Origin of the sequence: Halomonas borealis, from assembly GCF_004798905.1 — a bacterium.
In the GTDB taxonomy this organism is placed as follows: domain Bacteria; phylum Pseudomonadota; class Gammaproteobacteria; order Pseudomonadales; family Halomonadaceae; genus Halomonas; species Halomonas borealis.
Genome location: NZ_SDMO01000003.1, coordinates 56,344 through 113,889, shown reverse-complemented (window position 1 = coordinate 113,889; position 57,546 = coordinate 56,344). Strand labels below are relative to the sequence as shown.

52 protein-coding genes (2 of these 52 cut by a window edge) are annotated in these 57,546 nt (G+C 67.2%); 17 read left to right on the top strand and 35 right to left on the bottom strand.

Annotated features, from left to right (window positions below; translation table 11 throughout):
• The 8 genes from gltB to pilM all read right to left on the bottom strand — a co-directional run.
• On the bottom strand, positions 1-2,559 hold the 5' portion of the coding sequence (gltB, locus tag ETC07_RS04795; RefSeq protein ID WP_136247374.1) for a glutamate synthase large subunit. It extends 1,890 nt beyond the left edge of the window; 2,559 of the gene's 4,449 nt are visible here — the first part of the coding sequence; the start codon lies at positions 2,557-2,559; its stop codon lies off the left edge, out of view.
• A gap of 439 nt (positions 2,560-2,998) precedes the next feature.
• The gene (gene aroB / locus ETC07_RS04790) at positions 2,999-4,105 is read right to left on the bottom strand and encodes a 3-dehydroquinate synthase (protein ID WP_136247373.1); all 1,107 of its coding nucleotides are present in this window, start codon (positions 4,103-4,105) and stop codon (positions 2,999-3,001) included.
• Between the two features lie 2 nt (positions 4,106-4,107).
• A complete protein-coding gene (gene aroK, locus ETC07_RS04785; protein ID WP_136247372.1) occupies positions 4,108-4,650 on the bottom strand; it encodes a shikimate kinase AroK in 543 nt (180 codons plus the stop codon).
• On the bottom strand, positions 4,650-6,326 hold the full coding sequence (locus ETC07_RS04780) for a type IV pilus secretin PilQ (protein WP_240724560.1): 1,677 nt from the start codon (positions 6,324-6,326) through the stop codon (positions 4,650-4,652). The genes aroK and ETC07_RS04780 overlap by 1 nt, the downstream gene beginning before the upstream one ends.
• A gap of 57 nt (positions 6,327-6,383) precedes the next feature.
• On the bottom strand, positions 6,384-6,908 hold the full coding sequence (locus ETC07_RS04775; protein WP_136247371.1) for a pilus assembly protein PilP: 525 nt from the start codon (positions 6,906-6,908) through the stop codon (positions 6,384-6,386).
• The gene (locus tag ETC07_RS04770) at positions 6,905-7,537 is read right to left on the bottom strand and encodes a type IV pilus inner membrane component PilO (RefSeq protein WP_136247370.1); all 633 of its coding nucleotides are present in this window, start codon (positions 7,535-7,537) and stop codon (positions 6,905-6,907) included. The genes ETC07_RS04775 and ETC07_RS04770 overlap by 4 nt, the downstream gene beginning before the upstream one ends.
• Positions 7,534-8,106: a PilN domain-containing protein gene (locus tag ETC07_RS04765; protein ID WP_136247369.1), complete on the bottom strand. Its 573-nt coding sequence runs from the start codon at positions 8,104-8,106 to the stop codon at positions 7,534-7,536. The genes ETC07_RS04770 and ETC07_RS04765 overlap by 4 nt, the downstream gene beginning before the upstream one ends.
• Positions 8,103-9,167: a type IV pilus assembly protein PilM gene (gene pilM / locus ETC07_RS04760; RefSeq protein WP_205742507.1), complete on the bottom strand. Its 1,065-nt coding sequence runs from the start codon at positions 9,165-9,167 to the stop codon at positions 8,103-8,105. Before pilM ends, ETC07_RS04765 begins: the two co-directional genes overlap by 4 nt.
• Positions 9,168-9,426: 259 nt before the next feature.
• Between pilM and ETC07_RS04755 the strand changes: the two genes are divergently transcribed.
• Both ETC07_RS04755 and ETC07_RS04750 read left to right on the top strand, forming a co-directional pair.
• Positions 9,427-11,952: a penicillin-binding protein 1A gene (locus tag ETC07_RS04755; RefSeq protein ID WP_136247368.1), complete on the top strand. Its 2,526-nt coding sequence runs from the start codon at positions 9,427-9,429 to the stop codon at positions 11,950-11,952.
• 84 nt (positions 11,953-12,036) lie between these two features.
• Complete coding sequence (locus ETC07_RS04750) at positions 12,037-12,786, top strand: DUF481 domain-containing protein (protein WP_136247367.1); 750 nt, start codon at positions 12,037-12,039, stop codon at positions 12,784-12,786.
• A gap of 72 nt (positions 12,787-12,858) precedes the next feature.
• Here the strand turns inward: ETC07_RS04750 and ETC07_RS04745 are convergent, their stop codons facing one another.
• Together ETC07_RS04745 and rpmE are read right to left on the bottom strand one after the other, a co-directional pair.
• On the bottom strand, positions 12,859-14,130 hold the full coding sequence (locus ETC07_RS04745) for a malic enzyme-like NAD(P)-binding protein (RefSeq protein WP_136247366.1): 1,272 nt from the start codon (positions 14,128-14,130) through the stop codon (positions 12,859-12,861).
• Between the two features lie 267 nt (positions 14,131-14,397).
• The gene (gene rpmE / locus ETC07_RS04740; protein ID WP_136247365.1) at positions 14,398-14,610 is read right to left on the bottom strand and encodes a 50S ribosomal protein L31; all 213 of its coding nucleotides are present in this window, start codon (positions 14,608-14,610) and stop codon (positions 14,398-14,400) included.
• 144 nt (positions 14,611-14,754) lie between these two features.
• On the opposite strand from rpmE, the gene ETC07_RS04735 reads away from it, so the two are divergent.
• From ETC07_RS04735 to tatC, 13 genes are all read left to right on the top strand, one after another.
• Positions 14,755-16,983, top strand: a complete 2,229-nt coding sequence (locus ETC07_RS04735) for a primosomal protein N' (RefSeq protein WP_136247364.1) — start codon at positions 14,755-14,757, stop codon at positions 16,981-16,983.
• A gap of 128 nt (positions 16,984-17,111) precedes the next feature.
• On the top strand, positions 17,112-18,797 hold the full coding sequence (argS, locus tag ETC07_RS04730; RefSeq protein WP_136247363.1) for an arginine--tRNA ligase: 1,686 nt from the start codon (positions 17,112-17,114) through the stop codon (positions 18,795-18,797).
• Positions 18,798-18,800: 3 nt separating this feature from the next.
• Positions 18,801-19,523 carry an SPOR domain-containing protein gene (locus tag ETC07_RS04725; RefSeq protein ID WP_136247362.1) on the top strand — a complete coding sequence of 241 codons (723 nt, stop codon included), beginning with the start codon at positions 18,801-18,803 and terminating at the stop codon, positions 19,521-19,523.
• 203 nt (positions 19,524-19,726) lie between these two features.
• Positions 19,727-20,245, top strand: a complete 519-nt coding sequence (gene hslV, locus ETC07_RS04720) for an ATP-dependent protease subunit HslV (RefSeq protein ID WP_136247361.1) — start codon at positions 19,727-19,729, stop codon at positions 20,243-20,245.
• A 2-nt stretch (positions 20,246-20,247) separates the two neighbouring features.
• Entirely contained in the window at positions 20,248-21,570 is a 1,323-nt protein-coding gene (gene hslU / locus ETC07_RS04715; RefSeq protein WP_136247360.1) for an ATP-dependent protease ATPase subunit HslU, read from the top strand.
• A 165-nt stretch (positions 21,571-21,735) separates the two neighbouring features.
• Positions 21,736-22,119 carry a gamma-butyrobetaine hydroxylase family protein gene (locus ETC07_RS04710; protein WP_136247359.1) on the top strand — a complete coding sequence of 128 codons (384 nt, stop codon included), beginning with the start codon at positions 21,736-21,738 and terminating at the stop codon, positions 22,117-22,119.
• A 190-nt stretch (positions 22,120-22,309) separates the two neighbouring features.
• Positions 22,310-23,065, top strand: coding sequence for a bifunctional demethylmenaquinone methyltransferase/2-methoxy-6-polyprenyl-1,4-benzoquinol methylase UbiE (gene ubiE, locus ETC07_RS04705; RefSeq protein WP_136247358.1), 756 nt, complete (start codon positions 22,310-22,312; stop codon positions 23,063-23,065).
• 7 nt (positions 23,066-23,072) lie between these two features.
• Positions 23,073-23,714 carry a ubiquinone biosynthesis accessory factor UbiJ gene (locus ETC07_RS04700; protein ID WP_136247357.1) on the top strand — a complete coding sequence of 214 codons (642 nt, stop codon included), beginning with the start codon at positions 23,073-23,075 and terminating at the stop codon, positions 23,712-23,714.
• Positions 23,711-25,333, top strand: a complete 1,623-nt coding sequence (gene ubiB / locus ETC07_RS04695) for a ubiquinone biosynthesis regulatory protein kinase UbiB (protein WP_136247356.1) — start codon at positions 23,711-23,713, stop codon at positions 25,331-25,333. The genes ETC07_RS04700 and ubiB overlap by 4 nt, the downstream gene beginning before the upstream one ends.
• 28 nt (positions 25,334-25,361) lie before the next feature.
• Positions 25,362-25,697, top strand: a complete 336-nt coding sequence (locus ETC07_RS04690; protein ID WP_136247355.1) for a phosphoribosyl-ATP diphosphatase — start codon at positions 25,362-25,364, stop codon at positions 25,695-25,697.
• Between the two features lie 44 nt (positions 25,698-25,741).
• Positions 25,742-25,996, top strand: a complete 255-nt coding sequence (gene tatA, locus ETC07_RS04685) for a Sec-independent protein translocase subunit TatA (protein WP_136247354.1) — start codon at positions 25,742-25,744, stop codon at positions 25,994-25,996.
• A 6-nt stretch (positions 25,997-26,002) separates the two neighbouring features.
• Positions 26,003-26,380 carry a Sec-independent protein translocase protein TatB gene (gene tatB / locus ETC07_RS04680; protein WP_136247353.1) on the top strand — a complete coding sequence of 126 codons (378 nt, stop codon included), beginning with the start codon at positions 26,003-26,005 and terminating at the stop codon, positions 26,378-26,380.
• Positions 26,377-27,153 (top strand): twin-arginine translocase subunit TatC, encoded by a 777-nt coding sequence (gene tatC / locus ETC07_RS04675; protein ID WP_136247352.1) that lies wholly within the window; start codon positions 26,377-26,379, stop codon positions 27,151-27,153. Before tatB ends, tatC begins: the two co-directional genes overlap by 4 nt.
• Before the next feature lie 135 nt (positions 27,154-27,288).
• Here the strand turns inward: tatC and elbB are convergent, their stop codons facing one another.
• Entirely contained in the window at positions 27,289-27,951 is a 663-nt protein-coding gene (gene elbB / locus ETC07_RS04670) for an isoprenoid biosynthesis glyoxalase ElbB (RefSeq protein WP_136247351.1), read from the bottom strand.
• Positions 27,952-28,197: 246 nt separating this feature from the next.
• Between elbB and hemB the strand changes: the two genes are divergently transcribed.
• Complete coding sequence (hemB, locus tag ETC07_RS04665) at positions 28,198-29,166, top strand: porphobilinogen synthase (RefSeq protein WP_497706965.1); 969 nt, start codon at positions 28,198-28,200, stop codon at positions 29,164-29,166.
• A gap of 122 nt (positions 29,167-29,288) precedes the next feature.
• On the opposite strand, the gene ETC07_RS04660 is transcribed toward hemB, so the two are convergent.
• The 7 genes from ETC07_RS04660 to rho form a co-directional block, all read right to left on the bottom strand.
• A complete protein-coding gene (locus tag ETC07_RS04660) occupies positions 29,289-30,356 on the bottom strand; it encodes a 3-deoxy-7-phosphoheptulonate synthase (RefSeq protein ID WP_136247349.1) in 1,068 nt (355 codons plus the stop codon).
• Positions 30,357-30,362: 6 nt separating this feature from the next.
• Entirely contained in the window at positions 30,363-30,527 is a 165-nt protein-coding gene (locus ETC07_RS15640) for a hypothetical protein (RefSeq protein WP_168709165.1), read from the bottom strand.
• A gap of 120 nt (positions 30,528-30,647) precedes the next feature.
• On the bottom strand, positions 30,648-30,794 hold the full coding sequence (locus ETC07_RS15635) for a hypothetical protein (RefSeq protein ID WP_168709164.1): 147 nt from the start codon (positions 30,792-30,794) through the stop codon (positions 30,648-30,650).
• Positions 30,795-30,906: 112 nt separating this feature from the next.
• A complete protein-coding gene (gene folM / locus ETC07_RS04655; protein WP_136247348.1) occupies positions 30,907-31,620 on the bottom strand; it encodes a dihydromonapterin reductase in 714 nt (237 codons plus the stop codon).
• Positions 31,617-32,402, bottom strand: coding sequence for an FAD-binding oxidoreductase (locus ETC07_RS04650; RefSeq protein ID WP_136247347.1), 786 nt, complete (start codon positions 32,400-32,402; stop codon positions 31,617-31,619). The genes folM and ETC07_RS04650 overlap by 4 nt, the downstream gene beginning before the upstream one ends.
• Complete coding sequence (gene ubiD, locus ETC07_RS04645) at positions 32,399-33,892, bottom strand: 4-hydroxy-3-polyprenylbenzoate decarboxylase (RefSeq protein WP_136247346.1); 1,494 nt, start codon at positions 33,890-33,892, stop codon at positions 32,399-32,401. The genes ETC07_RS04650 and ubiD overlap by 4 nt, the downstream gene beginning before the upstream one ends.
• A gap of 244 nt (positions 33,893-34,136) precedes the next feature.
• Positions 34,137-35,396 carry a transcription termination factor Rho gene (rho, locus tag ETC07_RS04640; protein ID WP_136247345.1) on the bottom strand — a complete coding sequence of 420 codons (1,260 nt, stop codon included), beginning with the start codon at positions 35,394-35,396 and terminating at the stop codon, positions 34,137-34,139.
• A 440-nt stretch (positions 35,397-35,836) separates the two neighbouring features.
• On the opposite strand from rho, the gene ppx reads away from it, so the two are divergent.
• On the top strand, positions 35,837-37,369 hold the full coding sequence (gene ppx, locus ETC07_RS04635; RefSeq protein ID WP_136247344.1) for an exopolyphosphatase: 1,533 nt from the start codon (positions 35,837-35,839) through the stop codon (positions 37,367-37,369).
• Between the two features lie 6 nt (positions 37,370-37,375).
• Here the strand turns inward: ppx and tilS are convergent, their stop codons facing one another.
• The 17 genes from tilS to rpsB all read right to left on the bottom strand — a co-directional run.
• Entirely contained in the window at positions 37,376-38,656 is a 1,281-nt protein-coding gene (gene tilS, locus ETC07_RS04630) for a tRNA lysidine(34) synthetase TilS (RefSeq protein WP_136247343.1), read from the bottom strand.
• A gap of 273 nt (positions 38,657-38,929) precedes the next feature.
• Entirely contained in the window at positions 38,930-39,883 is a 954-nt protein-coding gene (gene accA / locus ETC07_RS04625; protein WP_136247342.1) for an acetyl-CoA carboxylase carboxyl transferase subunit alpha, read from the bottom strand.
• Positions 39,884-40,010: 127 nt separating this feature from the next.
• Entirely contained in the window at positions 40,011-43,520 is a 3,510-nt protein-coding gene (gene dnaE / locus ETC07_RS04620; protein WP_136247341.1) for a DNA polymerase III subunit alpha, read from the bottom strand.
• 188 nt (positions 43,521-43,708) lie between these two features.
• Complete coding sequence (gene rnhB / locus ETC07_RS04615) at positions 43,709-44,320, bottom strand: ribonuclease HII (RefSeq protein WP_136247340.1); 612 nt, start codon at positions 44,318-44,320, stop codon at positions 43,709-43,711.
• Positions 44,317-45,507: a lipid-A-disaccharide synthase gene (lpxB, locus tag ETC07_RS04610; protein WP_136247339.1), complete on the bottom strand. Its 1,191-nt coding sequence runs from the start codon at positions 45,505-45,507 to the stop codon at positions 44,317-44,319. The genes rnhB and lpxB overlap by 4 nt, the downstream gene beginning before the upstream one ends.
• A gap of 5 nt (positions 45,508-45,512) precedes the next feature.
• Positions 45,513-46,280 carry an acyl-ACP--UDP-N-acetylglucosamine O-acyltransferase gene (gene lpxA / locus ETC07_RS04605; RefSeq protein ID WP_136247338.1) on the bottom strand — a complete coding sequence of 256 codons (768 nt, stop codon included), beginning with the start codon at positions 46,278-46,280 and terminating at the stop codon, positions 45,513-45,515.
• Positions 46,277-46,720: a 3-hydroxyacyl-ACP dehydratase FabZ gene (gene fabZ, locus ETC07_RS04600; protein ID WP_136247337.1), complete on the bottom strand. Its 444-nt coding sequence runs from the start codon at positions 46,718-46,720 to the stop codon at positions 46,277-46,279. Before fabZ ends, lpxA begins: the two co-directional genes overlap by 4 nt.
• A gap of 104 nt (positions 46,721-46,824) precedes the next feature.
• The gene (gene lpxD / locus ETC07_RS04595) at positions 46,825-47,862 is read right to left on the bottom strand and encodes a UDP-3-O-(3-hydroxymyristoyl)glucosamine N-acyltransferase (RefSeq protein WP_136247336.1); all 1,038 of its coding nucleotides are present in this window, start codon (positions 47,860-47,862) and stop codon (positions 46,825-46,827) included.
• Positions 47,863-48,103: 241 nt separating this feature from the next.
• Positions 48,104-50,461, bottom strand: a complete 2,358-nt coding sequence (bamA, locus tag ETC07_RS04590) for an outer membrane protein assembly factor BamA (protein WP_240724559.1) — start codon at positions 50,459-50,461, stop codon at positions 48,104-48,106.
• An 88-nt stretch (positions 50,462-50,549) separates the two neighbouring features.
• On the bottom strand, positions 50,550-51,914 hold the full coding sequence (rseP, locus tag ETC07_RS04585; protein ID WP_136247335.1) for a sigma E protease regulator RseP: 1,365 nt from the start codon (positions 51,912-51,914) through the stop codon (positions 50,550-50,552).
• Positions 51,915-51,946: 32 nt separating this feature from the next.
• Positions 51,947-53,131, bottom strand: coding sequence for a 1-deoxy-D-xylulose-5-phosphate reductoisomerase (gene ispC / locus ETC07_RS04580; RefSeq protein ID WP_136247334.1), 1,185 nt, complete (start codon positions 53,129-53,131; stop codon positions 51,947-51,949).
• Positions 53,128-53,934: a phosphatidate cytidylyltransferase gene (locus ETC07_RS04575; protein ID WP_136247333.1), complete on the bottom strand. Its 807-nt coding sequence runs from the start codon at positions 53,932-53,934 to the stop codon at positions 53,128-53,130. Before ETC07_RS04575 ends, ispC begins: the two co-directional genes overlap by 4 nt.
• Positions 53,927-54,688 carry a polyprenyl diphosphate synthase gene (uppS, locus tag ETC07_RS04570; RefSeq protein WP_240724558.1) on the bottom strand — a complete coding sequence of 254 codons (762 nt, stop codon included), beginning with the start codon at positions 54,686-54,688 and terminating at the stop codon, positions 53,927-53,929. The genes ETC07_RS04575 and uppS overlap by 8 nt, the downstream gene beginning before the upstream one ends.
• A 66-nt stretch (positions 54,689-54,754) precedes the next feature.
• On the bottom strand, positions 54,755-55,312 hold the full coding sequence (frr, locus tag ETC07_RS04565) for a ribosome recycling factor (RefSeq protein ID WP_136247331.1): 558 nt from the start codon (positions 55,310-55,312) through the stop codon (positions 54,755-54,757).
• 4 nt (positions 55,313-55,316) lie between these two features.
• Entirely contained in the window at positions 55,317-56,081 is a 765-nt protein-coding gene (pyrH, locus tag ETC07_RS04560) for a UMP kinase (RefSeq protein ID WP_136247330.1), read from the bottom strand.
• 110 nt (positions 56,082-56,191) lie between these two features.
• On the bottom strand, positions 56,192-57,061 hold the full coding sequence (gene tsf, locus ETC07_RS04555; protein ID WP_136247329.1) for a translation elongation factor Ts: 870 nt from the start codon (positions 57,059-57,061) through the stop codon (positions 56,192-56,194).
• A gap of 146 nt (positions 57,062-57,207) precedes the next feature.
• On the bottom strand, positions 57,208-57,546 hold the end of the coding sequence (gene rpsB, locus ETC07_RS04550; RefSeq protein WP_136247328.1) for a 30S ribosomal protein S2. 402 nt of this gene lie beyond the right edge of the window; only the last 339 of its 741 coding nucleotides appear in the window; the start codon falls outside the window, past its right edge — the gene reads right to left on this strand; it ends in the stop codon at positions 57,208-57,210.

The following is a 57,546-nucleotide window of genomic DNA, read 5'->3' as shown; positions in this document are numbered from 1 at the left end:
ATCCTCGACCGGCTCGACCTCGGACAGCGGCAGCGCCGTCTCGGCAGGCCTGATGCGCAGCAGGTCGCGGATGGTGGCCGGGTCACGCTCGTTGACCAGTGCCGCAAACTTCTTCCACTTGACGTAATCCCCCTCTTGCACCGCTTCCTGCAGCGTCTTGATCACGTCCGGGTTGTAGGCGTGGTACTCGTGGCCATGGACGTACTTCATCAGGCCGCCGTGGGAGATGTGCTTGCGCGGCGACCAAGCATCCCGAGCCAGCAGCTCCTGCTGCCACTGCAACTCGGCGAAACCGGTCCCCTCGATACGCGAGGCCATGCCGGTGAAGCACAGTTCCATGACCTCGGAGGCCAGACCCACCGCCTCGAACAGCTGGGAGCCGCGGTAGGAGGCCAGCGTCGAGATGCCCATCTTGGAGAGAATCTTGAATAGCCCCTTCTGCAGGCCACGGCGATAGTTCTCGCGGGCATCCGCCGGGTTGCCGACCAGCTCGCCGGTGTGGTGCATGTCGGCCATGACCTGGTAGGCCAGCCACGGATAGACCGCGGTGGCACCCACGCCGAACAGCACCGCCATCTGGTGGGCGTCGCGGGCATAGCCGGTCTCGACGATCAGGTTGACCCGTGGACGCAGCGCCAGGCGGCCCAGATGATGGTGGACGGCCCCCACCGCCAGGGCGGCATGGATCGGCAGCTGGCCCTTCGCCACCTCGGCATCGGACAGTACCAGCAGCACCTTGCCGTCGCGGGCGGCCTGGGCGGCCTCGTCGCACAACGCCTGCAGCGCGGCCTTGAGTCCGATGGTCTCGGGATCATAGGCCAGCGACAGGGAGTGACTGTTGAAGGCCGGGTCCTCGTGGTTCACCAAGGCGGTGAACTTACGCGGCGACAGCACCGGAGTGGTCAGCACCAACCGGTGGGCATGGTCCGGGGTCGCCGCGAAGACGTTGCGCTCGGCACCGATGCAGCTCTCCAGCGACATCACGATCGATTCGCGCAGCGGGTCGATGGCCGGGTTGGTGACCTGGGCGAACTTCTGGCGGAAGTAGTCGGTCAGCAGGCGCCGCTTGCCGGACAGCACCGCCATGGGGGTATCGTCACCCATGGAGCCGACCGCCTCCTGGCCGCTTTCGGCCAACGGGCGTAGCACCTGGTCACGCTCCTCGAAGCTGACCTGGAACATCTTCTGGCGCACCGCCAGCGACTCGGCGTCCATGTTCTGGAAGCGTGCCAGCTCGGTGAGCGCCGACTCCAGGTAGTTGGCCTCCTGCTTCAGCCAGCGCTTGTAGGGATAGGCGGACTTGAGGCGCGAGTCGATGTCCTCGGTGTGCAGGACCTCGCCGGTCTGGGTGTCCACGGCCAGTATCTGGCCCGGGCCGACGCGACCCTTGGCCACCACGTCCTCGGGCCGATAGTCGTAGGTGCCGACCTCGGAGGCCAGGGTGATGTAGCCGTTCTTGGTGATCACCCAGCGCGCCGGGCGCAGGCCGTTGCGATCGAGCATGCAGACGGCCTGGCGACCGTCGGTCATGACCACGCCGGCCGGCCCGTCCCACGGCTCCATGTGCATGGAGTTGTACTCGTAGAAGGCGCGCAGGTCGCCATCCATGATCTCGACGTTCTGCCAGGCCGGCGGCACCATCATGCGCACCGCGCGATGCAGCTCCATGCCGCCGGTCAGCAACACTTCGAGCATGTTGTCCATGCTCGACGAGTCGGAACCGACGGTGTTGACGATCTCGTCGAGCTCGGCGATGTCGGGCAGACGCTCGCTGGCGAAGTTCTCCTTGCGCGAGTTCGCCCAGCCGCGATTGGCCTCGATGGTATTGATCTCGCCGTTGTGGGCCATCAGGCGGAACGGTTGGGCCAGCGGCCAGCGCGGCGCGGTATTGGTGGAAAAACGCTGATGGAAGACGCAGATCGCGGTCTCCAGGCGCGCATCGCCCAGATCACGATAGAAGGCCGGCAGGTCGACCGGCATCACCAGCCCCTTATAGGAGACGACCTCGGCGGACAGCGAGCTGACGTAGAAGTCCGGCTCATCCCTCAACGCCTGCTCGGCGCGGCGACGCGCCATGAAGAGCTCCACGTCGAAGGCGCCCTCGGCGGCTTCGCCAGGCTCGACGAACAGCTGGCGGATGCGCGGCAGGCAGTCCAGCGCCATGGGGCCGCAGACACTCGGGTCGACCGGCACCTCGCGCCAGCCCTGAACCGTCAGGCCGCGGGCCTCCAGCTCACGCTCGAGGGTCTCCCGCGCGGCGGCCTCGCGGGCGTCGTCATCGGGCAGGAAGATCGCCCCTACCGCGAAGCGCCGACCCAGTTCGACCCCGAGCGACTCCTTGGCGGCGGCACGCATGAAGGCCTCGGGCATCTTCAGCAGCAGGCCACAGCCGTCGCCGGTCTTGCCATCGGCGGCGATGCCGCCGCGGTGGGTCATGCAGGTCAACGATTCGATCGCGGTCTGCAGCAGGTCATGACTGGCCTGGCCTTCCATGTGGGCGATCAGACCGAACCCGCAGTTGTCACGAAACTCGCCGGGTTGATGAAGACCTCTGTTCATGGGTGTGCCTCAGGTAAAGAAAATTTTTATTTGCAGTTTTTGGTGCTATAATTATTGGTTTTCTTTTTATTTTCATCCGGATTATCGGCCTCGAAACTGCGCGGCAAAAGGTTCCACAGAATAGCCACGCTCCCTCTAGGCACGCAATGCCACGCCCGCCACCCTCTTCCTAAAACCTTCGAAAAATCCGCTACTTGACACACCATTCAATAAAAAAAATACGTCAACTCAACGAGTTGCACCGCATCACCTCGACACGCCCACCAGCCTAATCAGGATTCATACTTTAGTCGCAACACCCGACTTTTCCCCATACCGATACTGCATACGGCATGCAGATTCACGTATTGCACCGGCGAGGACGTCGCTCACTCCCCATGAACGACGACGCCCGCTGCAGGGCAGCGGGCGTCGGGGTGTGGCACTCGAGAGGCGTCGATCAGCGGCGCGGGAAGGTCTCCAATAGCGTCATCAGCGTCTCGGAAGGCGTCTCGTCATACAGGCAGGCATCACCCAGCCGCCTGAGCAGGATCAATCGCAGTCGTTCATCGAGGTTCTTCTTGTCGAGGCGCATGATCGCCAGGAAGTCTTCCGGCGTCATGTCACCGGGCGCCGCCAGCGGCAGCGCCGCCGCCGCCAGGACCGCCCGGGTGCGCGCCACCTCGTCCTGGGACAGCCAGCCCAAGCGCTGCGACAACTCGGCCGCCAGCAGCATGCCGACCCCCACCGCCTCGCCGTGCAGCCAGCGACCATAGCCCTGATGCGTCTCGATGGCGTGCCCGAAGGTATGCCCCAGGTTGAGCAGCGCCCGGACCCCCTGCTCGGTCTCGTCCTCGGCGACGATCTCGGCCTTGAGGCGACAGCTGCGCTCGATCGCCTGGGTCAGCGTCGCGGCGTCGAGGCCGCGCAGCGCCGCCATGTTCGCCTCCAACCAGGCCAGGAAGTCGGCGTCGCGGATCAGCCCATACTTGATGACCTCGGCCAGGCCGGCGGACAGCTCGCGGGCCGGCAGGGTCGCGAGGGTGTCGGTATCGATCAGCACCGCCCGGGGCTGCCAGAAGGCGCCGATCATGTTCTTGCCACGCGGATGATTGACGCCGGTCTTGCCACCCACCGAGGAGTCCACCTGGGACAGCAGGGTGGTCGGCAACTGCACGAAGGCCACGCCACGCTGATAGCAGGCCGCCGCATAGCCGGTCATATCACCGATCACGCCGCCCCCCAGGGCCACCAGGGTGCAGCGCCGATTGAAGCCGGCCTCGAGCAGGGCATCCCAGATACGCTCGACACTGGCCAGGGTCTTGGTCGATTCACCATCCGGCAGCACCACCTCGCGCACCGTCAGGTCATCGTCCAGGCCGGCCTTGAGCCGTTCCAGGTACAGCGGCGCCAGCGTCTCGTTGGTGACGATCATCACCTGGCGCCCGGCGAGATACGGCCGCAAGCGCCGGGCATCGTCGAGCAGGCCGGGGCCGATATGGATGGGGTAGCTACGCTCGCCGAGCGCGACCGTCAGGGTTCGCCGGGCATCGAGGGTGGAAGTCATGTTCATGCCTTGCAATGCAGGGGGTCGATCAGCCGCTCGATGCGGCGCACGATCTCGTTGACCACGGCCCGCGGGCCACGGCGGTCGGTACGCACCACGATATCGGCGGTGGCCCGATAGAGTGGGTCGCGCTGCCCGAACATCTGCTCGAGCACCTGCGCCTTATCGTCACGCTGCAGCAGGGGGCGATTGCGATCCTTCGCGGTGCGCCGCAGCTGCTGCTCGACGGTGGTGTAGAGATAAATCACGCTACCGCTGTCGCGCAGCAGGCGCCGGTTCTCCTCGCGCAGCACCGCACCACCTCCGGTGGCGATGACCACGCTGCCCAGCGCGGACAGCTCGCCGATCATCTGCGTCTCGCGGTCGCGGAAGCCCGCCTCGCCCTCGACGTCGAAGATCCACGGGATGTCGGCACCGCAACGATCCTGTATCTGGTGGTCGCTGTCATAGAAGCGGCGGGATAGCTCGGCCGCCAGAAGGCGGCCGATGGTGCTCTTTCCGGCCCCCATGGGGCCGATCAATATCAGGTTGGGTAGTGCCGGCATCAGCGAATCGCCAGGTTGTCATCCAGTATTCGGGGCGTGATGAATACCAGCAACTCTACCTTATCGTTCGACTCCTCGGTATAGCGGAAGAGGCTTCCGAGCACCGGAATATCGCCCAGCAGGGGCGTCTTGAACAGGCTGCGCACCTGTTCGGTGGTCAGGATGCCACCCAGCACCACGGTCTCGCCGTTGTTCACCAGCACCTGGGTGTTGATCTCGTTGGTATCGATGGCCGGCGCGCCATTGAAGGACTGATCGGCCACGGTGTCATTATTGATCGCCAGGTCCATGATGATGCGGTTGTCCGGCGTGATCTGCGGCGTCACCTCCAGCGACAGCACCGCCTCCTTGAACTCGGTATCGGTGGCCCCGCTGGAGGTCGATTCCTGATAGGGAATCTCGGTCCCCTGCTTGATCGTCGCGGTTCGCTGATTGGCGGTGATCACCCTCGGCTGAGAGATGGTCTGGCTCTTGCCTTCGCTTTCCAGCGCACGCAGCTCCAGGTCGAGCAGCACGTCACCGGAGAGGTAACCGAAGCTGAAGGCGGTCGACGGCTCGACGGCGTCGCCCAGGTCGACCGACAAGCCGCCGTTGTCGGCGACACCCGACGAGGCCCCGCCGGCGTTGAGCCCGTTGGACGGGTCACCCTCATTGTTGGACAGCCCCCAGCTGACGCCCAGCTCGCGGGTAGCGCTATCCCGGGCGATGACGATCCGTGCCTCGATCTGCACCTGGCGCACCGCCACGTCGAGCCGCTCCAGGGTCTCCATGATCTGGCCGATCTGCTCGGCGGTGTCCTGAATCAACAGGGTATTGGTGCGCGGATCCACGGCGACGCGACCGCGTTCGGTAAGCAGCCCGAAGCCGTTCGCCCCGCCGCCACCGCTCTCGCCACGCAGCAACTGGGCGAGATCCTCGGCCTTGGCATACTTGACCTGGATGTACTGCGTCTCCAGTGGGGCCAGCGTCTCCAGTTGTTCGCGGGTCTGCAGCTCCAGCCGCTCGCGGGCCGCCAGTTCCTCGGCCGGGGCCACCACGATGACGCCATCCTCCTGCCGGCTGGCCAACCCGTGGCTCTTGAGCACCAGGTCCAGCGCCTGGTCCCAGGGCACGTCCTGGAGGTTGAGGGTGACCCGACCGGTGACGCTGTCGCTGGCCACCAGGTTCAGCCCGGTGAAGTCGCCGATGATCGCCAGCACCGAACGCACCTCGATGTCCTGGAAGTTCAGGGTGATTCGCTCACCGCTATAGGACGACGATTCGCGCGCCTGGCGATCATTCTGCTGGGCCGTGACCGGCTGGGCCGAGATGCTCAACTGGCGACCCTCTTGCGCCGACAGCATGGCGAAGTCGCCACGCCCCTGGATCTCCAGCGTGACGCCGTCCCGACCGGCGCGGGGCGTGATGCGACGCAGCGGCGTCCCGAAGTCGGTGACATCGTAGACCTGGTCGAGCGCGTCCGGCAGGCGGGCTCCCGGCAACCGGGCGACGATGTCCGAACGCCCGCTCTCGGTGACCCGCGCGTCCACGCCAGTGCGATCGAAGGACACCACCACGCGCCCGGCGCCGTCTTCACCACGCCGGAAATCGATATCGGTAATGCTCGGCTCGGCCGCCATGGCAAAGGCCGATACCGCCAGCATCACCAGGGTCGCGAGCGCTCGTATCATCGACATCATGGTCTCCTACCCTTTCCTGCCCCCGCCTTCGCTGGCCGGGCTTGTTCGTTGTGTCTAGCCATCCAGCAGCAGCTGGGTACTGCGTTCGATCCAGGCGCCTTGCCCGGCGGGCACGATCTCGACCAGTTTCACCGTCGCGGAGGCGATATCGACGATGCGCCCGAAGTCCGAGCCCATGTGATCGCCGACGCGCAGCCGGTGAACCTTGCCGCCCGGCGCCCTGATCAGGGCCGAGGGTGTGCCGCCCACGGTGAGTATCCCCACCAAGTCCAACTGTTCGAGTTCATAGGCCTCCAGCGGCTCCGGCGACCGGGCGTCGTCCGGCGCCAGGTCGGCATCGCCTACCGACATCAGCCGACGCTCCGGCAACGCCGCCTGGAAGGGGCTGCGCCGATCGGCGAAGCGGTAATCGACGGCGCGATAGTCCGGCAGCGGCGGCACTGGCGCCAGGACCAGCTCGCCGGGATCGACCCGCAGCGTCGCCAGCTCCTGCTCGAGCTCGCCGGTGCCCGCGTCGCGGCAGGCGCCGAGCAGCAGCGCAAGCCCCAGCAAGGCCAGGCCATTTCCTGCGTGCCTCATGGCGCCCCCTCGTCGCCCGACGCCGCTTGCGGCGGCCGATAGCTGTAGGTCCGCGCCAGCATCGACAACGCCAGGCCTCCCCCCTCCGCGGGTTCGAGCGTGAAATCATGCTGGGTGACGATGCGTGGCAAATCGGCGACGGCGGCGACGAAGGATCCGATGCGATGGTAATCGCCCCGCACCCGGATATCGAACGGGCGTTCCACGTAGAACTCCCGCTCGACGGCGTCGCGCAGCCGGATGGCATCGATGGTCAGCTGATTGTCGATCGCCGCCTCGTTGATGTCGTCGATCAGCGACGGAATCTCGGGGCCGCTCGGCAACATGTCGACCAGCACCTCCAGATGTCCATCCAGCGCCTCGACCTGTTCACGCACCCCGGGCAGATGCGCCGCCTGGGCCGCCTTGCTGCGGTAGTCGCGCAACAGGCTCACCTCCTGTTGGCGAGCATCTTCCAGCTCGCGAGCCGCGGGGGCCGCCATGTACCAGTAGACGCCGGCGAAGGTCAGCCCGGCCGCCAGCAGGCAGCACAGCAGCTGCAACAGGAAGGGCCAGCCGCCGGCCTCCTTGATGTCGAGTTCGCCCGGCTCCACCTCCTTCAGGCGGCGCCATTCGGTGGCGAGATTCATGGCGCTTCCTCCTGGCGTCGGGCCTCGTCGGCATCCTCCGGCATGTGCTGGCCGACGCTGAGGTCGAAACGGCGCTCGCCCTCAGCGGCCTCCACCTCGGCCAGCACCGGCACGTCGAGCACCGGCGAGGCCTCCAGGGCCCGCAGCTGGGCCGAGACGCGGTGGTTGTCCTCGGCCAGGCCGGTCAGGCGCAGCTGGTCGCCCTCGCGCTGGAGGCTCGCGTAATGAACGCCCTGCTCGAGGCTCGCCGCCAGGGCATTGAAGACATGAACCGTCTGGGGGCGCTCGGCCTGCAGCACTCGCAGCACCTCGATACGCCGCTCGAGGGTATCGAGCCGCGCCTCGTACTCGCTGACGGTACGAATATCGCGGTCCAGCTCGGCGGTGCGCTGACGAATCAACTCATGGCGCTGTTGCTGGGCCACCAACTGCCGCTCGTAGCACCAGTTCACACCATAGCCGCCTCCCAGGCCGACCAGGGCGGAAAGCCCCAGGGCCAGATAGAAGCGCTGGCTGCGCTGCTGTCGCCGCGCCTCACGCCAGGGCAAGAGGTTGATGTCGATGTTCATCCGCGCACCCTCATCGCCAACCCGCAGGCCGTCAGCATCGCCGGGGCATCGCTGACCAGACCCTGCTCATCGACTCGCGAGCCCATCGTCATGCGTCGCAGAGGGTCGGCGGTCACCACCTCCATGCCCGTCTCCTCGGCGAGGCGTTTCGCCAGGCCAGGCAGCACACCGGTACCGCCGGCCAGGAGCATACGGCGCACCTCCCGCTTACGGCCGGACGTGTAGTAGAGCTGCAACGAGCGCCCGACCTGCTGCACCAGGGTCTCGAGGAAGGGCTCGAGGACGCTCTGCGAGTAATCGTCCGGCAACCCGCCGCGCTTCTTGGCCAGGCCCGCCTCCTCGAGGCTGAGCCCGTAGCGGTGCCGGATCTCCTCGGTCAACATCCGACCGCCGAAGACGGTATCCCGGCTGTAGATGATCCGCCCATCGTGCAAGACGTGGAAGGCATTCATGCTCGACCCGATATCCACCAGCGCCACGTCGCCCTCCTCGGTCACGGTGGACGGCAGCTGGGCCGCGAGCTCCGTGTAGACGCGCTCCATGGCGAAGGTCTCGACATCGACCATGGTCGGCGTCAGACCTACCTGACGCACGGTTTCTGTCAGCTGGCCGATGTCATGCTGACGGCAGGCGACCAGCAGCACGTCCTGCTGGTCGGCATAGCGCTCGTTGAGGCCGAGCCGCTGAAAATCGAAGGCCACTTCGCTGAACGGAAAAGGGATGTGCTTGTCCGATTCCAGCTGGATGCGGGTCTCGACCTCCTCATCGGAAAGCGTCGCCGGCAGGGTCAAGGTCTTGGTGATCGCCGTGCTCGCGGGGACCGCTACCGAGACGCGCCGGCTGGTCGGCTTGGCATGGTCCACTGCGCGCTGGAGCGCATCCGCGACCTCGCCGATGTCGCGGATGCGCCGCTCTACCACGGCCCCCTCGCGCAGCGGCTGCACGGCATAGCTCTCGACGCGGTAAGCCCCGCCGGTCCACTTGAGCTCGATGAGCTTGACGGTCGCCGACGTGATGTCGACGCCGATCAACCCCTTACCGGATGCCCCGATTCGCCTCAAGGTCGTACTCCCGACTGATCCACCTTCGTTACACGTCGCGCTATAGTATGACGACTGCTCTCAACCAAACTCTCCAGGCATCACCATGCCAACCGTGTAACCCGAGGCTACATGACTTACCCGATTCACACACCAACGGGTGTCGCCAGACGTCAACGCTGGTGGTCGCGCTGACGGCTTCCTATAATGGCCGGCACATTTCCGCTTCAGTGCGTCCCTGCCATCTCGCACTCGCTCACCGCATGGATACCGCTTTTTCATGAAGTTCATCAGAACCCTGGCCTTCTCGGCATTCTGGCTGCTGGTTTCCCTATCCACCGCTTCGGTACTGGCCGTGGCCGGGGCCGCCCTCTACTTCGCCCCCGGCCTGCCGGACGTCCGCCAGCTGCAGGGCTTCGAGCTGCAGACCCCGCTGCGTATCTTCACCCGTGACGGCAAGCTGATCGGCGAGTACGGCGAGGAGCGCCGCCAGCCGGTGACCTACGACGAGATTCCACAGGGCATGGTCGAGGCACTGATGGCCGCCGAGGACGCCTCCTACTTCGATCACCATGGCGTCGATCCCAAGGGCCTGGCCCGCGCCGCCTTCCAACTGGCCGCCAGCGGCGGCGACATCCAGTCCGGGGGCTCCACCATCACCATGCAGGTGGCCCGCAACTACCTGCTCACCCGGGACCAGACCTTCACGCGCAAGATCCGCGAGATCCTGCTGGCCCTGCAGATGGAGCAGATCCTCAGCAAGCCGGAGATCCTCGAGCTCTACGTCAACAAGATCTTCCTCGGCCATCGCGCCTACGGCATCGCCGCCGCGGCCGAGGTCTACTACGACCGTCCGCTGGCGGAGCTGACCCTGGCCCAACAGGCGATGCTTGCCGGTCTACCCAAGGCCCCCTCGGCCCTCAATCCGCTGGCCAATGCCGAACGCGCGCTGATCCGCCGCAACTGGATCCTGTTCCGCATGCGCGACCTGGGCCATATCGACCAGACCGCCTACGACGAGGCCGTTCAGGCGCCGGTCACCGCGCGTCGCCACCAGGCGAAGACCGAGGTTGCCGCCGACTATGTGGCCGAGATGGCCCGTCAGTATGCCGTCGAGCGTTTCGACGATGCCTATACCGGTGGCTACCGCATCACCACCACCCTGGACAGCGAGCTGCAGCCCAAGGCCCGCCTGGCGTTGGCCAACGGCCTGATCGCCTACGACACCCGCCACGGCTGGCGCGGCCCGGAGCAGAGCGACGTGCCCCGCAGCCTGGCGGAAGCCCAGGAAAACACCGACCCCGAGGGGCTCGAGGAAGAGCTGGCCGAGTCTCCCGAGGTGATGAGCACCGCTCGCCAGGCCGCCGAGCGCAGCCAGGCCGAGATCCCCGGCATCGATGGCGACGTCAGCAACTGGCTGCAGGTGCTGGATCGCACCGCGGTGCTGGGCCCACTGGAACCGGCCATCGTGGTGGACACCGACGGCCGCGAGATGCGCGTGCTGACCCGCGGCGGCGAGGTCCGCACCCTGGCCTGGGATGGCCTCGACTGGGCCCAGCCCTATCGCAACGCCCACTATCGCGGCGCGGCCCCGAACTCGGCCGCCGACATCGCCAGCGCCGGCGACCTGGTACGCGTCCTGCAGCGTGAGAACGGCGACTGGCGCCTCTCCCAGCAGCCAGGCGCCCAGGGCTCGCTGGTCGTGCTGGACCCCAAGAGTGGCGCCATCCTGGCCTTGCAGGGCGGCTTCGACTACGACGCCAGCAAGTTCAACCGCGCGCTCCAGGCGCGCCGCCAGGCGGGCTCGATCTTCAAACCCTTCATCTATCTGGCGGGCCTGAACAGCGGCGAGGTGACACCGGCCACCATCATCAACGATGCCCCGGTGGTGATGGAGGACGGCAGCAACCAACTGTGGCGGCCCAACAACTCCGGGGGCAATTTCCTCGGCCCGACCCGCCTGCGCGAAGGACTCGTCCACTCGCGCAACCTGGTCACCATCCGCCTGCTGCAGACCCTGGGCCTCGAGCAAACCATCGGCTTCCTCGAGAACTTCGGCTTCGACCCCGAGCGGCTACCTCACGCCCTGTCGCTGGCGCTGGGCACCACCAGCCTGACGCCGCTGGAGATGACCCGCGGCTATGCGGTGCTGTCCAACGGTGGCTTCGACATCGACCCCTGGCTGATCGAGAAGATCACCAGCGGCGAGGCCCGCACCGTGGTCCAGGAAGCCGACCCCATGGTGGCCTGCCGCGAATGCAGCCCCGACCAGCAAACCGTCGAGCGCGACGGCAAGACCTATCGGGTCGCGCCGCGCATCGTCGATCCGGCGGCCGACTACCTGATTCGCGACATGCTGCGCGATGTCGTCGAACGCGGCACCGCCCGCCGCGCCCGATCCCTCGAGCGTAGCGACATCGTCGGCAAGACAGGCACCACCAACGATCAGCGTGACGCCTGGTTCGCCGGCTTTAACACCGAGCTGGCCACCACCGTATGGGTGGGCAAGGACGACAACAGCTCGACCGCGGAATACGGCTCCCAGGCCGCCCTGCCGATCTGGATCGACTTCATGGGCGAGGCCCTGGCGGGCACGCCGGAGCACTGGCCCGAACGCCCCGACGGCGTGGTCAATCGCCGTGTCGACCCCGACACCGGCCGCCTGCTGCACGACGACCAGCCCGGCGGCATGCAGGAACTGTTCCGCGCCGATCACCTGCCCAGCTACCAGCCGCGGCGCGTCGATCAGGCCGTGGAACAGGAAAGCGGTTCTCAAGGCACCGGCGCCTACGAGGCCATCTTCTAGCCACGCCCGCTGCCTCACCGGCGCGGCGACGACATCGTCACCGCGCCGATACCGACTCCACCGAACCAACCGCGAGAAATCACCATGCGCTCCAAGGTGATGTTCACCTGTGGGCTATGCCTGCTGATCACGGCAGGCAGCGCCTCGGCCACCTCCTTCTTCTATGCACCGCCGGCGCCAGCGGACGCCTCACCGCCCTTGAGCGGTGAGGCGGAGCTCGGTTTCACCCAGCTCAAGGGCAATACCAACAGCGAGACCCTAATCGCCAAGGGACGCCTCGTGTGGTTGAGCGGCGCCTTCACCCACAGCCTGCGTGGCGAGGCGCGCCACGTCAGCGAGGACGAGGCCACCAGCGCCGAGCAGTACCTGCTGGCGGCCCGCGAACGCTACGACATCGAAGGCCCGCATTACTTGTTCGGCTTCGCCCGCTGGGAAGACGACCGCTTCAGCGGCTACGACTACCAGGCCACACTGATCGGCGGCTACGGCCGCCAGGTCCTGGACAACGAGCATCACACGCTATCGCTGGAGGCCGGCCCCGGTTATCGCATCGACAGCGTGCCCGGAGACGAGGACCGCCGGCTCGGCGTGGCCTATACCGCCCTGGACTATCGCTGGCGATTCTCCGAGAGCGCGAGCCTCTCCCAGGAGCTCTCGCTGGAAGGCACCGAGCGCAACCTGACCGCCCGCTCACTCTCCAGCCTGACCTCGCGTCTCAATGAGCATTTGGCCCTCAAGATCTCCTACGAGGTCGACCACAACTCGCGGCCGCCCGACGACGCCACGGCACGCACCGACCGCATCACCAACGTCTCGCTGCTCTACGACTGGTAGCCCGCGACAGCCTGCCAGACACGACGACGCCGGCCCGAGGGCCGGCGTCGTCGTGTCGGAGGCCGCGTTCGCTCAGCGACCGTAGACGTCGTCCACGGTCTTCAGCGGATAGTGCGAGGGATAGGGCTTGCGCGCCACGCCGGAATCCACCGCCGCCTGTGCCACGGCCGAGGAGACCCGCTCGAGCAACCGCACGTCCACCGGCGTCGGCAGGATGTAGTCACGCCCGAAGCGCATGCTCTCGAGCTCGTAGGCCTCCAGCACCGACTCGGGGACGGGCTCCCGCGCCAGATCCTTGAGGGCGTGCACCGCGGCCACCTTCATCTCCTCATTGATGCGCGTCGCGCGAACGTCCAGGGCGCCGCGGAAGATGAACGGGAAGCCCAGCACATTGTTGACCTGATTCGGATAATCGGAGCGACCGGTGGCCATGATCACGTCGGAGCGTGTCTCCCGGGCCAGGTCCGGGGAGATCTCCGGGTCCGGATTGGTGCAGGCGAACACCACCGGATCGTCGGCCATCTTGCGCAGGTGATCGGCACTCATCAGGCCCGGGCCAGACAGGCCGACGAACACATCGGCGCCCTCGATCGCGTCATCCAGGGTGCGCATCTCGGTCTCGATCGCGAACATCGCCTTGTACTGATTGAGATCCTCGCGGCCACGATGGATCACACCCTTGCGATCCAGCATCACCAGGTTCTCGGCACGGGCGCCGCAGGACACCAGCAGCTTCATGCAGGCGATCGCCGCAGCACCGGCGCCGAGGCACACGATCTGCGCGTCTGGCAACGACTTGCCGGCGATGTCCAGGGCGTTGAGCATGCCCGCCGCGGTGACGATGGCCGTGCCATGCTGATCATCATGGAAGACCGGGATGCGGCACTGCTCGACCAGCGCACGTTCGATCTCGAAGCACTCCGGTGCCTTGATGTCCTCGAGGTTGATGCCCCCCCAGCTGTCGGCGATGCGCGCCACGGTGTCGATGAAGGCCTGAGGGCTCTCGGCGTTGACTTCCAGATCGGTGGAGTTGATGCCGGCGAAGCGCTTGAACAGCACGCCCTTGCCTTCCATGACCGGCTTACTCGCCAGCGCCCCCAGGTTGCCGAGCCCCAGGATGGCGCTGCCATCGGAGATCACCGCCACCAGGTTGCCCTTGCCGGTATAGAGATAGGCGTTTTCCGGATCCTGGGCGATCTCACGCACCGGCTCGGCCACGCCCGGACTGTAGGCCAAGGCGAGATCACGGGATGTGGCGGTCGGCTTGGTCAGCTCAACCGACAATTTCCCGGGAATGGGTTTGGCGTGATAGTCCAGTGCCGCCTGTCTCTTCGCGTCTGTCATGCTCAGGATCCGGTTTCGAGGGAAGGTGAAGGGCGCAGAGATTATAAAAAAAACTTCCACTTCTCAACTTAGTAAAATTACACAATACAGCAACCTCATTCGAAGACGTTCGACGCCACGAATCGTCACTTTCTCCGCCTTCCCTCTAGCGACTCCGGCGGCCTCGTCGAGACGCGGACATGTGTCGACGAGCCACAAAAAAAACCCGCCACGAGGACGGGTTTTTTGGCTGTTTGCCAGGCCGGCGATGGTCTCGCCGGCGACGCATCAGCGCTTGATCGCGGCACCGAAACGCTTGTTGAAGCGCTCGACGCGGCCACCGGTGGTCGCCTGCTTCTGCTTGCCGGTATAGAAGGGGTGGCACTGAGAGCAGACGTCCAGGGACAGATCCTGGCCGGCGGTGGTGCTGACCTCGAAGGTAGCGCCGCAGGAGCAGCTCGCGCTGACCGTCTTGTAATTCGGGTGGATACCTTGTTTCATCTTGAGCCTCGCTACGCTGTATGCCGCCACCTGATCTCATGCCAGGCACCGCATACGGGTTGTCTGAATATTCAAACCGGGCGCCGCTCCACCGTGGGTGACGCGGCGGCCGAGCATTCTAGCAGAGCCGCCCTCGGAGGCCAATTGTCCGTTTCCTCCCCCGCCGTACTGGGCGTCGCCGTGCCCTCACCGCTGCGTCGCCTGTTCGACTACCGCCCCTCCGGCACGCCGCCGGAAGGCGGCTGGCAACCCGGGCTGCGGGTGCGGGTGCCCTTCGGCCCGCGCCGGGTCGTCGGCATCGTGGTGGAATGCCGCGACCACAGCGACCTGCCACTCGACAAGCTCAAGCCGATCGATGACCGCCTCGACGATGCCCCCCTGCCGGCCGACTGGCTGTGGCTGTGTCGCTTCGCCGCTCGCTACTACCAGCACGCGCCGGGCGACACTCTGCATCAGGCCCTGCCCGCCCTGCTGCGCCAGGGCCGCGCCCTCGAGGCCCGTACCCGGGAACGCTGGCGAGTGAGCGAGGCCGGCACCGACGAGGCCCCGGAAAGCCTCGCCCGGGCGCCCCGCCAGGCCGAGCTGCTGAACATGTTGCGCCAGCACCCCCAGGGCGTGCTGGCCTCGGCCATCTTCGCCCAATCGTTCACGCGCGCCCAGCTACAGGCGCTGGAACGCAAGGCACTGATCACGCGGCATGAGGAGCCACACACCGGCGCCGCCCACTCGGCCGGGCCGTTGCTGGCCGAACCGGTACTGCCACTCAACCGCGAGCAGGCCGCCGCCCTCTCCGCCCTCCACGAGGGCATCGACGCCTACCATCCCTGCCTGCTGCACGGCGTCACCGGCAGCGGCAAGACCGAGGTCTATCTGCAGCTGATCGAGGCGGTGGTCGGCCGCGGCCGCCAGGCCCTGGTGCTGGTGCCCGAGATCGGCCTGACGCCGCAGACTTTGGCGCGCTTCAAGCGCCGTTTCCGGGTGCCGGTGGTGGCGCTGCACTCGGGGCTCACCGATCACGAGCGCCTGGATGCCTGGGAGGCCGCCGCCAGCGGTCGAGCACCGATCGTCATCGGCACCCGCTCGGCGATCTTCACGCCGCTGTCCGTCCCCGGCGTGATCATCGTCGACGAGGAGCACGATGGTTCCTTCAAGCAGCAGGAGAGCCTGCGCTACCACGCCCGGGACCTGGCCGTGGCCCGCGCCCATCATCACCGCATCCCGCTGGTGTTGGGCAGCGCCACCCCGTCGCTGGAGACCCTGCACCGGGCACAGAGTGGCGACTATCGCCATCTGCGTCTGACCCAACGCGCCAGCCGCCACGCCCCGGCACGGCTGGAACTGGTCGACCTGCGCGGCCGCACCCGCCGCGGCGGGCTGATCCCGCCGGTCTTCGAGACCATCGAGGAGACCCTCGCCGCTGGCCATCAGGTCCTGGTGTTCATCAACCGCCGCGGCTTCGCCCCGACCCTGAGCTGCCACGCCTGCGGCTGGCTCGCCGAATGCGATCACTGCGATGCCCGCCTGACCCTGCACCGCCAGCCGTCGCTACTGTCCTGCCATCATTGCGACCAACGCCGCGCCCTGCCCGACGCCTGCCCCGAGTGCGGCAGCGCCGACCTGCGCCCGCTGGGCAGCGGCACCGAACGCAGCGAGGAGACCCTGGCCGAGCGTTTCCCCGACACCCCGGTGCACCGCATCGACCGCGACAGCACCCGGCGCCGCGATGCCCTGGAACAGACCCTTACCGAGGTGCGCCGCGGTGAGCCCTGTCTGCTGGTCGGCACCCAGATGCTGGCCAAGGGCCACCACCTGCCCCATGTCACCCTGGTGGTGGTGGTCAACGCCGATGCCGGCCTCTATGCCAGCGATTTTCGCGCCCTGGAGCACTCGGCCCAGCTGCTCGAGCAGGTGGCCGGGCGCGCCGGGCGCGCCGCCCATCCCGGCCGCGTGCTGGTACAGACGATGCATGCCGACGACCCCCACCTGCGCCTGCTGTCGGCGCGAGGCTACGACGCCCTGGCCGAGCAGCTGCTGGAAGAGCGCCGCGTCGCCGCCCTACCGCCGTTTCGCTTCCTGGCCCTACTGCGCCTGGAGGCCCCCCAGGAGGCGGCCGTCACCGAGCTGGGCGGCCGTGCCGCCGAGGCGCTGCGCACACGCCTCGCCGAGCGCCAACTCGAGGTGGATTGCCTGGGCCCGGTCCCGGCCCCCATGGAGCGCCGCCAGAATCGCTACCACCTGCAGCTCATGCTCGGCGCCGACAAACGCAGCCGCCTCCACGAGGCCGGCGCCTGGCTCACCGCCTGGCTGGAGGCCGAGCCGGCCGCGCGTCGGGTACGCTGGTCACTGGACATCGATCCCCAGACGCTGGCCTAGCCACGAGCGCCCGTCGACCCCCGAACCCGGCAAGGGTTTAAAGCCCGCGCGCAATTGTCGATAATGTGCGGCCAAATGCCCGCCGACGGGCGCTCGACCCGCCCGCGCCACAGGACATCAGACTCCCCATGAAAGACACCATCATCTCCCTGCTGGAGGGCGCCCTGGACGAACTCAAGCGCCAGGACGTCCTGCCCTCCGAGGTCGCCCCGACCATCAAGGTCGACCCCACCAAGGACAAGGCCCACGGCGACTACGCCACCAACCTGGCGCTGATGCTGGCCAAGCCCGCCGGCAAGAAGCCCCGCGAGTTGGCCGAGGCGCTGGTCGCGGCGCTGCCGGAAAGCGAGGCCGTGTCCCGGGTCGAGATCGCCGGCCCCGGCTTCGTCAACTTCTTCACCGCCACCGGCGCGGCCGCCCAGGTGGTGCGCCAGGTCCTCGACGCCGGCGACACCTTCGGCCGCAGCCTGACCGGCCAGGGCCAGAAGGTGCAGGTGGAGTTCGTCTCCGCCAACCCCACCGGCCCGCTGCACGTCGGCCACGGCCGCGGCGCGGCCATCGGCGACAGCATCTGTCGACTGCTCGAGGCCGTGGGCTTCGAGGTCACCCGCGAGTTCTACTACAACGACGCCGGCGCGCAGATCTCCAACCTCGCGCTGTCGGTGCAGGCCCGCGCCAAGGGCATCGATCCCGAGGACGCTGGCTGGCCGGCCGACGGCTATCGCGGCGGCTACATCATCGACGTGGCCAACGGCTACCTGGCCGGTGACACCGTGCACGCCGACGACCGCCAGGTCACCGCAGCCGCCGACTCCGACGACCTCGAGGCCATCCGCGACTTCGCCGTGGCCTACCTGCGCCGCGAGCAGGACCTGGACCTGCGCGCCTTCGGCGTCGAGTTCGACGTCTACTTCCTGGAGTCCTCGCTGTATCGCGACGGCAAGGTGGCGGCCACCGCCGAACGCCTCGCCGAGAAGGGCCACACCTACGAGCAGGACGGCGCCACCTGGCTGCGCACCACCGACTTCGGTGACGACAAGGACCGGGTGATGCGCAAAACCGATGGCCACTACACCTACTTCCTGCCCGACGTGGCCTACCACCTGGACAAGTGGCAGCGCGGCTTCACCACCGTGATCAACGAGCAGGGCGCCGATCACCACTCCACGATCACTCGGGTACGTGCCGGGCTGCAGGCGCTGGAGATCGAGATTCCCCAGGGCTTCCCGGACTACGTGCTGCACCAGATGGTGATGGTCACCCGCTCCGGCGTCGAGGTGAAGCTCTCCAAGCGCGCCGGCAGCTACGTCACCGTGCGCGACCTGATCGACGAGGTCGGTCGCGACGCCACGCGCTTCTTCCTGGCGACCCGCCGGGCCGACTCCCAGCTGACCTTCGACATCGACCTGGCCCGCTCGCAGTCCAACGACAACCCGGTCTACTACGTGCAGTACGCCCATGCGCGGGTGTGCAGCATGCAGCGCCGCGCCGAGGCGGCCGACCAGGCCTTCGATCATCCGCTGGCCATGGAACACCTGTCACGGCTCGAGTCCGATCAGGAGAAGGCGCTGATCAATCGCCTGGCTCGCTATCCGGAGACGGTGGCCCATGCCGCCGCCAGCCGCGAGCCGCAGCAGATCGCCCAGTACCTGCTCGACCTCGCCGCCGAGTTCCACACCTGCTACAACGCCGTCAAGGTGATGGTCGAGGACGACGCCCTGCGCAATGCCCGCATGGCACTGTTCCTGGCCGCCCGCCAGGTGCTGCGCAACGGCCTGGATCTGATGGGCGTCGGCGCCCCCGAGGAGATGTAAGCCATGGCCAGCCGCAAGCCCGCCGCCAACCGCAAACAGGGCGCCACCAATAACCAACGACGCCCCGCCAAGGCCGCGCCGCGGCGCGGCGTGCCGGGCTGGCTATGGGGGCTGGCCGGCCTGATCGCCGGCTTTTTGATCTCGCAGCACCAGCATGGCACCGCGCCCTGGCAGGACAGTGCGACCTCGCCGCTGCCACTGCCGAGCGGCGAGACCTCACAGCAGGCCGACTCGACGGGTGGCAAGGCGCCCCCCGACGAGCCGCCGATGCCGACCTTCGAGTTCTACACGCTGCTGCCGGAGTCCGAGGTGATCGCCCCCGGCGAGCAGGCGTCATCCTCCACCGCGACGCCGCCTCCACGCCCCGCCCAGGATGACACCGACGACGCGGACAGCGATGCCGACTCATCCGCCGCCGACGACCCCATCGCCCAGGTGATCGCCGCCAACAGCGCGCCGGACGAAGACACGACACAGCGCGCCGAGGACGGCAAGCGCTACGTGCTGCAGGCGGCCTCGTTCCGCCAGACCGGCGATGCCCAGGAACTCGCCGGCCGCCTCAAGGACTTCGGCCTGCTGGCCCAGGTCAGCGACGTACAGACCGGCGACGGCACCACCTGGCACCGTGTTCAGGTCGGCCCCTACCAGGACCGCGGCGAGCTGTCTCGTGCCCGCGACCTGATGTCCACCCAAGGCATCGAACCGCTGCTCATTCAGCTGCAGTGATGCGCCGCGCTTGAATTCCGGGCCTGGCGCCCACACCTCCCCAGAAGCTCATGCACGGCGCCGCCCTTCGCGGCGCCGCTGGGGAATCGCTTGCACGAACCCGGCGAGTGGAGTGCCACGCAACACCGCCATTCCGCCCCCGCCCTTCGTTCAACCATTCCAAAGTCATCGGGAGCCGAACGCTCCCACAAGGAGTCCCCTCCATGACCACGATCGTTTCCGTGCGTCGCGGCGACCAGGTGGCGCTCGCCGGCGATGGCCAGGTGTCGCTAGGCAACACCGTGATGAAGGGCAACGCCAGCAAGGTGCGTCGCCTCTACCGCGGCCAGGTACTGGCCGGTTTCGCGGGTGGCACCGCCGACGCCTTCACGCTCTTCGAGCGTTTCGAGGCGCAGCTCGAGAAGTATCAGGGCCACCTGACCAAGGCCGCCGTAGAGCTGGCCAAGGAATGGCGCACCGACCGCGCCCTGCGCCGCCTCGAGGCGCTTCTGGCCGTGGCCGACAAGAACGCCTCGCTGATCATCACCGGCAACGGCGATGTGGTGGAGCCCGAGCGCGGCATCATCGCCATCGGCTCCGGCGGTAACTTCGCCCTGTCCGCGGCTCGCGCCCTGCTCGACAACACCGAGCTTGCGCCCCGCGAGATCACCGAGAAATCGCTGGAGATCGCCGGCGACATCTGCGTGTTCACCAACCACAACGTCACGCTGGAAGAGCTCTGATCATGACCCAGATGACCCCGCGCGAGATCGTCCACGCCCTGGACCAGTTCATCATCGGCCAGCAGGACGCCAAGCGCGCCGTGGCCGTGGCGCTGCGCAATCGCTGGCGCCGCATGCAGCTCGATGACGAGCTGCGTCAGGAAGTCACCCCCAAGAACATCCTGATGATCGGCCCCACCGGCGTGGGCAAGACCGAGATCGCCCGCCGCCTGGCCAAGCTGGCCCGTGCGCCCTTCATCAAGATCGAGGCCACCAAGTTCACCGAGGTGGGCTACGTGGGCCGCGACGTCGAGTCGATCATCCGCGACCTCACCGAGGCCGCCATCAAGCTGGTCCGCGAGCAGGCCAAGGAAGAGGTCGGCCATCGTGCCGAAAACGCCGCCGAGGACCGCATCCTCGACGCCCTGCTGCCGCCGCCCCGTGGTCAGGAGAACGAACCGCGCACCGAGAACGCCACCCGTCAGTCGTTCCGCAAGAAGCTCCGTGAAGGGCAGCTCGATGACAAGGAGATCGACATCGAGGTCACGCCCCAGGGCCAGGGCATGGACATCACCACCCCGCCGGGCATGGAAGAGATGACCAGCCAACTGCAGAACATGTTCTCCAGCATGGGCAAGCAGAAGACCGAGAGCCGCCGGGTGGCCGTCGGGGATGCCTTCGCGCTGCTGCGCGACGAGGAAGCCGCCAAGCTGGTCAACGAGGACGACATCAAGCAGCGCGCCATCGAATCCGTCGAACAGCACGGCATCGTGTTCCTCGACGAGCTCGACAAGGTCGCCAAGGGCAACGGCCAGTCCAGCGGCGGCGAGGTCTCCCGCGAGGGCGTTCAACGCGACCTGTTGCCGCTGATCGAAGGCTCCACCGTCTCCACCAAATACGGCATGGTGAAGACCGACCACATCCTGTTCATCGCCTCCGGCGCCTTCCATCTGGCACGCCCGTCGGATCTGATCCCCGAGCTGCAGGGTCGCCTGCCGATTCGCGTCGAGCTCAACGCCCTGACGCCGGACGACTTCAAGCGCATCCTCACCGAGCCCTCCGCGGCGCTGACGCGCCAGTACGAGGCGCTGATGGCCACCGAGGGCCTGAACGTGACCTTCACCGAAGACGGCATCGCACGCATCGCCGAGATCGCCTGGAAGGTCAACGAAGGCACCGAGAACATCGGCGCGCGGCGCCTGCACACGGTCATGGAACGCCTGCTCGAGGAGGCTTCCTACCAGGGCAGCGACCTGGGCAACCCGCTGACCATCGACGCCGCCTATGTCGACTCCCAGCTCGGCGAGCTGGCGATGGACGAGGACCTGTCGCGGTATATTCTCTAACCCCCAGCCTTAAGCCTTAAGCCTTAAGCGATAAGCCCCTTCGGTAGCGCAGTGCCGGCAAGTGGCACTGCGCTACCTCACGACATGCGGGGCTGGCTGAAGGCCGCTTATGGCTTAACGCTGACAGCCTGAAGCTCCGGGCGAAGCCCGGCACCGGAGGTGCTTATGTCCGCCCCCATCCCCACCCGCGTGCACTACCACCAGCAGGCCCGTGAACTGGAGCTGACCTACCCAGGCGGCGAGAGCCACCGCCTATCGGTGGAGTACCTGCGAGTCTTCTCACCCTCGGCCGAGGTACGCGGCCACGGCCGCGGCCAGCAGACCCTGCAGGTCGGCAAGCGGCATGTCGGCCTGGCTAACATCACCCGCACCGGCCGCTACGCGCTCAAGCTGCACTTCGACGACGGCCACGACAGCGGCCTCTTCAGCTGGGAGTACCTGCACGAGCTGATCGAGCATCAGGCGGCCAACTGGGCCGACTACCTGCGGCGCCTGGAAGAGGCCGGCGCCACCAGGGAGCCGTTGGGCATCGAGATCAAGCAGCTATAGCCCTTATCAGAAACGTGCCTGCGCTCGCCGACCTTTCGTTTCCCGCCTCAGCGGCGACATGAACTCCCGGCAAGGCGCCTCTTTCCGCCTTCAAGACAAGCGGCCCTGGGGGGCGCTACAATGCGCCACATCCCGCGGGGCCGCCGAGCCTCGCCCCTCTTTGTGCAGCTGACTCGGGAGCCTCCTCCGCATGACCCCCAGCGACAAGCGCACCACGCATTTCGGCTATCAGGAAGTCCCGGTCGACGAGAAGGCCTCCCGCGTGGCCGACGTCTTCCATTCCGTGGCCGCCCGCTACGACGTGATGAACGACCTGATGTCGTTCGGCATCCACCGGGTCTGGAAGCGCCTGACCATCGAGCGCGCCGGCGTCCGCCCCGGACACAGCGTACTCGACATCGCCGGTGGCACCGGCGACCTGACGCTGAAGTTCTCGCGGCTGGTCGGTCCCCGGGGGCGCGTGGTGCTGGCCGACATCAACGAATCCATGCTGCGGGTCGGGCGCGACAAGCTGCTCGACCGGGGCGTCGGCGGCAACGTCGAGTACGTCCAGGCCAACGCCGAGACCCTGCCCTTCCCCGACAACAGCTTCGACTGCATCACCATCGCCTTCGGGCTGCGCAACGTCACCGACAAGGATGCCGCCCTGCGCTCCATGGCCCGGGTGCTCAAGCCCGGCGGCCGACTGCTGGTGCTGGAATTCTCCAAACCCAACAATGCGCTGCTGAGCCAGGCCTATGATCAATACTCCTTCCGGCTGCTGCCGCGCATGGGCGAGCTGGTGGCCGGCGACGGTGACAGTTATCGCTATCTCACCGAGTCGATCCGCATGCACCCCGATCAGGACACCCTGAAGGGCATGATGGAAGACGCCGGCCTGGAGCGCGTCGAGTACACCGACCTCACCGGCGGCATCGTCGCCCTGCACCGCGGCATCAAGCTGTGAGGATAAGATGGCGCTGACACCGACCCTGCTGCTGGGCGGCCTCGAACGCAGCCTCAACGCCCTGCTCGCCCGCGACCCCGCGGCACCCGCCCGGCTGGCTAGACTCGCCGGGCAGCGCCTGCTGGTACGCCTCGAGTCTTCCCCGCTGGTCCTGGCCATGGCCTACCACGCCCAGGGCGTGGACCTGCTGCGCCCGGACGACGAGCCCGATGACGCCTTCGACGCCGTCGTCGAGCTCGACCCCGAGACCCTCGGCGAGCTGCTCGGCGGTGCCTCGGTGGAACGGCTGATGTTCCAGGGCAAGCTCGTCGTGCGCGGCCATATCCCGCTGCTCGAGGCGACTCGCGACCTGCTGCTCGACCTCGACCTGGACTGGGAGGGCGAACTGGCCGGCTGGCTCGGCGACGTGCCCGCCCACAGCCTCGCCGAGGGCATGCGCAACCTCGGGCGCTGGGGCCTGCGCACTCGCCAGGAACTGTGTGCCGACGTCTCCGAGTACGTCTTCGAGGAGGCTCGATGGCTGCCCGGCCGCCACCAGTTCGAGGGACTGCGCGACCATCTCACCGAGCTTGAGGTCGCCACCGATCGCCTCGAGGCGCGGCTGGAACGCCTGCGGCGACGCCTGACCCGGGAGGGAGACCCCACATGATCCGGCGGCTCGCGCGCATCGCCTGGGTGGTCACCCGCTACCGCCTGGATACGCTGATACCCCAAGAGCGACTGCCCTGGTGGCTGCGTGGCCTGCTGGCCTTGTCGCCGCTGCGCCTGGTGCCCATCGGCCCGCGCCCCCGCGGCGAACGGCTACGCCTGGCGCTGGAAAGCCTGGGGCCGATCTACGTCAAGTTCGGCCAGGTGCTGTCGACGCGCCGCGACCTGTTCGCCGATGACATCGGCGACGAGCTGCGGCGCCTCCAGGACCAGGTGCCGCCCTTCCCCGGCCATCTCGCCCAGGCGCTGGTCGAGGAAGAGCTCGGCATGTCGCTGGACGAGGCCTTCGACGAGTTCTCCCACGAGCCACTGGCCTCGGCCTCGGTGGCCCAGGTCCACGCCGCACGGCTGCACGACGGCGACCAGGTAGTGGTCAAGATCATTCGCCCCGGCATCGAGCGCGTCATGCGCCAGGACATGGCGCTGATGTATCGCCTCGCCGGCGTGCTGGCGCGCATCCCCGAGGCCCGCCGGCTGCGTCCGGTGGAGGTAGTCCGCGACTACGAATCGACGCTGTTCGACGAACTGGACCTGACCAAGGAGGCCGCCAACACCTCCCAGCTCAAACGCAACTTCAAGGGCTCACCGCTGCTGTTCGTGCCGGCCATCCACTGGTCGCTGACCCGCCGGCGGGTGATGGTCCAGGAGCGCATCCATGGCGTGCCGGTGGCGGATACCGCCGCCCTTCAGGCACAGGGCACGGATCTCAAGAAGCTCGCCGAGCGCGGCGTGGAGATCTTCTTCACCCAGGTCTTCCGCGACAACTTCTTCCATGCCGACATGCACCCGGGCAACATCTTCGTATCCCGCGAGGCACCCTGGAACCCCCAGTACATCGCCATCGACTGCGGCATCGTCGGCAGCCTGACCCGCGAGGATCAGGACTACCTGGCACGCAACCTGCTGGCCTTCTTCCACCAGGACTACTACGAGGTGGCGGCGCTGCACATCGAGTCGGGCTGGGTCGGCGAAGACACCCGGGCCAACGAGTTCGCCGCCGCGGTGCGCACCGTCTGCGAGCCGATCCTCGAGAAGCCGCTCAAGGACATCTCCTTCGGTCAGGTGCTGCTGGGGCTGTTCCAGACCGCCCGGCGCTTCAACATGGAGGTGCAGCCGCAGCTGGTGCTGCTGCAGAAGACCCTGCTCAACATCGAAGGCCTGGGGCGGCAGCTGTACCCCGACCTCGACCTCTGGAGCACCGCCAAGCCGTTCCTGGAACAGTGGATGAAGGAGCGCGCCGGCACCCGAGGGCTCTGGGAATCCATGAAACGCCAGGCGCCCGAACTCTCCCGCCAGCTCCCCGAGCTGCCGGTGCTCGCCCATCAGGCCTTGGCCCGAGCCGAACACGGCCACCAGCAGCAGCGCCGCCAGAGCGAAGCCATCGGCGCCATCCAGCGCCGCCTCGACGGCCAGGGCAGGCGTCAGCGCCGCCTTCGTCTAGGGCTGGTGATCGTGGCGGTGGCACTCACCTGGCAACCACTGGTCCAATGGGCAGACGGGCAGCCTTGGCCGGTGCTCGGCGCGGTGGCCATCGGCGCCCTGCTGCTGGCCTGGAACTAATTCACCCATTGCAACGGAAACGTCTCACATGAGCGATATTCTCGACCGTCTCGACGCGGCCCTGGCCCGCCGCCGCCAGGCTGCCCCCGACGACTCCTACGTGGCCAGCTTGCATCACAAGGGGCTGAACAAGATACTCGAGAAGGTCGGCGAGGAAGCCACCGAGACGCTGCTCGCGGCCAAGGACGCCGAGCAGGGCGACGAGGCGGCACGCCAGACGCTGGTCGCCGAGACCACCGATCTGTGGTTCCATAGCCTGGTGATGCTGTCGCACCTGGGGCTGAGTCATCGCGAGGTCCTCGACGAACTGGATCGCCGCTTCGGCCTTTCCGGCCACGACGAGAAGGCCTCCCGGCCCCAATAAGCCACCGACGCCGGTTTCCGGCGCAGCAACCCGAGGGACACCCTATGTTAGGCGGTATCAGTATCTGGCAACTCCTGATCGTGCTCGGCATCATCATCCTGATCTTCGGCACCAAGAAGCTGCGTAACGTCGGCGGCGACCTGGGCGGCGCGGTCAAGGGCTTCAAGAAGGCCATCGGCGACGGCGAGAAGAACGACGAGAGCGACCAGCCTCAGGCCCAGATGCGCCACGACGACGAGGAACGGACCTACGACGTTCACGCCGAGCGCAAGGCCGACGAACCGGAAGAGCGCAAGTAAGCCGCCATGTTCGATATCGGCTTTCTCGAAATCCTGTTCATCGGCGTGGTCGGCCTGCTGGTGCTGGGCCCCGAGCGCCTGCCCAAGGCCGCCCGCACCGCCGGCCTGTGGCTGGGACGCATCAAGCGAAGCATCTCCGGCATGCAGCGCGAGATCAACGCCCAGCTAGAGGCGGAAGAGCTGCGCCAGAAGCTCAACGAGCAACAGCAGAAGCTCGATGAAGGCATCGGCCGAGTCAAGCGCGACGTCGAAGGCACCGGGAGCACCGACGCCGAGCGCCGCGAAACGACCGAACCTGCCCCGGAACGGCGACTCGACGATGCCCTGCGGGCCCGCCGACAGCCCGATGACGCCGACGCCCACGAGGATGCCTCTTCCCGATGAGCCAAACCGACGATCCCCAGGGTACCGAGCCGCCTCAGGCCCCGCTGATCGAGCATCTGGTCGAGCTGCGCTCGCGGCTGCTGCGTGCGGTGATCGCCATCCTGGCGATCTTCCTCGGCCTCTATGCCTTCGCCAACGACATCTATGCCTTCGTCGCCGAGCCGCTGATGGCGCTGCTGCCGGAAGGCTCGCAGATGATCGCCACCGAGGTGGCCTCGCCGTTCTTGGCGCCCTTCAAGCTGACCCTGGTGGTGGCGGTGTTCATCGCCGTGCCCTTCGTGCTGCACCAGGCCTGGGCCTTCATCGCCCCGGGGCTCTACGACAACGAGAAGACCCTGGCGATGCCGCTGCTGGCCACCAGCGTGGTGTTGTTCTACGCCGGGGCTGCCTTCGCCTACTATGCGGTGTTCCCGCTGCTGTTCCAGTTCTTCACCCAGACCGGGCCGGAGAACGTGGCGGTGATGACCGATATCAACCAGTACCTCAACTTCGTGCTCAAGCTGTTCTTCGCCTTCGGCGTGGCCTTCGAGATCCCGATCGCCACCTTCCTGCTGATCCTCTCCGGGGCGACCAGCGTGGAGAGCCTGTCGAAGAAGCGCCCCTACGTGGTACTCGGTTGCTTCGTCATCGGCATGCTGATGACCCCGCCGGACGTGGTGTCCCAGAGCCTGCTGGCGGTGCCGATGTACCTGCTCTACGAGGTCGGCCTGCTGTTCGGCCGCCTGGTGCGCCGCAAGCGCGACCGGGACGCCGCGGAACAGGACGAGCCGTAACGTAAGCTGCAAGCTGCAAGCTGCCTAGGCGAATCAAGAACGCCGCCATGACAAGCTCATGGCGGCGTTCTTCTTCAGGCTTATCGTGTCCAGGCGCGAAGCGTCGCTCTGACCGCTTGACCCGGCTACCCCGGGTCAGAGATCCATCATTTCATCGATACGATCCACCAGCTTGAAGATACCGGTGGCCGCCTCGCCGAGGCGAGTGGCAAGCATGTAGGCCGGGGTCGTCACCACGCGGTTCTCGAAGTCGACCACGATGTCTTCCACGCCGCAGCTGCGGTGCAGGCCGCCCATGCTGCTGATGGCGCCCGCCACGCCGGGGTCGTGGCCGATAGTCACGGCGATGCCCGGCCCCAGCAGGCGCGGCACCATCACCGGCGCGATGCACATCAGGCCGAGCGGCTTACGGTCCTCGTGAAACTCGGCCAGGGCCTCCACCAGCCCCTCGTGGATCACCATGTCGGCACCGGCCACGGCGAAGTTGGAGAGGTTCTTGGCCGCGCCGAAGCCGCCGGGCAGGATGGCGGCGTCGAAGTCGACGGCATCCAGCTCGTCGAGCGGGGAGATCTCGCCGCGGGCCAGGCGCGCCGACTCGACCAGCACGTTGCGATGCTCCTCGCGGACCGCCTCACCGCGGCGATGATCGACCACATCGTGCTGGTCGATGTCGGGGGCGAAGCAGCGATAACCGATCCCCAGCTGGTCCAGGCGCAACAGGGTCAGGGTGGTCTCGTAGATCTCCGAGCCATCCTCGACACCGCACCCCGACAGAATGACCGCCACCTGCTTGCTCATATGCCTCTCCTCGTGCATCCCCTGCCGATCGGTGGCAAGGCCGGTAAAACATGAAGCCATCACTGTAGAGAGTCCCCGGGGGTGCGACAAGACGCGTCTGTCGACGCCGGTTGACCCTGATATACTCGAACGACCGTCATCGCTGCGTCATCAATGATCCGCCAGGCTGCGTGCTGACGGCCCGTTCACCGTTCCGGAGAGGTTCCCTTGAGCTTCACGACCGCACGCCAGTACCCCGCCACCCGCATGCGCCGCATGCGCCGCGACGACTTCTCGCGCCGCATGATGCGTGAGCACAGCCTCACCGCCGCCGACCTGATCTGGCCGGTGTTCGTGCTCGAAGGCGAGGGGCAGCGCGAGGCGGTGCCCTCCATGCCGGGCGTCGAGCGCCTGTCGCTGGACCTGTTGATCGAAGAGGCCCGCGAGGCGCGCGATCTGGGCATCCCGTTGCTGGCGCTGTTCCCGGTAGTGGAGCCGGCACTGAAGAGCGAACTGGCCGAGCAGGCCTATAGCGCGGATGGCCTGGTCCAGCGCAGCGTGCGCGCCCTCAAGGAGGCCGTGCCCGAACTCGGCATCATGACCGATGTGGCGCTCGACCCCTATACGAGCCACGGCCAGGACGGCATCCTCGATGCATCGGGCTATGTGCAGAACGATCGCACCGTGGAGACGCTGCTCAAGCAGGCCCTCTCCCACGCCGAGGCCGGCGCCGACATCATCGCCCCCTCGGACATGATGGATGGCCGCATCGGGGCCATCCGCCAGGCACTCGAGCAGGCACAGCGACACAACACCCGGATCATGGCCTACAGCGCCAAGTACGCCTCGAGCTATTACGGCCCCTTCCGGGATGCCGTGGGTTCGGCGACGAACCTCGGGCGCGCCGACAAGTCCACCTACCAGATGGACCCGGCCAACGGCGAGGAGGCGCTGCACGAGGTGGCCCTGGACCTGGCCGAGGGCGCCGACATGGTGATGATCAAGCCGGGCATGCCTTACCTGGACGTGGTCAGGCGCATCAAGGACGAACTCAAGGTCCCGACCTTCGCCTATCAGGTGAGCGGCGAATACGCCATGCACATGGCGGCCTTCGACAACGGCTGGCTGGACGGCGACGCCGTGATGCTCGAGTCGCTGACCTGCTTCAAGCGCGCCGGCGCCGACGGCATCCTGACCTATTTCGCCAAGCGAGCGGCACGGCTGCTCGCCGGCTAGCCGACGGACGAGGCATCGCGCCGACACGCGTCTGCCTGACGCCCGCTCACCGCTCGCCCACCAACGAAACCGCCCCCAGGCGTATGCCATGGGGGCGGTTTCGTTTCGGCTCACAGTCGGCCTCAGACCTCGCGTAGCTTCTCCGCGGCCGTGGTCAACAGGTGCTCGGTGGTCTCCCAGCCGATGCAGGCATCGGTGACCGAGACCCCGTGGCGCAGCTTGCCCGGCGCCAGCGGCTGCTTGCCCTCGTGAAGCTGGCTCTCCAGCATCAGCCCCACCAGCGAGGCATCGCCGGCCAGCCGCTGGTTCAATACGTCGAGCATCACCTCGCTCTGGCGGCGATGATCCTTGCGCGCGTTGGCGTGGCTGCAGTCGACCATCAACCGTGCGTTCTGATCGGCCGCCTCCAGGGCCTCGCGGGCCGCCGCCACCTGGGGCGCGCGGAAGTTGGGCTCGCCATGGCCACCGCGCAACACCGCATGGGTATGCGGGTTGCCGGGCGTCTCGCGCACCTCGGGCCGGCCGTCGGCGCCCATGGCGAAGTGCTGATGAGGATGAGCCGCGGCGCGCATGGCATCCACCGCGACCTGCAGGTCGCCGCTGGTGGCGTTCTTGAAGCCGACCACCGCATCCAGGCCACTGGCCAGCTCGCGATGCAGCTGAGACTCGGTGGTGCGGGCGCCGATCGCCACCCAGCTCAACAGGTCATCGAGGTAAGGCGCCAGCATCGGCTGCAGCAGCTCGGTGGCCACCGGCAGGCCGAGCCGGGTGATCTCGCGCATCAGCGAGCGCGACAGCTCGAGGCCTCGCGCCAGGTCACCCGTGCCGTCCAGGTCGGGGTCGTAGGCCAGCCCCTTCCAGCCGACGGTGGTGCGCGGCTTCTCCACGTAGACGCGCATCACCAGCAGCAGGCGGTCCTCGACCCTGGATGCCAGCTCGGCCAGGTGACGGGCATACTCGAGGGCCGCCTCGGGGTCGTGGATCGAGCAGGGACCGACGACCACCAGAAGGCGATCATCGCGGCCGGCGAGGACATCACGGATGGCCTGGCGCTGGCCGTCGAGGCGCCGGGCGAGTGCCGGCTCGAGCGGCAGGGCGTGCTTCAATTCCGCCGGGGTGGGCAAGGCGCGGGCGCCCTGGTGGCCGGGGGCGGATTCGGCGCTTTGGGCGAGAGAAACGGGGGCATTCATGAGGCATCAACTCCGTGAGCGAGAGGGTCGGGACAACGTCATGCCACCGGTAAGCCCACGGTCGGAGGTGGCGCACTGAGCCGACCGCACGTCGATAAATCGCCAGCCATAGCCATAATAGCCCCGACCCAGGGTGCGGAACTCGGCGTGGCGGCGATCGAATGCGGTCATGAGTGTCTCCTCGAATAATGAATGCCAGAAACGCAGAACCCCCGGGCGGGGTTGCCGTCCGGGGGTTCTGCGTGTCGGAGGCAACCCTGGGTGGGCGTGCCTCGCGGCCGTCCTGTGCTGTCAGGACCCGGCCGTCGGCACGCCGACGCTAAACCAGTCACCCGGCCAATAATAGGCGCTACCGAAGGCGGCCACACGCCCAGCCGCCGGCGCCGCCGGGAAGGCGGTCGAAAAGCGTTGCTGGGGCAGGAACGGGCTCGGTGTCATGGGTCGCGTCTCGGTTCTCCTAGAATCGACTCCCATCCTGCCCGCTCACGACGCGCTTGGCAAGGCTCCCCGCCACCGTCCTGGCGAGCCTCTCGGGTCGTCGCGTGCAGGCCTAACGCAGGTGGCGGCCACCATCTACCGGCAGGGTGCTGCCGGTCACGTAGCGATTGTCGAGCAGGTAACGCAGGCTCTGGTGAATCACCCCCGGCCCGGGAATCAGCTCCATCGCCGACTTGGACCGTGCCTTCTCGGCGTAGGCCGCGTCGTCGCCCTCGTTCAGCATGATCATCGCCGGGGCGATGGCATTGACCTGGATCGACGGTGCGAACATCGCGGCGAACGACAGCGTCAGGCTCTCCAGCCCGGCCTTGGAGGCGGCGTAGGCGGCATGCTTGCGCGAGCCCCTGCTGGCCACGAAATCGGTCATGTGCACGATGTCGCGCATCGGCTCTTCGCCGGCCTCGAGAAGCTCGCGGGCGCCGAGGTTGATCAGGTAGGGCGCCAGCATGTGCACCCGGAACAGTCGCTCGAAGTTATCGCCCGCCTCGGGGCCGGCGGCGTCCGGCGCCCAGTCGCTGGCGTTGTGGACGATGGCCCGCAGCGAACTGGTCTCGCCGCGTAGCCGCTCGAGGAAGTCCTCGATGCCGGCCTGGCTCGAGAAGTCGGCCTGCAGGGTGACGATGCCTCGCTCGCGCAGCGCGTCGAGCGCCTCGCGTTCGCGGCGATAGCTGACGATCACCGGATGCCCCTCGTCGACCAGACGCTCGGCACAGTGGCGCCCCAGCCGCTGGGCGCCGCCGGTGATCAGGATCGGTGCGGCACTCATGCCTGCCCTTCCCTCACCAGGCTGCCCACCGTGGGCACCAGCGGATCGCGCGGCGCATAGGCGAAGACATCGGAAAACACCCGCGAGGGCTCGAGGCCTAATGATGCCAGCACGTCGACGCAGGCATAGACCATGCCCGGCGACCCGGAGAAGTAGACGTCATGGCCGGAGACATCGAGCTCGCTCAAGACCTCGCCCAGGGCGGCATCGATCCGGCCGACATGGCCGCGAACATGCTCGACATCGAAGTCCTCACTCATGCCCAGCTCGCTGACACCGTGGAACGTCACGTTCGCGTACTGAGCCGCCCACTCCCGGGCCAGGCTCTCCAGGTAGAACTCGCGGCGTTCCTTGGCCGCCCACCACAGGGCGATCTCGCGTTCGGAGTCGGCATGCAGGGCCGCCTCGACGATCGCCTTCATCTGGGCGAAGCCGGTACCGGCGGCGACCAGCAGCAGCGGGCGGGCACTATCGGGGTCGAGCACGCAGTCGCCGCCCGGCAGCCGCACGGTCAGCTGTTCGGCGACCACCAGCAGCTCGCGCAACCGCGCCGAGTTGGAGCGCTCCGGCCAGTGCTGGATGTGCAACTCGAGGCGCCCATCGTCCTGATGGGCGCTGGCGATCGAGAACGGCACCCAGGTCTCGGGGTCCAGCTGAAGCTCCAGATACTGGCCGGGCGCGTGGGCCATGGCCTCGGTGCGGCCCTCCAGGTGCACCCGGAAGACATCGGGGGTGAGGTCCTCGACCTCGACGACCTGACAGGTCAGGGTCCTTGCCGTCATGAATGCCTCTTGTGGTTATCGGGGGTATCGATGCCCAGTTCGTCCCAGCGCTCGTTGACGCGAGCCTTCACGGCCTCGTCCATGACGATGGGTGTGCCCCACTCGCGGTCGGTCTCGCCGGGCCACTTGTCGGTGGCATCCAGGCCCATCTTGGAACCCAGCCCCGCCACCGGCGAGGCGAAATCCAGATAGTCGATGGGGGTATTCTCCACCATCACGGTATCCCGCGCCGGATCCATGCGGGTGGTGATGGCCCAGATCACGTCCTTCCAGTCACGCGCGCTGACGTCGTCGTCGAGCACCACCACGAACTTGGTGTACATGAACTGACGCAGGAAGCTCCACACGCCCATCATCACGCGCTTGGCATGCCCGGGATACTGCTTCTTCATGGTCACCACCGCCATGCGGTAGGAGCAGCCCTCCGGGGGCAGATAGAAGTCGACGATCTCCGGGAACTGGCGCCGCAGGATCGGCACGAACACCTCGTTCAGCGCCAGCCCCAGCACCGCGGGTTCGTCCGGCGGGCGGCCGGTGTAGGTGGAATGATAGATGGCGTCGCGGCGCATGGTCATGCGCGTGACCGTGAACACCGGGAAGGTCTCCACCTCGTTGTAGTAGCCGGTGTGATCGCCGTAGGGGCCTTCCGGGGCGGTATCGTCCGGGTACAGGAAGCCCTCGAGGATGATCTCGGAGGAGGCCGGCACCTCGAGCTCGGCGTGGCCGCACTTGATCAACTCGGTGCGCGAGCCGCGCAGCAACCCGGCGAAGGCGTATTCGGAGAGCGAGTCCGGCACCGGCGTCACCGCACCGAGGATGGTCGCCGGGTCGGCGCCCAGCGCCACCGCCACCGGGAAGGGCTCGCCGGGATGCTCGCGGCACCATTCCTGGAAGTCCAGGGCACCGCCGCGATGCGACAACCAGCGCATGATCAGGCGATGACGCGACAGCTTCTGCTGGCGATAGATGCCCAGGTTCTGGCGCGACTTGTGCGGCCCCTTGGTGATCACCAGCGGCCAGGTCACCAGCGGCGCGGCGTCACCGGGCCAGCAGTGCTGGATCGGCAGACGGTCGAGGTCGACCTCATCGCCCTCGAGCACCACCTCCTGCACCGGCGCCCGCTTGAGCCGCTTGGGGCCCATGCTCATCACCTGCTTGTAGACCGGCAGCTTGTCCAGGGCATCGCGGAAGCCCTTGGGCGGTTCCGGCTCCTTGAGGAAGGCCAGCAGCTCGCCGACCTCCCTGAGCGACGCGACCGAGTCCTGCCCCATGCCCATGGCGACCCGCTTCGGCGTGCCGAACAGGTTGCCGAGCAGCGGCATGTCGTGGCCCTTGACGTTCTCGAACAAAAGCGCCGGCCCGCCGGCCTGCAGGGTGCGATCGCAGATCTCGGTGATTTCCAGGTAGGGATCTACCTCGGCGGAAACGCGCTTGAGCTCGCCTTGCTCTTCCAGCGCGGCGATGAACTCGCGCAGGTCCTTGTACTTCATGCGGCCTTCCCGTGTCTCGAACGACGCAAAAGGGGCAGCATAGCATGCTGCCCCTTCGGGATGCTGCGCCTGGCGGCCATGAGCCCAACCTCTGGCCTACCGAGCCCGGTTAGCCGGCCACCGGAGCGTCATGAGCGCAGCGGAGACAAGGCGAATCCCGGGCGCGGGCCGCGGAGTGCACGAGCCGCACATGAGCAGGCCGAGCGAGGATTCAACGCCGTATCCGCAAGCGCAATAGCGCCGATCAGCGTCTCTTCATGGCCTCGAAGAATTCCAGGTTGGTCTTGGTATCCTTCAGGCGATCGATCAGGAACTCGGTGGCGGCCGTGTCCTCCATGGGGTTGAGCAGCTTACGCAGGATCCACATGCGCTGCATCTCGTCCTCGGAGGCGATCAGATCCTCGCGGCGGGTGCCGCTGCGGCGAATGTTGAGGGCCGGATAGACACGCTTCTCGGCGAGCTTGCGGTCCAGGTGGGCCTCCATGTTGCCGGTGCCCTTGAACTCCTCGAAGATCACCTCGTCCATCTTGGAGCCGGTGTCGACCAGCGCGGTGGCGATGATCGTCAGGCTGCCGCCTTCCTCGATGTTGCGCGCCGCGCCGAAGAAGCGCTTGGGCTTCTCCAGGGCGTGGGCATCGACACCGCCGGTCAGCACCTTGCCGGAAGACGGCACCACGGTGTTATAGGCGCGCGCCAGGCGGGTGATGGAATCGAGCAGGATCACCACGTCCTTCTTGTGCTCGACCAGGCGCTTGGCCTTCTCGATGACCATCTCGGCGACCTGCACGTGACGCGCCGGCGGCTCGTCGAAGGTCGAGGCCACGACCTCACCGCGTACGGTGCGCGACATCTCGGTGACCTCCTCGGGCCGCTCGTCGATCAGCAGCACGATCAGGTGACACTCGGGGTTGTTACGCGTGATCGAGGTCGCGATGTTCTGCAGCATCAGCGTCTTGCCCGCCTTGGGCGGCGAGACGAGCAGGCCACGCTGGCCCTTGCCGATGGGAGCGGTGAGATCGATGATCCGTGCCGTGAGATCCTCGGTGGAGCCGTTGCCGATCTCCGTGTGCAGCCGTTCCTGAGGGAACAACGGCGTGAGGTTCTCGAAGAGGATCTTGTGCTTGGCGTTCTCCGGCTTGTCGAAGTTGATCTCGCTGACCTTCAACAACGCGAAGTAACGCTCCCCCTCCTTGGGCGGACGAATCTTGCCGGAGATGGAGTCGCCCTTACGCAGGTTGAAGCGCCGGATCTGGGAAGGCGACACATAGATGTCATCGGGGCCGGCCATGTAGGAACTGTCGGCACTACGCAGGAAGCCGAACCCGTCCTGCAGGATCTCCAACACGCCGTCGCCGTAGATGGCTTCGCCACTCTTGGCGTGCTTCTTGAGGATGGCGAAGATGATGTCCTGCTTGCGGGAACGCGCCAGGTTGTCGATGCCCATACCCCGGGCAATCTCTAGGAGTTCCGGCACGGGCTTTTGCTTGAGTTCGGTAAGATTCATCGGTGTGTTCAGAAGTTGCTCGTGAAAGCCGGGCGGCCATGCGCCGTATGGGACAGAAGGCGAGACGTTAACGCCGCGTGGATGCGTTCAGGGCCCGGGTAGGCTGCCTCGTCGAATGGTCAACATGGCCTCGGGCTGGCAGCCATGAGGGTGCCGGACCAGTATCGGAAGCGAGGGAGCAGATTCGTTTTCGCCTGGATCAGCGCAGCGGGCCGAAGGCCGGATTAAAGCGGGCTGATTGCAGTGGGCTATCTGACGACTTGAAAGTGACCGTGGCGTGGTCGCCGTGCGCGGTCGGGAAGTATTCGGAATAGGCGAATGACCCGATACTAGTCAAGGGCGAAGGGAAACGCAATACCCCACGCGCCTCCTCGGGCGGCGTAATTGACAAGCCCCAAAGACGCCAGCAACCTTTGGCCTGTCATCCTGAAGGAGCCGCCATGATCGCGCCCACGGACCGGCCGACTACCGACAGCGGCGAGCATGAGATCGCCCCCCGCCGCCTCGCCGCCATCGACCTGGGGTCGAACAGCTTCCACCTGCTGGTGGCCAACTACCAGGAGGACCGCCTGCAGGTGGTCGCCCGCCAGGGTGACAAGGTCCAGCTGGCCGCCGGGCTCGACGACGACGGCCGGCTCACCGAGGCCGCCATGACCCGTGCACTGGGCTGCCTGGCGCGCTTCGCGCCCTTCCTCACGGGCATCACTCCCGGGGATCTGCGGGTCGTGGGCACCAACGCCCTGCGCGCCGCCGACAACAGCCAAGCCTTCATCGAGCGCGCCGAGGCGCTGCTCGGCAGCCGCATCGAGATCATCTCCGGCCGCGAGGAGGCGCGCCTCATCTACCTGGGTGCGGCCCATGCGATGGCCGAGGAAGGCCGGCGTCTGATCGTCGACATCGGCGGCGGATCCACCGAATTCATCATCGGCGAAGACTTCGAGCCCCAGGCCCTGGAAAGCCTCAGCATGGGCTGCGTGACCTACACGCGGCGCTTCTTCGAGAGCGGCGAGATCGACGAAGCGTGCATGCGCCGCGCCGAGCTGGCCGCCCTCTCGGAGCTGGCCAACATCCAGCGCCCCTTCCAGACGCTCGGCTGGAACGACCCGGTCGGCTCCAGCGGCACCATCAAGGCCGCCGCGGCGGTGATCGCCGCCGCCGACCGCTCGCCGGAGGGTGTGATCACCCGCGCCGGCCTGCAGCGCCTGCGCCAGCGCCTGCTCGACTTCCAGCGACTCGACAGGGTCGCCCTGGACGGCCTCAAGGCCGATCGCGCCCAGATCTTCCCGGCCGGCATCGCCATCCTCGGCGCCATCTTCGAGGCCTTCGACCTGGCCGCGATTCGCTACTCGGACGGCGCCCTGCGCGAGGGCGTGCTCTACGACATGGCCGGGCGCAACAGCCCGGAAGACTCGCGACTCAAGACGCTGGCCAACCTAGAACGCCTCTACGGCGTCGACCCTCGTCAGGCCGACAACGTGGCGGCCACGGCGTGTGCGCTGCTCCACCAGGTGCGCGATCGCTGGCGGCTAGACGACGATCGGGCACGCTTCCTCGAGTGGGCCAGCCGGCTCCACGAGATCGGCCTGACGGTCTCCCACAGCCAGTTCCACCGCCACGGTGCCTACCTGTTGGAACACTCCGACCTGGCCGGCTTCTCACGCACCGAGCAACGCCAGCTGGCCTTCCTGGTGCGCGCCCACCGACGCACATTCCCGCTCGAGGAGTGGCAGGCGCTGCCCGCCGTCGAACGCCCTGCCATGTCACGCCTGGCCCGCTTGCTGCGGCTGGCCGTGCTCATCAACCACTCCCGGCCCGAGCATCCCCCGGCGACGCCCACGCTGAGCCTCGACGACGAGGGCGCCCTGCGGCTGCAACTACAGGGACACCAACCGAGCCTGCTGCGTGCCGACCTGGAGCAGGAGACCGCCTACCAGCAAGCGGCCGGACTCGTGCTGACGCTCGACAGCGACTGAGCTCGCTCAACCGATGCGCCAGCCCTCGGCACAGGCCAGCCAGCCCGAGGGCCCCGCCACCGCCACCGTCCGCCCCCCGTGCCAGGCCACCAGCAGGCGTGCGCGCTCCCAGGGTGGCATGCTCCACTCCTGCAGCAAGCGCTTGAGATCGCGCTCGCCACGCCCCGCCAGGCGCAGGCGTTCGCCACCGAGCCGCGGCGCCAGCCTCAGCGCCACCGGCCCACCGTCGTCGCGGGCCAGTCCCGAGGCCAACGGCCCCAAGGGCGTGGCCAGCGGTGGCCTACCGTCCCAGGCGGCTCGCCAATCGGCCGGCAGCGGCGCCAACGGAGACATGAGATAGAGCGTTTCCCGCCAGACGCGGGCCTCCGCACCCGGCCAGGCCACCCGCGCCGCGGCATCACGACGCGCGGCGAGCTGCTCGAGCAGGCTATCCAGGCGCCGGGCCGGCGGCCGCGGCAACCCCAGCCGTGCCAGGCAGTGGCGAACCTGCAGGCGGCGGCGCGGCGCGGACATCCCGAGCAGGCCGGCACACGGCAGGCGAGCGGGATCGCCCCCCAGCCGCGTCAGGTCCTCGGCGGCGAACTCCTCGAGCAGCCCATCGGCCTCGCCGGACAGCGCGGCGCTGCGCGCCAGCGCGGCCCCGGCGTCCGGCCAACGCTCGACCAGCCGCGGCAGCGCACGATGACGCAGGAAGTTACGGCCCAAGCACGTGTCGGCGTTGCTCGGGTCCTCGACCCAGGCCAGGCCTCGGCGCTCGGCCTCGGCTTCCAGGCTCGAACGCGGGTAGCCGAGCAGCGGGCGAGCCAGGCACCAGCCGTCGATATCACGCGCCGCCGGCATCGCGGCAAGCCCACGCGAACCGGCGCCACGCAGCGCCGCCAACAGGAAGGTTTCGGCCTGATCATCACGGTGCTGGGCTAGCCACAGGGTCTCGCCGGCCAGCAGCCGACGCCGAAAGGCCGCGTAGCGGGCATCACGCGCCTCACCCTCGAGCCCGCCCCCCGCCGACGCATCGACGCCGACACGCGCCACATCGAGGGGCACCCCGAGTCGCGAACACAGCCGCCGGCAATGGCGTTCGAAGCCCTCACCTTCGGCCTGCAGGCCGTGATGGACGTGAAGCACCCGCAACGCCCGCGGATGGCGCCGGCAGGCGTCCGCGGCCAGCGTCAGCAGCAGCGCGGAATCGAGCCCACCGGAAAGCGCCACCCACACACAACGTCCCGGCGGGGTCCGTGCCAGGGCGTCATCGATCACGCTTTGCAGGGAAGAGGGCTCGAGGCTCATGGGCAGGGACACCGCTCAGGAAAGATGAGAGCCCCCTTTGGGGCAGGTCTCCAAGCTCGAGGCCGCTATACCGGCGACGGATGAAGCCCCAGAGCCAGCGCCCTCGTCGAGCGAAGGCCAGGGCCAGGCCCGTGCCCGACGGGCCAACGCGCTTCCCACGTCCCTGTGGGTCGCCAGGCGGAGAAGACCGCAGCCGCGGAGTTTACCGGCGGCTAAATGGGCAGGATGAGGTCCTCTCCAACACCGCCGGATCGAGCATAGGAAGGCTCGGTATCAGACGGGGGCGCCGTAGCTCATCAGGCGCTTGTAGCGGCGCTCGAGCAGCTCATCGGTGTCCATGCTGCCGAGCCGTTCGAGGCTCTCGCTCAGCGCGGTGCGAATGCGCTCGGCGGAGGCCATCGGCTTGCGGTGGGCGCCGCCCAGCGGCTCGGGGATCAGGGTGTCGACGAAACCCAGCTCCTTGAGGCGCTCGGCGGTGATGCCCATGGCCTGGGCGGCCTCGGAGGCCTTCTCGGCGCTCTTCCACAGGATGGAAGCACAGCCCTCGGGGGAGATCACCGAGTAGGTGGAATACTGCAGCATGGACAGCTCGTCGCAGACACCGATGGCCAACGCGCCGCCGGAGCCACCCTCGCCGACCACGGTGGAGACGATCGGCGTCTTGAGACGCGACATCACCGCCAGGTTGTGGGCGATGGCCTCGCTCTGACCACGCTCCTCGGCATCGATGCCCGGATAGGCCCCCGGCGTGTCGATGAAGGTCAGGATCGGCATCTTGAAGCGCTCGGCCATTTCCATCAGACGGCAGGCCTTGCGATAGCCTTCGGGGCGCGGCATGCCGAAGTTGCGGCGGACCTTCTCCTTGACGTCACGGCCCTTCTGATGGCCGATGACCATCACCGGCTTGTCGTTCAGCCGTGCCACGCCACCGACGAGAGCGGCGTCATCGGCGAAATGGCGATCGCCGTGGAGCTCGTCGAAGTCGGTGAACACATGCTCGAGGTAATCGAGGGTATAGGGGCGCTGCGGGTGGCGCGACAGCTGGGAGACCTGCCAGGCGGTCAGATCCTTGAAGATCGACTCGGTGAGCTTGCGACTCTTCTCCTCGAGCCGACCGATCTCGTCGTTCAGGTTGACCTGGCTGTCATTGCCGACCAGGCGCAGCTCCTCGATCTTGGCCTGGAGCTCGGCGATGGGCTGTTCGAAGTCTAGGTAGTTGGGGTTCATGGGCTAGCCTTGTCTCGTCGGCCGAAGAGGCGACCGGGGGGAAGCGTCAAACGGTGTTCATTATCGCACCCTGACACGCCCACGCAAGGCAGGCCAAGGTGCATGCATATTGTCGGCACGGCGATCGTCAACGGTAGCGCAGCCGCACGCCGTCCTGGCCCTCTACCTCGCGCAGGGCGATCAGTAGCTCGTCGGAGGGCGTGACTCGCCACTCCTCGGCCAGCTCCAGCCAGGCGCTGGCCAGGGGATGACGATAGCGCAAGCGTACCGGCAGGCCATCGCCGTTGCGATAGGGGGTGAGGCTGTCGCGCAGATGGTCCACCAGCCGGCCGTTGACGCGCTCGCCGTCCAGCGCCAGCTCCACCGCCTGACCATAGCGCGTGCGGGCGTCGACCATCGGCGTGATCTCCTTGCCGCGCAGACGCAGGCCGCCGGAGTATTCGTCGCTCTGCACCTCGCCCTCGACGATCAACACCTGGTCGGTATCGAGCCGGCCGCGCACGGCGTCGAACAGCTCGCCGAACAGCGAGGCCTCGATGCGTCCGGTGCGGTCGTCCAGGGTGACGAAGGCCATGGTATCGCCACGCTTGGACTTCATGGTGCGCATGCCCACCACCAGCCCGGCGACCCGCTGCGGCTCGCGAGACGGCTTGAGATCGCCGATACGCGTGGAGACGAAACGCTCGAGCTCCTTCTCGTACTCGTCGATGGGGTGGCCGGTGAGGTAGAGCCCCAGGGTCTCCTTCTCGCCGGACAGCCGCTCCTTGTCGGTCCAGTCGCGCACCCGGCGATAGTCGGCGTAGACGTCGGCGGCGTCCGCCTCGTCCGAGGCCACGAAGGCCTCGCCGAACATGTCGATCATGCCCAGGTTCTGGTTGGTCTGGTTCTGGGCCGCGGCCTTGAGCGCGGCCTCCAGCGAGGCCGCCATCACCGCTCGGCTCGGGCCCAGGTTATCCAGCGCCCCGGAGCGAATCAGCGCCTCCAGGGTGCGCTTGTTCATGCGCTTGGGATCGACCCGCTTACAGAAGTCGAACAGGTCTCGGAAGGCGCCGTCCTGCTCGCGGGCCTCGACGATGGCGCCGATGGGGCCCTCGCCGACGCCGCGGATCGCGCCCAGGCCATAGACCACCCGCGCCTGATCATCGACGGTGAACTTGTAGCCGCCGACGTTGACGTCCGGCGGGGTCACCGTGAGCCCCAGGTGGCGGCACTCCTCGATCAGCGGCACCACCTTGTCGAGGTTGTCCATCTCGGTGGACATCACCGCGGCCATGAAGGGGCCCGGATAATGCGCCTTGAGCCAGGCCGTCTGGTACGAGACCAGCCCGTAGGCCGCCGAGTGCGACTTGTTGAAGCCGTAGCCCGCGAACTTCTCCACCAGGTCGAAGATGTTGCCCGCCAGGGTCGCCTCGATGCCGTTGGCCTCGCAGCCTTCCAGGAAGCCGGCACGCTGCTTGGCCATCTCCTCGGGCTTCTTCTTGCCCATGGCGCGACGCAGCATGTCGGCCTGGCCGAGACTGTAGCCGGCCATCACCTGGGCGATCTGCATCACCTGCTCCTGGTACAGGATGATGCCGTAGGTGGGCTCGAGCACCGGCTTGAGCAGCTCGTGCTGGTAGTCCGGGTGGGGGTAGGAGACCTCGGCCCGGCCGTGCTTGCGGTTGATGAAGTCATCGACCATGCCCGACTGCAGCGGGCCGGGGCGGAACAGCGCCACCAGGGCGATCATGTCTTCCAGGGAGTCCGGCAGCAGGCGCTTGATCAGCTCCTTCATGCCGCGGGATTCGAGCTGGAACACCGCCGTGGTCTCGGCCTTCTTGAGCATCTCGAAGGTCGGCCGGTCGTCCAGCGGGATGGCATCGATGTCGAGGGAGCCCTGCCCCTCCGTGGCACGCACCTTGTCGACCATCTCCAGCGCCCAATCGATGATGGTCAGCGTGCGCAGGCCCAGGAAGTCGAACTTGACCAGCCCGGCGTCCTCGATGTCGTTCTTGTCGTACTGAACGCGCAGGCCGCTGCCATCCTCATCGCAGATCAGCGGCGAGAAGTCGGTCAGCTTGGTCGGCGCGATCACCACGCCGCCGGCGTGCTTGCCGGTGCCGCGAGTGATGCCCTCGAGCTTGAGCGCCATGTCCCAAATCTCGCGGGCCTCGTCGTCGTCGTCGAGGTACTCCTTGAGGGCCGGCTCCTCTTCGATAGCCTTGCCAAGCGTCATGCCGACCTCGAAGGGGATCAGCTTGGAGAGCTTGTCGCCCAACGAATAGGGCTTGCCCTGGGCACGCGCCACGTCACGCACCACCGCCTTGGCGGCCATGGTGCCGAAGGTGACGATCTGCGAGACGGCGTCGCGCCCGTAACGCTCGGCCACGTAGTCGATCACCCGGTCGCGCTTCTCCATGCAGAAGTCGACGTCGAAGTCGGGCATCGAGACCCGCTCCGGGTTGAGGAAGCGCTCGAACAGCAGGTCGTATTCGAGCGGGTCCAGGTCGGTGATCTTCTGGGCGTAGGCCACCAGCGAACCGGCGCCGGACCCCCGCCCCGGGCCGACCGGCACGTCGTTGTCCTTGGCCCACTGGATGAAGTCCATCACGATCAGGAAGTAACCCGGGAAGCCCATCTCGAGGATGATGTTGAGCTCGAAATCGAGCCGCTCGCGATAACGCGCATCGATCTCGGCATACTCGGCGCCGTCGCGGGGGTAGCGCGCCGCCGGGTAGAGGAAGCCCAGGCGCTCGGTGAGGCCGTCGTGGGAGATCTTGCGGAAGAACTCCTCCTGGGTCATGCCCTCGGGGATGCCGTACTCCGGCAGGAAGATCTCACCCAGCCGCACCTCGACATTGCAACGCGCGGCGATCATCACGCTGTTCTCGAGCGCCTCGGGGATGTCCGAGAACAATTCGCTCATCTCCTCGGGGCTCTTGAAGTACTGCTCCTCGGTATAGCGACGCTCGCGGCGTTTGTCGTCGAGTGCCTTGCCCTCGCCGATCGACACCCGGGTCTCGTGGGCCCAGAAGTCCTCACGCTCGAGGAAGCGTACGTCATTGGTGGCCACCACCGGGGTGCCGGTTGCCACGGCCAGCTCGACCGAGAGGTGCACGCACTCCTCTTCCAGCGCCCGCCCGGTACGGGTCAGCTCCAGATAGTAGCGCCCCGGGAAGGCGGCCTGCCACTCCTCGAGCAACGCGCGGGCCTCGGCGTGATGATCGGTCAGCAGGTGACGCCCCACGTCGCCTTCGCGCCCGCCGGACAGCGCGATCAGACCCTCGCTCTGCTCGAGCACCCAGCGGCGCTCCAGCAGCGCATGGCCATCCCGCTGCCCCTCGACCCAGCCCCGCGAGATCAACTCGGTCAGGTTGCGATAGCCGACGTCGTTCATCGCCAGCAGCGTCAAGCGGTAGGGATGCGCCGCGTCATGGGGATTGGCGAGCCAGAAGTCGCCGCCGATGATCGGCTTGAGGCCGGCACCCTGGGCGCCACCGTAGAACTTGACCAGGGCGAAGAGATTGGCCTCGTCGGTGAGCGTCACCGCCGGCACGCCCTGGTTGCCTGCCGCCTTGATCAGCGGCTTGAGACGCACCAGGCCGTCGACCAGGGAGAATTCGCTGTGAACACGGAGATGGACGAAGGGAGCGGTCATGGTGGACTCGGGCTTGATGATGGGAAATGGGGCGACGCTGTCTGTCATGGTGCCAGGGAACCCACAGGCGACCGGCCTACGCTGCCGACCCTGGCCGCCACGCCAGGGCGCTTTCCGGCGCGCTGGTGGCCATCCGCGAGCCGCTCGGGCTCGGTGGCGGCCCAACCCTGAGGCGGTGCACGGCGCCGCTAGCGCGGGTTCAGCTGACGCTTGACGGGCGCGAAGGAGCGACGGTGCTCGGGCAGTGCGCCGAGGCGCGCCAGGGCGGCCAGATGCTCGGGCGTCGGATAGCCCTTGTGGCGGGCGAAGCCGTAATCGGGATGGCGCGCGTCCAGCGCCAGCATGCCGGCGTCGCGGGCCACCTTGGCGAGTATCGAGGCCGCGGCGATCGCCGGATGACGGGCATCGCCCTTGACCACGGCCTGCCCGGGCACATGATGCCCGGGCAGGCGATTACCGTCTACCAGCAGGTACTCGGCGGCCGGCGCCAGTGCATCGATGGCCCGGCGCATGGCCAGATGCGTGGCATGATAGATGTTCAGCGCATCGACCTCGCCGGGGCTCGCCTCGGCGACGGCGAAGGCCTGGGCGCGTTCACGGATCTTGGCGTCCAGCGCCTCGCGGCGCCTGGCGGTCAGTTTCTTGGAGTCGGTGAGCCCATCGATCGGCGCGGCGGGATCGAGGATCACCGCCGCGGCCATCACAGGCCCCACCAGCGGGCCGCGCCCGACCTCGTCGACGCCGGCCAGACGCGTGCCACGGTAATCGATGACCAGCGGCGGGAAGTCTTCGGCCTTCATGCGTTTTCCTCGATCTCGGGGGCGACGGAATCCGGCAGCGCGCGTCGTGCCACCAGTGCCTCGACGGCGTCCACCGCACGCCGGCTGGCATCGCGCTGCAGCCCTTCGTGCATGCTCGCGAAGCGGGCCTCGAGGGCCGCGCGCGCCTCGCCATCGTCGAGCGGCACGGCGAGTTCGGCGGCGATCGCCTCGGGGGTCGCCTGATCCTGGATCAGCTCCGGCACCAGGGTCTCCCGGGCGATCAGGTTGGGTAACGAGATCCACTCCGTCTTGACCAGCCGCTTGGCCAGCCAGTGGGTCATCGCCGCCATGCGGTAGGCGACCACCATCGCCCGATGGCAGAGCATGGCCTCCAGCGCGGCGGTGCCGGAGGCCAGCAGCACCGCATCGGCGGCGACCATGGCCTCGCGGGATCGACCATCGACCAGCAGCACCCGTTCGCGCAGCGTCTCGCGCTCCTCGAGCAGCGCCGCGAGCTCGGCGCGCCGATCCGGGGTGGCGGCGGGAATCACCACGCGCAGCGCCGGGCGCTGGCGGCACAGCCGCTCGGCGGCATCCAGGAAGGTGGCGCCCAGAAAGCGGATCTCGTTGGCCCGTGAGCCCGGCAACAGCGCCAGCAGCGGCCCCGACTCGAGCAGGCCCAGGGCCTCGCGGGCCTTGGTCCGGTCGTTGACCAACGGCAGCTCGTCGGCCAGCGGATGGCCGACGAAGGCGACGGGCACGCGGTGCCGGGCGTAGAAGGCGGCCTCGAAGGGCAGGAAGGTCAGCATCGCATCCACCGAGCGGGCGATGCCCTTGACCCGCCCCTGGCGCCAGGCCCAGACCGAGGGGCTGACGTAATGCGCGGTGACCAGGCCGGCCTCGCGCAGCGCCCGCTCGAGCCCGAGGTTGAAGTCCGGGGCATCGATGCCGATCACGATGTCGGGCCGCCACGCGAGGGCGTCCTGGCGCAGCGTGCGGCGCACGCGAACGAGACCGGGCAGATGCTTGAGCACCTCGACCAGCCCCATCACCGAGAGGGTCTCCAGCGGGAAGCGGCTGTCGATGCCTTGCTCGAGCATGCGCGGCCCACCGATGCCCCGGAACTCGACTCCCGGATGGCGCGCCTTGAGCTCGCGCATCAGGCCGGCCCCGAGGATGTCGCCGGAGAGCTCACCCGCCACCAGGTAGACGCGCGTGATCGTCATGTCGCTCAGCGCACGATGCCGCGGGACGAGACCTCGATGGAGGCGGCGAACGCCTCGGTCTCCGGCAGCGAGTATTGCGTGCGAATCTCGATGAGCGCCTGCTCCACGGTCATGCCCTGGCGGTAGACCATCTTATAGGCCTCGCCCAGCGCACGGATCGCTTCGTTGGAAAAGCCGCGGCGACGCAGGCCGATCAGGTTGAGGCCGTGGGCCTGGGCGGGATTACCGTTGATCATCACGTAGGCGGGCGTGTCCTTGGTGATGATCGAGCCACCGCCGGCCATGGCGTGTGCACCGAAGTGACAGAACTGGTGGATCGCCGACAGGCCGCCGATGATCACTACATCACCCAGCGTCACATGCCCGGCCAGGGTCACCTGATTGGCCAGGATGCAGTCGTTGCCGATCACGCAGTCATGGCCGACATGCACATAGGCCATGAACAGGTTGCGCGAGCCGATGATCGTTTCACCACGATCCTGAACGGTGCCGCGATGCAGGGTCACGCCCTCGCGGACGATGTTATCGTCGCCCATCACCAACCGGGTGGGTTCGCCGGCATACTTCTTGTCCTGGCACTCCTCGCCGACCGAGGCGAACTGGAAGACCCGGTTGCGCTCGCCGAGCACCGTGGGGCCCTGGATCACGACATGAGGACCGATCCGCGAGCCGGCGCCGATCTCGACGTCGGCACCGATCACGCTGAAGGGACCGACCTCGACGTCATCGGCCAGGCGTGCGTCCGGGTCTACGATGGCGGTGGGATGAATCAAGCGACCTTCCTCTCGGCACAGGTGATTTCGGCCTCGCAGGCGATCTCTCCGGCCACGCTGGCCTTGCAGGCGAACTTCCAGATGCCGCGCTTCTCGCGGATCACATCGGCGCGCAGCTCCAGCCGGTCACCGGGCATCACCGGACGCTTGAAGCGCACGTTATCGCTGCCGACCAGATAGTAGACGTAACCGTCGGCGGGCAGCTTGTTGACGGTCTTGAAGCCGAGGATGCCGCAGGCCTGGGCCAGCGCCTCGATCACCAACACACCCGGCATGATCGGGTGATGCGGGAAGTGGCCATTGAAGAACGGCTCGTTGATGCTGACATTCTTGTAGGCAACGATGGATTCGCCGAGGGCGAGTTCCGTCACCCTGTCCACCAGCAAGAACGGATAGCGGTGGGGCAGATATTCACGAATCTCGTTAATGTCCATTACCATCGTAGCAACCTCTGAAATGACAGAATGCCTCGCATCGCGGGCGCGCCCGACGCCGCGTGCTTGGCGACGAACGGGCGGGGATTATACCGTCCGAGGGGACGGCCTCAAGCATCGCGCCCGGCTTTTTCCAGGCGCTGCAGCCGGCGAGCGATGTCATCGAGCTGCTTGAAGCGCACCGCGCTACGGCGCCACTGGGCGTTCTCCATGGCGCCGGTGCCGGAGGAGTAGACCCCCGGCTCGTGAATCGAATTGGTGACCAGGCTCATGCCGGTGACCTGGACACCATCACAGACGGTCAGGTGCCCGGACAGGCCCACGCCACCGCCCAGCATGCAGTGACGGCCGACCCGCGTGGAGCCGGCGATGCCCACGCAGCCGGCCAGCGCGCTGTGCGCGCCGATCTGCACGTTGTGGGCGATCTGCACCTGGCTGTCGATCTTGACGTCTTCGCCGATCACGGTATCGCCCAGGGCACCACGATCGATGCTCGAGCAGCTACCCACCTCGACGTCGTCGCCCAGCAACACCCCGCCGAGCTGGGCGATCTTGTGCCAGCCGGCGCCATCGTGGGCGAAGCCGAAGCCGTCGGCGCCGATCACGCAGCCGCTATGCAGGATGACCCGCGCGCCGACCTCGACCCCATGGTAGACGGTGACGTTGGCGTGCAGCCGCGATCCGGCGCCGATCCGTGTGTCTGCACCGACCACGCACCCCGGGCCGACGATCACCCCGTCGCCGAGCTCGGCGCCGGCATCGATCACCGCCTGGGCACCGATCACCACGCCTTCACCCAGGCGAGCGCCCTCGGCGACCACCGCCGAGGGGTGAACGCCCGGCGCCTCGCGGCCGACCAGCGGGTCGAACAGCCGCGACAGCTGGGCATAGCCCAAGTAGGGGTTGTCGAGGGTCAGGCAGGCGACGGGGCTCTCCACGGCGTGGTTGGGATGCAGCAGCACCGCCGCGGCTTGGGTCTCGGGCAGGTCCTTGAGGTAGGCACGATTGGCCAAAAAGGCGATCTGATCGGGTCCGGCATCGCGCAGCGTGGCCAGCCCACGCACGCGGCGCTCACCGTCACCCTGGAGGTCGGCCCCCAGCTGGGTGGCGATCTCGGCCAGCGTCAGGGAAGGAGAGTCTTGAGTCATGGGAACCCGATGTCGGTTAGGGAAATACTCTGCGTCGGCGGCAGTCGACCTCCGGTCGCCCTCACCCACCACGCTCGTCAGGGGCGCTAAACCGCGCAGCCCTTCTGTGGACCTCGGACCGCCACACTGGTTCGATATCGATGGGCCCCGACTCCGTCATTGGCAAGAGTCGAGGCCCCTGGGACCGTGATGTTCGCCGGCCTCCCCTTCCCGCAGGGAGGCCGTGCGCCGACGGCGCGGTCTAGAAGGTCTGGCCCAGCGAGAACTGGAAGAACTGGGTATCATCCTCGCTCTCGGCATTGAGCGGTTCGGCGACACTGAAGGTCAACGGCCCCACCGGCGTCAACCAGGACACTCCCAGGCCCACGCTGTAGCGCAGCTCGCCCAGGTCGACACCCGAACTGCAGCTGGAACGCCCGGCCTCCTGATCACGGACCGCATAGCAGTCGGTGAGGAAGGTATTGCCGGCATCGACGAACAACGACGGCTGCACCGAACGCTTGTCCTCGACGAAAGGCATCGGGAATAACAACTCGGCACCGCCCTCGACCAACACGTTACCGCCCAGGGTGCGATCCTCGTCACCATCACCATCCACCGGCGGTGTGGTGTTCGGCCCCAGGGTGTTGCTGGTGAAGCCACGCACCGCCCCTAGGCCACCGGTATAGAAGTTCTCGTAGAACGGGTAGGGATCATTGCCGATGCTGTCGGCATAGCCGACCTCACCGCGCAACTTGAACGACCAGGTCTGCTCCTCGTTCATGGGGAAGAAGTGGCGGGCCCTGGCGCGTAGCTTATAGTACTCGGCGTCGCTGCCGGGCACCGTGGTCTCCAGCGACAGCCGCTGGTAGTTGCCCGCGGTGGGCATGATGCCACGATTCAAGTCGTTGCGGGTCCAGCTGGCGGTCAGCTTGAAGGCCTGGGCGTTATCACCCTCCTCGTCGATGTAGCGCTGAATCTCCGAGGCCGTATCGTTGTAGGTCTCGATGGTCAGGTCCTCGACATCGGCGCCGATATTGATCCGGGTCAGCTCGTTGATCGGATAACCGAAGCTGATGCCGCCGCCGTAGGCATCCGTCGAGTAGGTCGAGATATCGGAATCCTCGTAGTCGGTCTCCCGGTAGAACAGGTTATAGCCGCGGGAGATGCCGTCGAGGGTCCAGTAGGGGTCGGTGAAACCGAAGTTCAGATTGGTATAGGTATCGCTGCGCTGGGCGCTGACATTGACCCGGTTGCCGGTCCCCAGGAAGTTGTTCTGGGACAGCGAGGCGCCGTAGATGACGCCGGCGCTCTGGGAGAAACCGAGGCTCGCCGAGATCGAGCCGGACGGCTGCTCCTCGACCTTGTAGGTGACGTCGAGCTGATCCTCGGAGCCGGCCACCGGCTCGGTCTGCACCTCGACCTGCTTGAAGAAGCCCAGCCGCTGCAAACGCTCGCGAGACTGACTGATCGATTCCGTGGAGGCCGGGGCGCCCTCCATCTGGATCATCTCACGGCGTAGCACCTCATCGTCGGTGGTGGTGTTACCGACGAACTCGATGCGTCGCACATAGGCCCGGTTGCCGGGCTCGACACGGAAGGTCAGGTCGACGCTGCCATCGCTGCGCGTCTCGGGGATGCCATCGACATTGGCGAAGGCGAAGCCCTCGGCGCCGAGCCGCGAACGCAGCGCCTCCGACGAGGCGGTCACGTCGCTGCGTGAGAAGGTCTCGCCGCCCTGCACCTGCAGCAGTTCCCGGGCCTCGCGCTCGGGGATGCGCAGGTCGCCGGCGAAGCGAATGTCGCCCAGGCGGTAGCGCTCACCCTCATCGACGTTGATGGTGATGAAGATCTTCGACTTGTCGGGGCCGATGGAGACCTGGGTGGAGTCGATGCTGAAGTTGACGTAGCCGCGATCCAGGTAATAGGAACGCAGTCGTTCCAGGTCCCCGGACAGGGCCTGTCGGGAATATTGATCGCTCGAGAACCAGCCGAAGAACCAACCGGGCCGGTCCTCCAGGTCGAGGACGTCGCGCAGGGTCGCCTCGTCGAACGCCTGGTTGCCGACGATGTTGATCTGACGGATCTTGGCCACCGCGCCTTCGTCGATATCGATATTGACCCGAACGCGGCCCTGGCCGAGCTGCTCGACCTCGGTATCGATGCTCGCGCTGTAGCGCCCCTGAGCCTGATAGACGCCGGACAACTCGCGCTGGATCTCCTCCAGGGTCGAGAGTTGCAGCGCCTGCCCCTCGTCGAGGCCCGCCTCGCGCAGGCCGCGACGCAGGTCTTGCTCGGGAATCTGGCTATTGCCCTCGATGTTGAGGGCGGTGATGGTGGGGCGCTCGGCAACCTCGATGATCAGCACGTCGCCGTCGCGGGCCAGCTGAATGTCGTCGAAGAGGCCGGTGGCGAACAGCTCTCGCGCCGCCGCGGCCAGCTCGCGGTCATCGACGCGGTCGGGAGCATTGACAGGAAAGGCATTGAACACGGAGGCCGCCGATACGCGCTGCAGCCCCTCCACTCGTATGTCCTTTACGTCGAAGGTTTCCGCCTGTGCCGCGCCGCTGCCGGCGCCGGCGAGCAGCAGCGCCGCCAGTCCGATGGTCTTGATCTTCATGCAGTCGATTCACTCGCGTTGATCTGCCTACCTGTCCAGACAGGCACCTTATACATTCGCACGGGTAACTGACAAGCCGCGACGCGGCCTACCACAGCCGCATCAGGTCGAAATACAGCGCCATCAGCATCAGGGTGCCGACCAGCGTCAGTCCGATTCGCAGGCCAACGGCCTGAACACGTTCGGATACCGGCCGCCCGCGCACCGCTTCTACCAAGTAATACAGCAGGTGGCCACCGTCGAGCACCGGGATCGGCAACAGGTTGAGCACCCCCAGGCTGATCGACAGGTAGGCCAGGAAGCCGATGAAGCTCTCCAGCCCGGAACGGGCGGAATCGCCGGCGATCCGGGCGATGGTGATGGGGCCGGAGAGATTGGACGGCGAAATCAGCCCGACCAGCATCTTGCGGATCGAGTCCAACGTCAGCAGCGTCATCTCACCGGTACGCGAGACGGCCTGCCCGACGGCGGCCAGCGGCCCGTAGCGGATCTCGCGACGATATTCCTCGGGCCAGGCGACCGACTCGACGCCGACGCCCACGTGGCCGATGGTGGAACCGTCCTCGAGGGTCTTCGGCCGCGGCGTCAGCGTCAGCGTCAGCGCGCGGAGCTCGCCATCGCGGGCCACGTCCAGCGACAGCGCCTCACCGGGATGACCGCGCACCCGTCGCACGAAGTCGGCCCAGTCCGCCACCGGCTCGCCCTCGATCGCGCGTATCTCATCGCCTACCGCCAGGCCCGCCTCGGCGGCCGGCTCGCCCGACACCACCTGGCCGAGCACCGCCGGCAAGCGCGGGCGCCACGGCGTCACGCCAAGCGTCGCCAGCGGCCGCGGCGGGTCCTGGCGAACCAACCAGTCCTGTACCGGCAGGCTGTGCTCGCGGGCCTGGCTTGCGCCCTCGTCGCGGGCCTTCACCGTCAGCTCGCCACTGGCACCGATGGCCGCCACCAGCTCGAGGTTGATGTCTTCCCAGGAGCGCACGGCCTCGCCCTGCACCGCGGTGATCTCCTGGCCTTCGACCAGGCCGCCGCGGGCGGCGGGGGAATCGGGCGTGACATCGCCGACCACCGGCACCACGGTGCTGGTACCGACCACGAACAGGCACCAATAGGCGACCAGCGCCAACAGGAAGTTGGCCAACGGACCGGCGGCGACGATGGCGATGCGCTGCCAGACGCCCTTGTGATTGAAGGCCAGGTGTCGCTCGGCGTCGGGCACCGGGGTCTCGCGCTCGTCGAGCATCTTGACGTAGCCGCCCAGCGGGATGGCCGCCACGGCGAATTCGGTGCCGTGGCGGTCGACCCGCGACCACAGCGGCTTGCCGAAGCCCACGGAGAAACGCAGCACCTTGACGCCACAGCGTCGGGCGACCCAGAAGTGGCCGAACTCATGGAAGGTGATCAGCAGGCCGAGCACCACGATCACGGCCAACACGTTCTGGATCAGACCCATGGCTGTCTCCGGTAAGATTAACGAAAGAAGCGCTAGCGACGCCCCAACCAGGCCCATGCCTCACGCCTCGCCCGGGCATCGGCGGCGAGAATGCCGTCCAGCTCGTTGGCGGGCTCGAACGGACAGGCCTCGCGCACCCGCGATACCAGCTCGCCGATCTCGGCGAACCCCAGCCGACCATCGAGGAAGGCCTCAACGGCGATCTCGTTGGCGGCATTGAGCACCGCCGGCGCCGTGCCGCCATCCTCCATGGCCTCACGCGCCAAGCGCAGGCAGGGGAAGGCGGACTCATCGGCGGGCTCGAAGTCGAGCCGCGCGACCCGGAAGAGATCCAGCGCCTCCACCCCGGCATCGATGCGCTCCGGCCAGGACAGCCCATAGGCGATCGGGGTGCGCATGTCCGGATTGCCCAGCTGGGCCAGCACCGAGCCGTCGGCATAGGCGGCCATCGAGTGAATCACGCTCTGCGGATGCACGACCACCTGAATCTGCGACGGGTGGGCATCGAACAACCAGCAGGCCTCGATCAGCTCGAGCCCCTTGTTCATCAGCGTGGCGCTGTCCACCGAGATCTTGCGCCCCATCGACCAGTTGGGATGGGCGCAGGCCTGCTCAGGCGTCACGCCGGCCAGCGCCTGCCGTGACCAGCCGCGGAAGGGGCCGCCGGAGGCGGTCAGCAACAGCTGGGTGACGCCGTGGCGGGAGAGCCCACCACGGTGCTCGGCGGGTAGACACTGGTAGATGGCATTGTGTTCGGAATCGATCGGCAACAGGGTCGCGCCGTGGCGTTCCACGGCCTCCATGAACAGCGACCCGGACATCACCAGCGCTTCCTTGTTGGCCAGCAGCACCCGCTTGCCGGCACGCACCGCGGCGAGCGTCGGCAGCAGCCCGGCGGCGCCGACGATGGCCGCCATGACCACATCGACCTCGGGCGCCTCGCTGACCTCGACCAACGCCTCGGGGCCACAGCGCACCTCGGTGGCGAGCCCCGCTTCGCGCAGCCGCTCACGCAGCCAGGCGGCATCGCCCTCGCCTTCGAGCACCGCCAGCGCCGGGGTGTGCGTCCGGCACTGCGCCAACAGCGTCTCGCGCGAACGATGGGCGGTCAGCGCATGGACCCGATAGCGTTCGGGATGACGCGCCAGCACATCCAGGGTGCTGACGCCGATCGATCCGGTGGCCCCCAATACGGTGACGGACGGCGGCAGGCTCATGCGCCGAATCCTCCCGCCTGCAGCAGGGCAAACAGCGGCACGGCGGCGCACAGGCTGTCGATGCGATCGAGCACCCCGCCGTGGCCGGGCAGCAGGCGGCTGGAGTCCTTGAGGCCGCGGTGGCGCTTGAGCATGCTTTCCAGCAGATCACCGACCACCGAGGCCAGGGCCACCACGGCGGTGGCCGCCAGCAGCGCCAGGGTGGCGCCGAATGCCAGCCCTTGCCAGTCGGCGAACACCAACGCCAGAAGCTCGGCCACCACCAGCCCGCCGAACACGCCTTCCCGGGTCTTGCCGGGACTGACACTCGGCGCCAGCTTGCGCCGGCCGAGGGACTTGCCGACGAAGTAGGCGCCGATATCGGCGCCCCACACCAGCAACAGCACGAACAGCAGCCACACGCCGCCGGTCTCGCGCAGCACGTTGAAGCCGACCCAGGTCGGCAGCAGCACCCACAACCCCATGGCCAGGCGCATGCCGCTGGAGTGCCATTGGGCGAGGCGCTCGGGATAGGCGATCACCCAATACAGATTGAGCAGCCAGCCCAGGGCGCCGAGCCACAGCGGCCAGCTCGCCTGGTGCTGGCCGATCAGGCCCAGCAATGCCATCGACAGGCCCAGGCCGATCACCGGCGCCAGGCGGCGGTAGCCGGCCTCTAAGCCGGCCAGGTTGGCCCACTCCCAGGCGGCGAGCAGCACGATGGCCGCGGTGAAGGCAGAAAAGGCGCTCCCCGAGAGCCCGAACAGGCCGGCCAGCGCCAGCGGCGCCAACCAGGCGGCGGTAATGATTCGCTGTTTAAGCACCTTGCTGGGCCTCAACCTGGTCGTCGGTCATGCCGAAGCGGCGTTTGCGGCCGGCGAAATCGTCCAGGGCCTGGTCGAAGGCCTCGGCATCGAAGTCGGGCCACAGCAACGGCGAGAAATAGAGCTCGGCGTAGGCCAGCTGCCAGAGCAGGAAGTTGGAGATGCGCTTCTCGTCGCTGGTACGGATGCACAGGTCCACCGGGGTGGCGAGACTCAGCTCGGCCCCGAGCGACGCCTCGTCGATCGCTTCCGGCGCCAGCGTGCCGTCGGCCACCCGTGCGCCCAGTCGCCGGGCGGCCCGGGCGATGTCCCACTGGCCGCCGTAGTTGGCGGCGATCACCAGATGCAGGCCACGGTTATCGGCGGTCAGCGCCTCGGCCTGCTCGATGTGTTGCTGGATGGCGGACGAGAAGCCGCTCCGGTCGCCGATCACCGAGAGACGGATATCGTGCTGATGCAGCTTCTTGACCTCGCGCTTCAGCGCGATCAAGAACAACTCCATCAACGCGCTGACCTCGATGGCGGGCCGTTTCCAGTTCTCGCTGGAAAACGCGAACAGCGTCAGCGTCTCGACGCCACGCTCGGCGGCGCGACGAATGACCGCGCGCACCGACTCGACCCCGGCATGATGGCCACGCACGCCGGACATGCCGCGCGCCTTGGCCCAGCGGTTGTTGCCGTCCATGATGATGGCGACGTGATGCGGCAGGCGATCCCCGTCGGCACGGGGCTCGGGAGACTGGGATGACGTCATGAGGTCTCGCATGGCGGGTGTGGCGTTCCATGAACGACGGCACCCGTGGGTGCCGTCGGCCCATTCTCAGACCTGCATCAGGTCGTGTTCCTTGGATTCCAGGGCCTTGTCGATCTCGGTGACGGTCTTGTCGGTGAGCTTCTGGACCGCTTCCTCACCCTGGCGCGCCTCGTCTTCGCTGACGTCCTTGTCCTTGAGCAGCGCCTTGATGTCGCCGTTGGCATCGCGACGGACGTTGCGCACCGCCACGCGGGCACTCTCGGCCTCCTGACGCGCCTGCTTGATGTAGCCCTTGCGCGTTTCCTCGGTCAGCATCGGCATCGGCACGCGGATCACGTTGCCCGCGCTCGCCGGGTTCAGGCCCAGCTCGGCGGTCATGATCGCCTTCTCGACCTTGGGCACCATCTGCTGTTCCCAGGGCACCACGGCCAGGGTCCGCGCGTCCTCGATGTTGACCGAGGCCACCTGGTGGATCGGCACCTGTCCGCCGTAGTAATCGACGGTCACCGCCTCCAGGATGCTGGGGTGCGCCCGACCGGTGCGGATCTTCTTGAAGTTGTGCTGAAGAGCATCGAGGCTCTTCTTCATGCGGCTCTGTGCGTCCTTCTGGATCTCGTCAATCACGATATCACCCTCTATCAATCAGCGTGCCTTCCCGGCCGCCTACTACCAGGTTCAGCAGCGCCCCCGGCTTGTTCATGTCGAACACGCGTACCGGCATGTCATGGTCCCGTACCAGGCAGATGGCGGTCAAATCCATGACCCCGAGCTTCTGGTCGATCGCGTCATCGTAGGACAGCTGCTCGTACTTGACCGCATCGGCGTGCTTGACCGGGTCCTTGTCGTAGACCCCGTCAACCTTGGTGGCCTTGACCACCACGTCGGCGTCGATCTCGATGCCGCGCAGGCAGGCGGCGGAATCGGTGGTGAAGAAGGGGTTACCGGTGCCCGCGGAGAACATTACCACGTCGCCGGAGGTCAGGTAGCGAATCGCCGTGCGCCGGTCATAGTGTTCCACCACGCCGCTCATGGGGATCGCCGACATCACCCGCGAACGAATGTTGGAGCGCTCCAGGGCATCCCGCATCGCCAGGGAATTCATCACCGTGGCCAGCATGCCCATGTGGTCGCCGGTCACCCTTTCCATGCCTGCCTCGTGCAACGCGGCACCACGGAACAGGTTGCCACCACCGACCACGATACCGACCTGGACGCCGATGCCGACCAGCTGGCCGATCTCCAGCGCCATGCGATCCAGCACCTTGGGGTCGATGCCGAAGTCGGCATCACCGGTCAGGGCTTCCCCGGACAGCTTGAGCAGGATGCGCTTGTACTTAGAGACCTCGGCACGAGGCTTATCGGTCTTGGTGGAAAGTGGCTCGGCACTGCTCATGGCATGTCTCCCGGAAACTCGAGGAATCTGGATGGCCGGATGGACCGGCCGGATACGCGAAGGCGTGCGCTCTCGCGCACGCCATCTTCATACGGAAACCGGCTCGCGCCTTAGCTACGCTGAGCCTGTTCCATGACTTCCTTGGCGAAGTCGACCTCTTCCTTCTCGATGCCCTCACCCACCTCGAAGCGGGTAAAACCAACGACCTCGCCACCGGCGGCCTTGACGTACTCGGCCACGGTCTGGTTCGGGTCCTTGACGAAGGCCTGCTCGGTCAGACTGTTCTCGGCCAGATACTTCTTCAGGCGGCCCTGAACCATCTTCTCGGCGATCTGCTCCGGCTTGCCGGCCATGTCCGGCTGGGCCAGGATGATCGCCTTCTCGGCGTCCAGCTTGTCCTGCGGCATGTTCTCCGGCAGTGCCACGGCCGGGTTGATGGCGGCCACGTGCATGGCGACATCCTTGGCGGCCTCGGCGGTGCCGCCCGTCAGGGTCATCAGCACGCCGATGCGACCACCGTGGACGTAAGCGCCCACGAGACCACCTTCCGGGGCATCGACGACGACGCTGCGACGCACGCCGATGTTCTCGCCGATCTTCTGCACCAGCTGCTCGCGAGCCGCTTCCAGCTCGCCTTCCATGATGGCGGCGACGTCTTCGCTCTTGGCGGCGAAGAAGGCATCGGCGACACGGCCGGCGAAGGCGGTGAAGTTGTCGTCACGGGCGACGAAATCGGTCTCGGAGTTGATCTCGACCATCACGCCGTAGCTGCCGTCCTCGGCGATACGCGTCACGACGGCGCCTTCGGCGGCGGTGCGATCGGCCTTCTTGGAGGCCTTGAGACCCGAGTTCTTGCGCAGGTTCTCGATGGCGGTTTCGATGTCACCGCCGGCCTCGGTGAGGGCCTTCTTGCACTCCATCATGCCGAGCCCGGTGCGCTCGCGCAGTTCCTTGACCTGGGAGGCGCTGATAGCTGCCATGGTAGTGTCCTCTGAATGGTTCGACCTGGAATGTGAAAGCCGGGCCGTGGCCCGGCGCGTCCATCACCCGCCCCGGGGCGCGGCCCTAGGGCCGCGCCTGGCGGCGACCGACGCGAACGCCGGCCGCCACCCGAGCGGGCCGACGATCACTCGGCGGCGGCGTCGCTGGCGTTGTCTTCGGTGACCTCGACGAACTCGTCGGGACGACCTTCCTTCGCACGACCGCAGGCGTCGGCGATGGCCTTGACGTAGATCTGGATGGCGCGGATGGAGTCATCGTTGCCCGGGATCACGTAGTCGACGCCGTCCGGGTTGGAGTTGGTATCCACCACACCGATGACCGGGATGCCCAGCTTGTTCGCCTCGTTGATGGCGATGCGCTCGTGGTCGACGTCGATCACGAACAGCGCGTCGGGCAGGCCGCCCATGTCCTTGATACCACCGATGGACCGCTCGAGCTTCTCTTCCTCGCGGGTCGCCACCAG

Bases quoted from the DNA above. Each gene is read 5' to 3' on its own strand.
- aroB (WP_136247373.1), bottom strand. From the start codon at position 4,105: ATGACTTCCACCCTCGATGCCCGGCGAACCCTGACGGTCGCGCTCGGC.
- aroK (WP_136247372.1), bottom strand. From the start codon at position 4,650: ATGCCGGCACTACCCAACCTGATATTGATCGGCCCCATGGGGGCCGGA.
- ETC07_RS04780 (WP_240724560.1), bottom strand. From the start codon at position 6,326: ATGTCGATGATACGAGCGCTCGCGACCCTGGTGATGCTGGCGGTATCG.
- ETC07_RS04775 (WP_136247371.1), bottom strand. From the start codon at position 6,908: ATGAGGCACGCAGGAAATGGCCTGGCCTTGCTGGGGCTTGCGCTGCTG.
- ETC07_RS04770 (WP_136247370.1), bottom strand. From the start codon at position 7,537: ATGAATCTCGCCACCGAATGGCGCCGCCTGAAGGAGGTGGAGCCGGGC.
- ETC07_RS04765 (WP_136247369.1), bottom strand. From the start codon at position 8,106: ATGAACATCGACATCAACCTCTTGCCCTGGCGTGAGGCGCGGCGACAG.
- ETC07_RS04755 (WP_136247368.1), top strand. From the start codon at position 9,427: ATGAAGTTCATCAGAACCCTGGCCTTCTCGGCATTCTGGCTGCTGGTT.
- ETC07_RS04750 (WP_136247367.1), top strand. From the start codon at position 12,037: ATGCGCTCCAAGGTGATGTTCACCTGTGGGCTATGCCTGCTGATCACG.
- ETC07_RS04745 (WP_136247366.1), bottom strand. From the start codon at position 14,130: ATGACAGACGCGAAGAGACAGGCGGCACTGGACTATCACGCCAAACCC.
- rpmE (WP_136247365.1), bottom strand. From the start codon at position 14,610: ATGAAACAAGGTATCCACCCGAATTACAAGACGGTCAGCGCGAGCTGC.
- argS (WP_136247363.1), top strand. From the start codon at position 17,112: ATGAAAGACACCATCATCTCCCTGCTGGAGGGCGCCCTGGACGAACTC.
- ETC07_RS04725 (WP_136247362.1), top strand. From the start codon at position 18,801: ATGGCCAGCCGCAAGCCCGCCGCCAACCGCAAACAGGGCGCCACCAAT.
- hslV (WP_136247361.1), top strand. From the start codon at position 19,727: ATGACCACGATCGTTTCCGTGCGTCGCGGCGACCAGGTGGCGCTCGCC.
- hslU (WP_136247360.1), top strand. From the start codon at position 20,248: ATGACCCAGATGACCCCGCGCGAGATCGTCCACGCCCTGGACCAGTTC.
- ETC07_RS04710 (WP_136247359.1), top strand. From the start codon at position 21,736: ATGTCCGCCCCCATCCCCACCCGCGTGCACTACCACCAGCAGGCCCGT.
- ubiE (WP_136247358.1), top strand. From the start codon at position 22,310: ATGACCCCCAGCGACAAGCGCACCACGCATTTCGGCTATCAGGAAGTC.
- ETC07_RS04700 (WP_136247357.1), top strand. From the start codon at position 23,073: ATGGCGCTGACACCGACCCTGCTGCTGGGCGGCCTCGAACGCAGCCTC.
- ubiB (WP_136247356.1), top strand. From the start codon at position 23,711: ATGATCCGGCGGCTCGCGCGCATCGCCTGGGTGGTCACCCGCTACCGC.
- ETC07_RS04690 (WP_136247355.1), top strand. From the start codon at position 25,362: ATGAGCGATATTCTCGACCGTCTCGACGCGGCCCTGGCCCGCCGCCGC.
- tatA (WP_136247354.1), top strand. From the start codon at position 25,742: ATGTTAGGCGGTATCAGTATCTGGCAACTCCTGATCGTGCTCGGCATC.
- tatB (WP_136247353.1), top strand. From the start codon at position 26,003: ATGTTCGATATCGGCTTTCTCGAAATCCTGTTCATCGGCGTGGTCGGC.
- tatC (WP_136247352.1), top strand. From the start codon at position 26,377: ATGAGCCAAACCGACGATCCCCAGGGTACCGAGCCGCCTCAGGCCCCG.
- elbB (WP_136247351.1), bottom strand. From the start codon at position 27,951: ATGAGCAAGCAGGTGGCGGTCATTCTGTCGGGGTGCGGTGTCGAGGAT.
- hemB (WP_497706965.1), top strand. From the start codon at position 28,198: ATGCGCCGCATGCGCCGCGACGACTTCTCGCGCCGCATGATGCGTGAG.
- ETC07_RS04660 (WP_136247349.1), bottom strand. From the start codon at position 30,356: ATGAATGCCCCCGTTTCTCTCGCCCAAAGCGCCGAATCCGCCCCCGGC.
- ETC07_RS15640 (WP_168709165.1), bottom strand. From the start codon at position 30,527: ATGACCGCATTCGATCGCCGCCACGCCGAGTTCCGCACCCTGGGTCGG.
- ETC07_RS15635 (WP_168709164.1), bottom strand. From the start codon at position 30,794: ATGACACCGAGCCCGTTCCTGCCCCAGCAACGCTTTTCGACCGCCTTC.
- folM (WP_136247348.1), bottom strand. From the start codon at position 31,620: ATGAGTGCCGCACCGATCCTGATCACCGGCGGCGCCCAGCGGCTGGGG.
- ETC07_RS04650 (WP_136247347.1), bottom strand. From the start codon at position 32,402: ATGACGGCAAGGACCCTGACCTGTCAGGTCGTCGAGGTCGAGGACCTC.
- ubiD (WP_136247346.1), bottom strand. From the start codon at position 33,892: ATGAAGTACAAGGACCTGCGCGAGTTCATCGCCGCGCTGGAAGAGCAA.
- rho (WP_136247345.1), bottom strand. From the start codon at position 35,396: ATGAATCTTACCGAACTCAAGCAAAAGCCCGTGCCGGAACTCCTAGAG.
- ppx (WP_136247344.1), top strand. From the start codon at position 35,837: ATGATCGCGCCCACGGACCGGCCGACTACCGACAGCGGCGAGCATGAG.
- tilS (WP_136247343.1), bottom strand. From the start codon at position 38,656: ATGAGCCTCGAGCCCTCTTCCCTGCAAAGCGTGATCGATGACGCCCTG.
- accA (WP_136247342.1), bottom strand. From the start codon at position 39,883: ATGAACCCCAACTACCTAGACTTCGAACAGCCCATCGCCGAGCTCCAG.
- dnaE (WP_136247341.1), bottom strand. From the start codon at position 43,520: ATGACCGCTCCCTTCGTCCATCTCCGTGTTCACAGCGAATTCTCCCTG.
- rnhB (WP_136247340.1), bottom strand. From the start codon at position 44,320: ATGAAGGCCGAAGACTTCCCGCCGCTGGTCATCGATTACCGTGGCACG.
- lpxB (WP_136247339.1), bottom strand. From the start codon at position 45,507: ATGACGATCACGCGCGTCTACCTGGTGGCGGGTGAGCTCTCCGGCGAC.
- fabZ (WP_136247337.1), bottom strand. From the start codon at position 46,720: ATGGTAATGGACATTAACGAGATTCGTGAATATCTGCCCCACCGCTAT.
- lpxD (WP_136247336.1), bottom strand. From the start codon at position 47,862: ATGACTCAAGACTCTCCTTCCCTGACGCTGGCCGAGATCGCCACCCAG.
- bamA (WP_240724559.1), bottom strand. From the start codon at position 50,461: ATGAAGATCAAGACCATCGGACTGGCGGCGCTGCTGCTCGCCGGCGCC.
- rseP (WP_136247335.1), bottom strand. From the start codon at position 51,914: ATGGGTCTGATCCAGAACGTGTTGGCCGTGATCGTGGTGCTCGGCCTG.
- ispC (WP_136247334.1), bottom strand. From the start codon at position 53,131: ATGAGCCTGCCGCCGTCCGTCACCGTATTGGGGGCCACCGGATCGATC.
- uppS (WP_240724558.1), bottom strand. From the start codon at position 54,688: ATGACGTCATCCCAGTCTCCCGAGCCCCGTGCCGACGGGGATCGCCTG.
- pyrH (WP_136247330.1), bottom strand. From the start codon at position 56,081: ATGAGCAGTGCCGAGCCACTTTCCACCAAGACCGATAAGCCTCGTGCC.
- tsf (WP_136247329.1), bottom strand. From the start codon at position 57,061: ATGGCAGCTATCAGCGCCTCCCAGGTCAAGGAACTGCGCGAGCGCACC.